Annotated in this window: 47 protein-coding genes (1 of these 47 running past the window's edge); 30 read left to right on the top strand and 17 right to left on the bottom strand. The window is 39.5% G+C overall.

What is annotated here, in order from left to right; genetic code table 11:
- The 5 genes from flhB to BM057_RS00215 form a co-directional block, all read left to right on the top strand.
- A protein-coding gene (flhB, locus tag BM057_RS00235; RefSeq protein ID WP_092090708.1) for a flagellar biosynthesis protein FlhB crosses the window boundary here: on the top strand, positions 1–17 show its 3' portion. The gene continues 1,051 nt to the left of window position 1, outside the view; the window shows 17 of its 1,068 coding nt (coding positions 1,052–1,068); its start codon lies beyond the left edge, outside the window; the stop codon is at positions 15–17.
- 28 nt (positions 18–45) lie between these two features.
- On the top strand, positions 46–2,136 hold the full coding sequence (gene flhA / locus BM057_RS00230; protein ID WP_092090707.1) for a flagellar biosynthesis protein FlhA: 2,091 nt from the start codon (positions 46–48) through the stop codon (positions 2,134–2,136).
- Between the two features lie 47 nt (positions 2,137–2,183).
- Positions 2,184–2,900 (top strand): sigma-70 family RNA polymerase sigma factor, encoded by a 717-nt coding sequence (locus BM057_RS00225; protein ID WP_092090706.1) that lies wholly within the window; start codon positions 2,184–2,186, stop codon positions 2,898–2,900.
- Positions 2,893–3,636 carry a flagellar hook-basal body protein gene (locus BM057_RS00220; RefSeq protein WP_047392956.1) on the top strand — a complete coding sequence of 248 codons (744 nt, stop codon included), beginning with the start codon at positions 2,893–2,895 and terminating at the stop codon, positions 3,634–3,636. Before BM057_RS00225 ends, BM057_RS00220 begins: the two co-directional genes overlap by 8 nt.
- A gap of 72 nt (positions 3,637–3,708) precedes the next feature.
- A complete protein-coding gene (locus BM057_RS00215) occupies positions 3,709–4,482 on the top strand; it encodes a flagellar hook-basal body protein (RefSeq protein ID WP_092090705.1) in 774 nt (257 codons plus the stop codon).
- A 72-nt stretch (positions 4,483–4,554) separates the two neighbouring features.
- Here BM057_RS00215 and BM057_RS00210 read toward each other — a convergent pair whose 3' ends face one another.
- Positions 4,555–5,181 (bottom strand): 50S ribosomal protein L25, encoded by a 627-nt coding sequence (locus tag BM057_RS00210; RefSeq protein ID WP_092090704.1) that lies wholly within the window; start codon positions 5,179–5,181, stop codon positions 4,555–4,557.
- 389 nt (positions 5,182–5,570) lie between these two features.
- Here BM057_RS00210 and BM057_RS00205 point away from each other — a divergent pair, with 389 nt between their 5' ends.
- Positions 5,571–7,223 (top strand): peptide ABC transporter substrate-binding protein, encoded by a 1,653-nt coding sequence (locus BM057_RS00205; protein WP_092090703.1) that lies wholly within the window; start codon positions 5,571–5,573, stop codon positions 7,221–7,223.
- A gap of 335 nt (positions 7,224–7,558) precedes the next feature.
- On the top strand, positions 7,559–9,250 hold the full coding sequence (locus BM057_RS00200; protein WP_092090702.1) for a peptide ABC transporter substrate-binding protein: 1,692 nt from the start codon (positions 7,559–7,561) through the stop codon (positions 9,248–9,250).
- Between the two features lie 83 nt (positions 9,251–9,333).
- On the opposite strand, the gene BM057_RS00195 is transcribed toward BM057_RS00200, so the two are convergent.
- Positions 9,334–9,699 carry a DUF3899 domain-containing protein gene (locus BM057_RS00195; RefSeq protein WP_092090701.1) on the bottom strand — a complete coding sequence of 122 codons (366 nt, stop codon included), beginning with the start codon at positions 9,697–9,699 and terminating at the stop codon, positions 9,334–9,336.
- A 285-nt stretch (positions 9,700–9,984) separates the two neighbouring features.
- Here BM057_RS00195 and opp3b point away from each other — a divergent pair, with 285 nt between their 5' ends.
- The 6 genes from opp3b (at position 9,985) to BM057_RS00165 (ending at position 16,523) form a co-directional block, all read left to right on the top strand.
- Entirely contained in the window at positions 9,985–10,929 is a 945-nt protein-coding gene (opp3b, locus tag BM057_RS00190) for an oligopeptide ABC transporter permease (RefSeq protein WP_047392971.1), read from the top strand.
- 2 nt (positions 10,930–10,931) lie between these two features.
- Positions 10,932–11,978 carry an oligopeptide ABC transporter permease gene (gene opp3C, locus BM057_RS00185; protein ID WP_092090700.1) on the top strand — a complete coding sequence of 349 codons (1,047 nt, stop codon included), beginning with the start codon at positions 10,932–10,934 and terminating at the stop codon, positions 11,976–11,978.
- Between the two features lie 16 nt (positions 11,979–11,994).
- Complete coding sequence (locus BM057_RS00180) at positions 11,995–13,059, top strand: ABC transporter ATP-binding protein (protein ID WP_047392977.1); 1,065 nt, start codon at positions 11,995–11,997, stop codon at positions 13,057–13,059.
- Positions 13,059–14,003 carry an ABC transporter ATP-binding protein gene (locus BM057_RS00175; RefSeq protein WP_047392980.1) on the top strand — a complete coding sequence of 315 codons (945 nt, stop codon included), beginning with the start codon at positions 13,059–13,061 and terminating at the stop codon, positions 14,001–14,003. Before BM057_RS00180 ends, BM057_RS00175 begins: the two co-directional genes overlap by 1 nt.
- A 574-nt stretch (positions 14,004–14,577) precedes the next feature.
- Positions 14,578–15,468: a 3D domain-containing protein gene (locus tag BM057_RS00170; RefSeq protein ID WP_092090699.1), complete on the top strand. Its 891-nt coding sequence runs from the start codon at positions 14,578–14,580 to the stop codon at positions 15,466–15,468.
- Positions 15,469–15,713: 245 nt separating this feature from the next.
- Positions 15,714–16,523, top strand: coding sequence for a Cof-type HAD-IIB family hydrolase (locus BM057_RS00165; RefSeq protein ID WP_092090698.1), 810 nt, complete (start codon positions 15,714–15,716; stop codon positions 16,521–16,523).
- Between the two features lie 48 nt (positions 16,524–16,571).
- On the opposite strand, the gene BM057_RS00160 is transcribed toward BM057_RS00165, so the two are convergent.
- Entirely contained in the window at positions 16,572–16,862 is a 291-nt protein-coding gene (locus tag BM057_RS00160) for a hypothetical protein (protein WP_143074454.1), read from the bottom strand.
- Positions 16,863–17,117: 255 nt separating this feature from the next.
- On the opposite strand from BM057_RS00160, the gene BM057_RS00155 reads away from it, so the two are divergent.
- From BM057_RS00155 to ypfJ, 9 genes are all read left to right on the top strand, one after another.
- Positions 17,118–19,958, top strand: a complete 2,841-nt coding sequence (locus tag BM057_RS00155; RefSeq protein ID WP_092090696.1) for a sigma-54-dependent transcriptional regulator — start codon at positions 17,118–17,120, stop codon at positions 19,956–19,958.
- Between the two features lie 249 nt (positions 19,959–20,207).
- Positions 20,208–20,699: a mannose/fructose/sorbose PTS transporter subunit IIB gene (locus tag BM057_RS00150; protein WP_047390338.1), complete on the top strand. Its 492-nt coding sequence runs from the start codon at positions 20,208–20,210 to the stop codon at positions 20,697–20,699.
- A gap of 97 nt (positions 20,700–20,796) precedes the next feature.
- Positions 20,797–21,765, top strand: a complete 969-nt coding sequence (locus BM057_RS00145) for a mannose/fructose/sorbose PTS transporter subunit IIA (protein ID WP_092090695.1) — start codon at positions 20,797–20,799, stop codon at positions 21,763–21,765.
- 34 nt (positions 21,766–21,799) lie between these two features.
- Positions 21,800–22,606 (top strand): PTS mannose/fructose/sorbose transporter subunit IIC, encoded by an 807-nt coding sequence (locus BM057_RS00140; protein WP_092090694.1) that lies wholly within the window; start codon positions 21,800–21,802, stop codon positions 22,604–22,606.
- A 19-nt stretch (positions 22,607–22,625) separates the two neighbouring features.
- The gene (locus tag BM057_RS00135) at positions 22,626–23,537 is read left to right on the top strand and encodes a PTS system mannose/fructose/sorbose family transporter subunit IID (RefSeq protein WP_092090693.1); all 912 of its coding nucleotides are present in this window, start codon (positions 22,626–22,628) and stop codon (positions 23,535–23,537) included.
- 384 nt (positions 23,538–23,921) lie between these two features.
- A complete protein-coding gene (locus BM057_RS00130) occupies positions 23,922–24,293 on the top strand; it encodes a DUF956 family protein (protein WP_047390319.1) in 372 nt (123 codons plus the stop codon).
- A gap of 300 nt (positions 24,294–24,593) precedes the next feature.
- Positions 24,594–25,931: a C1 family peptidase gene (locus BM057_RS00125; RefSeq protein WP_047390317.1), complete on the top strand. Its 1,338-nt coding sequence runs from the start codon at positions 24,594–24,596 to the stop codon at positions 25,929–25,931.
- A 499-nt stretch (positions 25,932–26,430) separates the two neighbouring features.
- Positions 26,431–27,639 (top strand): CapA family protein, encoded by a 1,209-nt coding sequence (locus tag BM057_RS00120; RefSeq protein ID WP_092090692.1) that lies wholly within the window; start codon positions 26,431–26,433, stop codon positions 27,637–27,639.
- Positions 27,640–27,877: 238 nt separating this feature from the next.
- Positions 27,878–28,744, top strand: coding sequence for a KPN_02809 family neutral zinc metallopeptidase (gene ypfJ, locus BM057_RS00115; protein WP_092090691.1), 867 nt, complete (start codon positions 27,878–27,880; stop codon positions 28,742–28,744).
- 170 nt (positions 28,745–28,914) lie between these two features.
- Here the strand turns inward: ypfJ and BM057_RS00110 are convergent, their stop codons facing one another.
- The 4 genes from BM057_RS00110 to BM057_RS00095 form a co-directional block, all read right to left on the bottom strand.
- Positions 28,915–30,819, bottom strand: coding sequence for a PTS fructose transporter subunit IIABC (locus tag BM057_RS00110; protein ID WP_092090690.1), 1,905 nt, complete (start codon positions 30,817–30,819; stop codon positions 28,915–28,917).
- 30 nt (positions 30,820–30,849) lie between these two features.
- Positions 30,850–31,767 carry a 1-phosphofructokinase gene (pfkB, locus tag BM057_RS00105; RefSeq protein ID WP_092090689.1) on the bottom strand — a complete coding sequence of 306 codons (918 nt, stop codon included), beginning with the start codon at positions 31,765–31,767 and terminating at the stop codon, positions 30,850–30,852.
- Positions 31,764–32,516 carry a DeoR/GlpR family DNA-binding transcription regulator gene (locus BM057_RS00100; protein ID WP_092090688.1) on the bottom strand — a complete coding sequence of 251 codons (753 nt, stop codon included), beginning with the start codon at positions 32,514–32,516 and terminating at the stop codon, positions 31,764–31,766. Before BM057_RS00100 ends, pfkB begins: the two co-directional genes overlap by 4 nt.
- 248 nt (positions 32,517–32,764) lie before the next feature.
- Entirely contained in the window at positions 32,765–33,598 is an 834-nt protein-coding gene (locus BM057_RS00095; protein WP_047390337.1) for a helix-turn-helix domain-containing protein, read from the bottom strand.
- A 282-nt stretch (positions 33,599–33,880) separates the two neighbouring features.
- On the opposite strand from BM057_RS00095, the gene BM057_RS00090 reads away from it, so the two are divergent.
- The 3 genes from BM057_RS00090 to BM057_RS00080 all read left to right on the top strand — a co-directional run bounded on the left by BM057_RS00090 (position 33,881) and on the right by BM057_RS00080 (position 38,415).
- Positions 33,881–35,650 (top strand): ABC transporter ATP-binding protein, encoded by a 1,770-nt coding sequence (locus tag BM057_RS00090; RefSeq protein ID WP_092090687.1) that lies wholly within the window; start codon positions 33,881–33,883, stop codon positions 35,648–35,650.
- The gene (locus BM057_RS00085; RefSeq protein ID WP_092090686.1) at positions 35,631–37,412 is read left to right on the top strand and encodes an ABC transporter ATP-binding protein; all 1,782 of its coding nucleotides are present in this window, start codon (positions 35,631–35,633) and stop codon (positions 37,410–37,412) included. Before BM057_RS00090 ends, BM057_RS00085 begins: the two co-directional genes overlap by 20 nt.
- Before the next feature lie 247 nt (positions 37,413–37,659).
- Positions 37,660–38,415, top strand: a complete 756-nt coding sequence (locus BM057_RS00080) for an acyl-[acyl-carrier-protein] thioesterase (RefSeq protein ID WP_092090685.1) — start codon at positions 37,660–37,662, stop codon at positions 38,413–38,415.
- 116 nt (positions 38,416–38,531) lie between these two features.
- Here the strand turns inward: BM057_RS00080 and BM057_RS00075 are convergent, their stop codons facing one another.
- Positions 38,532–39,146, bottom strand: coding sequence for an MBL fold metallo-hydrolase (locus BM057_RS00075; RefSeq protein WP_092090684.1), 615 nt, complete (start codon positions 39,144–39,146; stop codon positions 38,532–38,534).
- 261 nt (positions 39,147–39,407) lie between these two features.
- Here BM057_RS00075 and ptsG point away from each other — a divergent pair, with 261 nt between their 5' ends.
- Positions 39,408–40,940: a glucose-specific PTS transporter subunit IIBC gene (gene ptsG, locus BM057_RS00070; protein WP_092090683.1), complete on the top strand. Its 1,533-nt coding sequence runs from the start codon at positions 39,408–39,410 to the stop codon at positions 40,938–40,940.
- 3 nt (positions 40,941–40,943) lie between these two features.
- The gene (locus tag BM057_RS00065) at positions 40,944–41,630 is read left to right on the top strand and encodes an N-acetylmannosamine-6-phosphate 2-epimerase (RefSeq protein ID WP_047390301.1); all 687 of its coding nucleotides are present in this window, start codon (positions 40,944–40,946) and stop codon (positions 41,628–41,630) included.
- A gap of 101 nt (positions 41,631–41,731) precedes the next feature.
- Here BM057_RS00065 and BM057_RS00060 read toward each other — a convergent pair whose 3' ends face one another.
- Positions 41,732–42,538, bottom strand: coding sequence for a MurR/RpiR family transcriptional regulator (locus BM057_RS00060; protein WP_092090682.1), 807 nt, complete (start codon positions 42,536–42,538; stop codon positions 41,732–41,734).
- 231 nt (positions 42,539–42,769) lie between these two features.
- Positions 42,770–43,354 carry a general stress protein gene (locus BM057_RS00055; RefSeq protein ID WP_092090681.1) on the bottom strand — a complete coding sequence of 195 codons (585 nt, stop codon included), beginning with the start codon at positions 43,352–43,354 and terminating at the stop codon, positions 42,770–42,772.
- 167 nt (positions 43,355–43,521) lie between these two features.
- Here BM057_RS00055 and BM057_RS00050 point away from each other — a divergent pair, with 167 nt between their 5' ends.
- The gene (locus tag BM057_RS00050; protein WP_281246041.1) at positions 43,522–44,961 is read left to right on the top strand and encodes a DEAD/DEAH box helicase; all 1,440 of its coding nucleotides are present in this window, start codon (positions 43,522–43,524) and stop codon (positions 44,959–44,961) included.
- A gap of 149 nt (positions 44,962–45,110) precedes the next feature.
- Here BM057_RS00050 and BM057_RS00045 read toward each other — a convergent pair whose 3' ends face one another.
- The 6 genes from BM057_RS00045 to BM057_RS00020 all read right to left on the bottom strand — a co-directional run bounded on the left by BM057_RS00045 (position 45,111) and on the right by BM057_RS00020 (position 52,875).
- On the bottom strand, positions 45,111–45,794 hold the full coding sequence (locus BM057_RS00045) for a PepSY domain-containing protein (protein WP_052181761.1): 684 nt from the start codon (positions 45,792–45,794) through the stop codon (positions 45,111–45,113).
- A 149-nt stretch (positions 45,795–45,943) separates the two neighbouring features.
- Complete coding sequence (locus BM057_RS00040) at positions 45,944–47,140, bottom strand: amidohydrolase (protein WP_177186136.1); 1,197 nt, start codon at positions 47,138–47,140, stop codon at positions 45,944–45,946.
- A gap of 57 nt (positions 47,141–47,197) precedes the next feature.
- Positions 47,198–48,013, bottom strand: a complete 816-nt coding sequence (locus BM057_RS00035) for a MetQ/NlpA family ABC transporter substrate-binding protein (protein WP_092090678.1) — start codon at positions 48,011–48,013, stop codon at positions 47,198–47,200.
- Between the two features lie 21 nt (positions 48,014–48,034).
- Positions 48,035–48,715 (bottom strand): methionine ABC transporter permease, encoded by a 681-nt coding sequence (locus BM057_RS00030; RefSeq protein ID WP_092090677.1) that lies wholly within the window; start codon positions 48,713–48,715, stop codon positions 48,035–48,037.
- Positions 48,716–48,728: 13 nt separating this feature from the next.
- On the bottom strand, positions 48,729–49,799 hold the full coding sequence (locus tag BM057_RS00025; RefSeq protein WP_092090676.1) for a methionine ABC transporter ATP-binding protein: 1,071 nt from the start codon (positions 49,797–49,799) through the stop codon (positions 48,729–48,731).
- Positions 49,800–51,249: 1,450 nt separating this feature from the next.
- Positions 51,250–52,875 carry an ABC-F family ATP-binding cassette domain-containing protein gene (locus tag BM057_RS00020; protein WP_092090675.1) on the bottom strand — a complete coding sequence of 542 codons (1,626 nt, stop codon included), beginning with the start codon at positions 52,873–52,875 and terminating at the stop codon, positions 51,250–51,252.
- Positions 52,876–53,093: 218 nt separating this feature from the next.
- Between BM057_RS00020 and BM057_RS00015 the strand changes: the two genes are divergently transcribed.
- Positions 53,094–53,552 (top strand): Dps family protein, encoded by a 459-nt coding sequence (locus BM057_RS00015; RefSeq protein ID WP_092090674.1) that lies wholly within the window; start codon positions 53,094–53,096, stop codon positions 53,550–53,552.
- Positions 53,553–53,738: 186 nt separating this feature from the next.
- Positions 53,739–55,895 (top strand): type IA DNA topoisomerase, encoded by a 2,157-nt coding sequence (locus BM057_RS00010; protein WP_092090673.1) that lies wholly within the window; start codon positions 53,739–53,741, stop codon positions 55,893–55,895.
- A gap of 253 nt (positions 55,896–56,148) precedes the next feature.
- Here BM057_RS00010 and BM057_RS00005 read toward each other — a convergent pair whose 3' ends face one another.
- Positions 56,149–57,201: a hypothetical protein gene (locus tag BM057_RS00005; protein ID WP_092090672.1), complete on the bottom strand. Its 1,053-nt coding sequence runs from the start codon at positions 57,199–57,201 to the stop codon at positions 56,149–56,151.
- Between the last annotated feature and the right edge of the window lie 470 nt (positions 57,202–57,671).

Below are 57,671 nucleotides of genomic sequence, written 5' to 3'. Positions count from 1 at the left end.
AGAAACAAAAAATTTAAGAAAAGCAGAACAAAAGGAGAATGAAACATGCTAGCAGCAGTAAATGATAAACTCAAAGGATTATCTAAACAGATGGATATTGCCATTGCTTTATTAGTGGTCATGATTTTAGGCATGATCATTGTTCCTTTGCCATCTCCGCTACTCGATTTTATGTTGGTTATCAATATTTCTTTATCGCTTATCATTTTGCTGTTAACCTTATTCACAAAAAGTGTTTTAGAGTTTTCGACATTCCCGACTGTTCTGTTGATCACGACAATGTTTCGCTTAGCCTTAAACATTTCTTCAACGCGCTTGATTTTGACACAAGGCGCTGCTGGTCAGGTCATTGATACGTTTGCTAATTTTGTTGCCGGCAGTAATTTCGTTGTCGGCCTCGTTGTATTCATTATCATCATCATTGTTCAAATGGTTGTTGTAACCAGCGGGTCAGGACGAGTTTCAGAAGTCTCTGCTCGTTTCACCTTAGATGCAATGCCGGGGAAACAGATGGCGATCGATGCTGATTTAAATGCCGGCTTGATCACACAAGAAGAAGCTAAACATAGAAGGAAAGATCTGGAACGTGAGGCGCAGTTCTTCGGTGCGATGGATGGAGCCAGCAAGTTTGTCAAAGGAGATGCGATTGCAGGCATTATCATTACCATTATCAACTTGATCGGCGGTATTTTGATTTATGTGACACAGCAAGGGATGGGTATGATGGAAGCCATGAATCACTTCGGCAAGTTGACGATCGGAGACGGATTGGTCAGCCAAGTACCCTCATTGTTGATTTCTGTCGGCTCTGGTATTTTAGTGACCCGTTCAGGCAGCCCAAAGGCGTTTGGGACAGCCTTGGGAGAAGAATTGTTTGGTATTCCTAAAGTCTTGATGATGGTAGCAGGTGTATTACTTGTCTTTGCACTCATTCCAGGTTTTCCAGTCATTCCATTCTTATTATTCGGTGTTCTAGCGGGAACAGCCGGCTATTTGTTGAATGAAAATGAAAAAACGCAAGTTGCAGCTGAAAAAGAACAAGCAATAAAAGAAAAAGCGGCACAGCGTACACAAAGCGAAAAAGTGCAAGAAGAGTCGGCATCTGCTTTCCAAGTTGATCCACTTGCGATCGAGATCGGTTACGGATTGATCCCACTAGCAGATGACAGCCAAGACTTGAATTTGACAGGGCAAATCCCTACTATTCGCAGGCAGTGTGCTCAAGAAATGGGGATTTTGCTGAGCCCGATTCGTATCCGCGATAATTTACAACTAGATCCACATGAGTATGCGATCAAGATCAAAGGGAATGAAGTCGCTATCGGTGTTTTGTATTTGGACAAGTTAATGATCATTGATCCTGGAGAAACGCAATTTGATTTCGATGGTATTCCAGCAAAAGAACCGTCATTTGGCTTAGATGCGATGTGGATCGATGAAAACGATCGTGAAGCAGCAGATTTGAAAGGTTATACCGTAGTAGATCCATTAACCGTTTTAGTGACCCATTTGAAAGAAGTGATCCGCCAAAACAGCGCCGATTTATTAGGCAGACAAGAGGTTAAGTTACTGCTGGAAGGTATCAAAGATAAGTATAGTGTGGTAATTGATGAATTGATCCCAGATATCATGCGTTTGGGAGAAGTGCAAAAAGTACTGCAAAATTTGTTAAAGGAAAATATTCCAATCAATGACTTGGTCACCATTTTAGAAACACTGGCAGACTATGGAAACTTGACGAAAGATAGCGAGACATTGACTGAATATGTACGTCAAGCTTTGAAACGAACGATCGTTAATCCCTATCAAGACCAAAATGGAACGTTACATGTTTTAACTATTCATCCAGACACAGAAGAACTGATCAGTCAAAGCATCCAAAAATCTTCGGCTGGATCTATCCCGGTTTTACAATCAGCTGAAATCACAAAGATCTTTGATAGTTTAGCGCAAGTTCATCAACAGCTAGACAGTATGGGCATTCCTCATGTGCTGCTGTCGTCGCCAAAAGTCCGTCCAGCTATTAAGAACCTGATTTCTTTTAATTTCCCTGATATCGCAGTGCTCTCTTTGAATGAAGTGCCCAATGATGTGAGCATTGAAACAGAAGGGATGATCGAAGGGAGTAGAAACTGACATGTTTTTATTGAATGAAAAGTTTAAGCGAAAAGGAGATAGCTGATATGTACAGCGAAACAGTCGAAGAAACTGAAATTTTGAAATATCTTCCATTGGTAGAAAAAGTCGTCAGCCAGCTGAACATCAAGCGAGCGGATTATGACCGTGAAGACTTGATCAATATCGGCGTGATTGGTTTGATGGATGCTTTAAAAAAGTATGATCGATCAAAAAAAGTTCCTTTTGAAGGGTATGCGTACATCCGTATAAAAGGGACGATCATCGATGAAGTTCGCAAAACATCTAAAGTCTCTCGTTCGAAGATGGCTAAGTTGAACGACTTCTATAAGGCAAAAGAAGAACTTGAAAAAACGCTGATGCGTACTCCTTCAGAAGGAGAGATTTGTGAAAAGCTTGATATTAATGATAAACAACTGGGAAAAATTCATGAAACGATCCATCAATTGGCTTCTCTTTCTTTAGAACATGTCTTATTCAAAGAAGAAAATACAGAAATTAAGCTGATTGATAAAATAGAAGACACAAATATTCAACAGACTGATACTGCCTTATTAGGCAAAGAGCAAGTAGAGTTGTTAACAGAAGCCATCAAGACACTGGATAAAAGAGAGCAGATGATTTTGAACTTTTATTATGTAGATGAAATGCCACTCAAAGAAATTGCCTATATCCTGGAATTGTCTATCCCGCGTATTTCTCAAATTCACGGAAAAATTATTTTAAAGCTGAAACAATATTTTAAGGAGGTCTACCATGATTAGAGGTTTGGACACTGTGCAACGTAATATTGATATCATTCAAAAAAAGCAAGAAAACTTAAGCACTGATGCGGCTAATATCCAAACACCCGGATACAAATTTCAGCAGCTGATTCAAAGTACCTTAGAAGAAAAAGACTTGGTCAATCATATAGGCGGTCCAAAGCTTAACCAAAAAAATCAAATTGGACCGTTCACATTTGGCAATCAAATCGATGAAGTTTATCGAGATTTTACGCCTGGAGTAATTGAAACGACTCACTCAGAGACAGACCTAGCGATTACTGGAGATGCTTTCTTTACAGTACGAACACCTACAGGAGAAACCTTATATACGCGCAACGGACATTTTACCGTTAACCAGCAACACCAATTGGTTACCCAAGAAGGTTATCCAGTTTTGGCTGTGAACGGCGATCCTATCCAGGTTTATGCAGATCATTTTTCGATCAATAATGATGGCACCGTCAGTGGTACAGGCCAACGATTAAGGCTAACATCATTTGCAGAACCAGCAAACCTGACAAGTGTAGGAGACACATCATTTACAGGAACAGGCGGATTTGAAGCAAACAACAGCACGATCACACAGTATACATTAGAACAGTCCAATGTAGAAATGGCAGACGTCATGGTCGACATGATCCAAATCGCACGCGAATTCGAATCCAACCAAAAAGTCTTACATACAATCGACGAAACCCTCCAAAAAGCAACAAATGAAATCGGAAAAACCTAGGATACGGAGAAAGCCTGTTAGAGATACAACAAAAACAGGAAGGATACTAAATAGAGGAAGAGGAGGAAAGAGATGAGTATTTCTTTACAGAATAGCAGAAGCGGTATCAAGGCCTTTCAACAGTCTTTAGATGCACTTGCAAATGATATGGCAAATGCGAATACAACAGGGTATAAGGCTAAAAATGTAGGTTTTAGAGAATTGCTAAATCATAAAATAACAGAAGATAAGTTACTTGTATCTGATCAAGCCGCCAATAAAGCAATCAGTGTAGGGGTAAAAAGCGGCGTGACAGGAACAGATTTTTCGCAAGGAAGTTTGGTTGCTGGAGAAGGCGAATTAGATTTGGCGATTGGTGGAGAAGGATTTTTTCAAGTAACAGATCAGACAGGCCGCTCTTTTCTAACAAGAGATGGCGCTTTTCAAGTCAATCCCGATCATTCTATTACTGATGATCGTCATTATACCCTTGTTATGGATCATTATCTGCCCACTGCACAATGGCCAGAAGGAAAAGTGATCGTTCAAGAAGATGGCAATGTATTGGTCGAGTCAAGCGGACAGCAGCTGATGGTCGGCAAAATCCCTATTTTTTATCCTGAAAATAAAGCTGCTCTTACCCCGAATGGCGATAACCTTTATCAAACACCAAACGGAACACTTTCGCGCAAGCCATTAGAGGGATTAGCAAGTACGATTCAACAAGGTTTTCTAGAAAACGCAAATGTTGATTTGGCTAAAACAATGACCGATATGATCGTTACGCAACGCGCTTATTCATTGAATCTGAAAGTTGCTCAAAGTACTGATGAACTGATGTCAATGACGAATGCATTTAACCAATAGAAAAATGGATCTCACAGCTGCAGGAGTATGCTTGCTGTGAGATCCATTGTTTTTTTAGGAATGTTAATCATTCTAGAGATTTGTTTCAGCTCCAGGTTGCTCATCGCCTACTAAGCCTGGTTCACCTTCTGAAGCATCTGTCGGTTCAGTTGGTTCTTCAGCAGCTGGAGGCAGTACTTGAGCGATCAGCGTATCAGGTTCGTCTATAATCGTAACACCTTCTGCTGATTTCAAGTCGGAAACGTTCAATGCATCGCCAATTTCTAATTCACCAACGTCTAGAGTAAATTCAGTTGGAACATTAGATGGTGTTGCTTCGATCGTAACTTCGTATACAGGTTGATCTAAGATCCCTCTTTTTACTTCTTCTGTATTTTCTAAAATAATCGGTACTTCAACAGTGATTTTTTGTCCAGCTTGGATCGTTTGTAAGCTGACATGCAGCAGGTGATCTCGTAAAGACTCTTTTTGGACTTCTTTAATGAAGACTTGCTGTGTTTTGCCATCTGGTGTTTCAATGTCAAAGATAGCTTGTCTACCTAAAGTTCGAATCACTTCTTCAATTTCTCTTTCATTTAATAAGACAGGAACCGTCTCTCTTCCTTTGCCGTAGATAACTCCAGGAATTTTTTCTTCACGGCGATAACGTGCAGATGCTCCTGTACCAAGATCTTCTCTTTTCATTACAGTCACTTTCATAGTTGTATCCCCTTTCAATTAACTACTACTCCTTCATCATACCTTAAACCTTAAAAAAATGAAAGGATAACACTTTTCATGCTTTTTCTTAAATAAGTACAGGAGGAGAGAGTGGGGAAAAAATAAGGAAAGTGAAAGGTAAAAGATGAATTTAATCCATCAAAACAAAACAGCTTAAAAAACAGATCAATAAATAATGGATTTTGTTCAAATGATATTAAATATAAATTAAAAAAAAATGTGTAAAAATAACTTAAAAATGTGAATGCAATGGGATTCGTTTGTTTTTAAAAAAAGAAGATGATAATATATGGTAGGTAAACGCCATTACCGTCACGCAGCATTAAATAAAAAGCTTTAATAAAGTTTGGATTCTAAGGAGGAGCAACATGAAAAAAAGTAAATTAGCTGGATTGTTAGGAACGATTGGAATTTCTGCTATTGCTTTAGCAGCTTGTGGAGGCGGAGATTCATCTCAACCTTCATCAGGAGATGGGAAACAAGTTTTAAATTTGATCGAATCAGCTGAAATTCCATCAATGGATACAGTTTTGGCAACAGATTCTGCTAGTTTTAATGTGATGAATAACGTAAACGAAGGTTTGTACCGTCAAGGACCCGATAACAAATTAGTATTGGGAATGGCAGCTGAAGAACCAGAAGTCAGCGAAGATAACTTAACCTATACTTTTAAAATCAGAGAAGATGCTAATTGGTCAAATGGTGATCCTGTAACAGCTAATGACTTTGTTTTTGCATGGAAACGTTTAGCAGATCCAACATCAGCTTCTGAATATGCTTATATGATCGATGGCGTAGTGAAAAATGCAGGAGCGATTTTAAAAGGTGATATGGAACCGGACGAACTAGGTGCGAAAGCCCTAGATGACAAAACTTTAGAAGTACAATTAGAAACACCTGTTCCTTACTTTAAGGACTTGCTTGTATTGTCAATGTTCTTACCGCAAAATGAAGATTTTGTAAATGAAATGGGCAATAAATATGCTTCTAACAGTGACTCTCTTCTTTATAATGGACCATTTACGATGACGAATTGGGATGGAACTGGCTTAAGTTGGTCATTAGAAAAGAATGATACTTATTGGGATGCAGACACAGTACAATTAGATGAAATCAATGTGGATGTGATTAAAGAAACTTCTACTGCATTGAACTTGTATGAATCTGGCGATATCGATCGCATGAAGTTGACAGGTGAATATGTACAAACACAACAAGGCAATCCTGATTTGAAAGATGAAGCTACTTCAACCGTTGCTTTCTTTAAACTTAACCAAGAACGTAATGGCGAAGACACACCATTAGCAAATCCAAATATTCGTAAAGCCATCTCTATGTCTTTTGACAAACAAGGCTTTGTAGATACGATTTTGCAAAACGGATCGATGCCAGCTAATGGCATTGTACCAGAAGGTTTAGCAAGTGATCCCGATTCAAATAATGACTTCCGTGAACAAAATGGCGACTTGTTATCTTATAATGCAGATCAAGCGAAAGATTATTGGGAAAAAGGTTTGGAAGAATTAGGCGTTGACTCTGTTACGCTTGAATTGCTTGGTGATGATACTGAAAATGCTAAGAGAACAGGTGAATACATGCAAGCTCAAATGCAATCTAAGTTACCTGGCCTAAGCATCAAATTGAGAAACGTACCATTCAAAGCACGTCTAGATTCAAACTCTAAAGGCGACTATGATATCCAATTGGCACTTTGGGGCGCAGATTATGCTGACCCAATGAACTTCTTAGAATTGTTTGAAACAGGCAACAGCAACAACTCAGAAGCATATTCAAATCCAGAATATGATAAATTGATCGAAAGTGCTAGAAACAACGCCTCTAACTTGCCGCAACGTTGGGAAGATATGCGTGAAGCAGAAAAAATCTTAATGGAAGATGCTCCAATTGCACCTGTTTACCAACGTGTGTTTGCAATTTTGGAAAAACCATATGTAAAAGACTTTACATCTCACCTAGTAGGGGCAGAAGATTCATACAAATGGGCTTCTGTACAAAAATAGGTTTAAAAAAAACAGCTACCTCAACAGTTTGTTGATGGTGGCTGTTTTTTTGTTTGTAAAAAGTGCATCTATCATTTTTTGCGAAGAAAAGTATCTAAAAAAAGTGATGCCAAAAAGATGGGTACCAAAAAAGAAGAAAATGCTCTTTACATTCCAGTGCCTAAAACAGACTGAAAGTTTCAGAAAAATTCACTACATGGGTAAAAAATGAGAAAATGTTAAAATAAAAACCATTTTACAGTTGTTTTTATGATAAATAGATGATAATATATGGCTAGTAAATTAATTTTTGCTGAAAATCCAATTTGGATTACTCACAAAAAGGGGGAAACATCATGAAAAAGAATAAGTTATTAAGTTTACTAGGAATTGCTACGATGGCTTCAGTCGCCTTAACTGCATGTGGAGGTGGAAGCACATCAGAAGGTACATCATCTTCTGGCTCAAGCAAAGGGGATGCTGCAAAGCCAGATGGAGAACAAGTACTTAATTTGATCGAATCAGCTGAAATTCCATCAATGGATACAGTTTTAGCAACGGATGCAGCCAGCTTTAACGTGATCAATAACGTTAATGAAGGTCTTTATCGTCAAGGACCTGATGGAGAATTGGTCTTAGGAATGGCTGCTGAAGAACCTGAAGTCAGCGAAGATGGTTTGACTTATACCTTTAAAATCAGAGAAGATGCTAAGTGGTCAAATGGTGATCCAGTAACAGCAAATGACTTTGTTTTTGCTTGGAAACGTTTGGCAGATCCAAAAACAGCTTCTGAGTATTCTTATATGATTGAAGATGTTGTAAAGAATGCTGCAGGTATTCTAGCTGGAGAAAAGGAACCCGATGAATTGGGCGCTAAAGCTGTTGATGATAAAACGTTAGAAGTTCAGCTAGAAACACAAGTTCCTTATTTTAAAGATTTGCTGACACTTGCAATGTTCCTTCCTCAAAATGAAAACTACTTCAATGAAAAGGGAGATAAATACGCTTCAAACAGTGATTCTCTTCTATATAATGGTCCATTTGTCATGACTGACTGGGATGGAACTGGCTTAAGCTGGTCCATGGAAAAAAATGAAGATTATTGGGATGCTGATACAGTTAAACTGGATAAAATCAATGTGGACGTAGTAAAAGAAACATCAACAGCATTGAATTTATATGAAACTGGCGAAATCGACCGGATGACACTGTCTGGTGAATATGTACAGACTCAACAAGATAATCCTGACTTGACTAACCAAGAAACATCTTCTGTTTTCTACTTCAAGTTCAACCAAGAACGTAATGGAGAAAAAACAGCTTTAGCAAACGAAAATATCCGTAAAGCATTGGCAATGGCTTTTGATAAGAAAGCTTTTGCAGACACGATCCTACAAAATGGCTCATTGCCGATCGATGGCTTGGTTCCTGAAGGGTTGGCTAAAGGACCTGAATCAAGTAAAGATTTCCGTGAAGAAAATGGAGCGCTGTTAGCTTACGATGCCGACCAAGCTAAAAAATATTGGGAAAAAGGTTTGGAAGAATTAGGTGAAGATTCTCTAACGCTTGAACTGCTTGGAGATGATACTGAAAATGCTAAAAGAACGGGTGAATTCATGCAGGCACAATTGCAAGAAAACTTACCAGGTCTGAAAATCTCTCTGAAAAACGTTCCGTTTAAAGTTCGTTTAGATGCTAACTCTAAACAAGACTATGACATCCAATTAGCAGGATGGGGTGCTGACTATGCTGACCCAATCAACTTCTTGGAACTATTTGAAACAAATAACGGAAACAACCAGTCTGGCTACTCTAATGAAGAGTACGACAAACTGATCGAAAGCGCACAATCAAACGTTAGTGACTTGGAAGCACGCTGGAAAGATATGCAAGAAGCTGAAAAAGTCTTGATGGATACAGCGGGTGTTGCACCAGTATACCAACGTGTTTACGCAGTACTAGAAAAACCATATGTTAAAGACTTGGCTACTCACTTAGTCGGAGCAGACTATTCTTATAAATGGGCTTATGTTGAAGGAAAAGAATAATTTCCTTTAAATAGGTAGAAAAATAAAAGAAACAGAAACGGCTGGATATGTTTCTGTTTCTTTTTTTCTTAATGTAGAGATATTCAATGTTCGAATAAATAGAAACCCATTAAAGCTAATAGACAGATCACCATTAATCCCGTTCCTACAGTAATGAAAAAGCGGTGGACTGTCCCTACTGATTGAGACAAAGGTCGGATAGGATAGTCTTCTTCATTCTGTTTTTTCATTCGCTGGCCGGCTTTTCGCATACTGTAATGAAAGAAGTCGAATGAACCAGAATAGATCGCTAAACTGAATAAACCGATGATCAAAAAAAATCCAGCTGGAAAAAAGAAAAGATTGGTTGTGTTTAAAAAAGTGATGTCGCGTTCCATGATCCATTCGAGGATAAAAAGAAGGATGGTCAGGACGATCCATGTATTTAAAGGGGTAAACTTTTTTTTCATCTCATGCTCTCCTCATTTAATGATTCTATTGAATAGAGTACAGGAAAACAAAAAAGAGTACAATAAAAAATAGAAGAAGAAAGCAGCAGAAGAGAGTAGGACAACTAATGTTTAGTGAGTAAAAAAAAAGAAATGATGAAATTTTGTCATTTTTCTTTAATATTTTATTTATTTTAGAAAAGAAATACAAAAAAAAATTGCAAATTAACCTTCAAGAAGCTATTCTATATAGTATAGTCTTTTTTGTGTGAAAATTAAAATAATTCAGTGGAGGTGTTTTAATCGATGAAAAGTTATGGAAAATATCTAGCTAAGCGACTATTTTACATGTTGTTGACATTATTTTTAATTGCATCGATTACGTTCTTTCTCATGAAGCTCTTACCTGGAACACCCTATACAAACCAGGATAAGCTTTCAGAAGAACAAATATATATTATGAACGAACAATACGGATTAAATGATCCAGTTCCTGTTCAATACTTAAGATATATGGGTGGTTTGGTCACTGGTGACTTAGGAACGTCTTTCCAATTTGACAATACGCCCGTTACTCAACTTTTGTCTACTCGTGTTGGACCATCGTTGCAGCTAGGTGCGCAAGCCGTTCTTATCGGAACGATCCTTGGTATTGTGCTTGGTGTAATTGCTGCGATGAAGCAAAATACATGGGTTGATACAGCCGCTACATTTACAGCTATTATTGGACGCTCGATTCCGAACTTTGTTATTGCCGTGTTACTCCAATTAGTATTTGGTGTTTATCTGAAATGGTTCCCGATTGCTCTTTGGGACGGTGGGTTTAGATCTTCTATTCTTCCGACCATCGCTTTAGCCATCAGTCCTCTAGCCGATTCTGCACGTTTTATCCGTACAGAGATGGTTGACGTTTTAAGCAGTGACTATATCGAATTGGCTCGTGCCAAAGGACTTAGCCGCTGGGCAGTTGCCTTTAAACATGGTGTACGGAATGCATTGATTCCACTTGTAACTATTTTAGGACCAATGGCGGTCGCATTGATGACTGGTTCAATGGTTGTTGAAAACATTTTTGCTATCCCAGGAATTGGAGAGCAGTTTGTAAAATCGATTACGACAAATGACTACCCAACGATTATGGGTGTCACTATTTTATACTCCGCAATGTTAGTATTTATTATCTTAGTTGTAGACATTCTTTATGGTGTTATCGATCCGCGTATTCGTGTTTCAAATGAAAGGGGAGAGTAAACATGAGTAACGAAAATCATTCAGTTGCAGATGAAACAATCAAAATCTCTCCTGATATGTTTGAACGGGCGACGGGTGCACAAAAGGAAGATAGCGAAAAAATCGCGGCCCCTTCGTTGAGTTTTTTACAAGATTCATGGAGACGTTTAAAGAAAAACAAAGCAGCAGTTCTTAGTTTGATCGTGTTGATTTTAATGATGTTGGCATCTGTTGCTGCACCAATCCTTGCACCAAGAGATCCAAATGCACAGGTGATCCAACACGCTAACTTACCGCCTAAGATCCCAGGAGTCGATATCAATGGACTTAATGGAACTTCAGTTGCTGGCACCACTCGTGTGGATAAATATGAACAGCAAAATGTTCCAGATGATGTTTACTACTTTTTAGGAACAGATAGTCTAGGACGCGACTTATTGTCTCGTATTTTATATGGAACACGAGTATCCCTATTGATCGCTTTTGTAGCAGCCTTATTTGACTTAACCATTGGGGTAACCTATGGACTTGTTTCTGGTTGGTACGGCGGACGTGTGGATAACGTGATGCAGCGGATCTTAGAAATCATTTCCGGTGTACCGAACCTCGTTGTCGTCATTTTGATGCTATTGGTATTAAATCCAGGTATCACTTCAATCATTATTGCCTTAGCGATTACTGGATGGATTTCAATGGCGCGTGTTGTTCGTGCCCAAACATTGAAACTAAAAAATCAAGAATATATTCTAGCTGCTCGTGCATTAGGAGAATCGCCTGTTCAAATCGCATTAAAACATTTGATTCCTAACTTATCTGGGGTCATCATTATTCAAACGATGTTCTCTATTCCATCTGCTATTTTCTTCGAAGCCTTCTTAAGCTTTATCGGAATCGGTATCCCGGCTCCTACAGCTTCATTAGGTACATTGATCAACGATGGATATAAGACTTTCCGTTTCTTGCCACACTTGATGTGGTATCCAGCAGGCGTTATCTGTGTCTTGATGATTGCCTTTAACTTGCTGGCTGACGGACTTCGCGACGCATTTGATCCGAAAATGAAAGATTAGCGAGAGGTGACTATGAATGAGTAATATTTTAGAAGTAAAAGATTTAAACATCACATTCGACACTTTCGCTGGTAAAGTACAAGCCATTCGTGGTGTCAATTTTGATTTGAAAAAAGGAGAAACATTGGCGATCGTTGGAGAATCCGGTTCAGGAAAATCTGTTACGACCAGAAGTATTATGCGCCTGCTTTCTCAAAATGCAAATATTGAAAAAGGCGAGATCCTATTCAATGGACAAGACCTTGTTAAAAAATCTGAAAAAGACATGCAAGGCATTCGCGGAAAAGAAATTGCGATGATTTTCCAAGATCCAATGACTTCTCTTAATCCGACAACAACAATCGGGAAACAGGTAGCTGAACCTTTGCGTATTCATCAAAATATGAACAAAGAAGAAGCACATGCTAGAGCGTTGAAATTGTTAGAATTGGTAGGATTGCCAAACGCTAAAAATCGAATGAAACAATATCCGCACCAATTTTCAGGTGGACAGCGCCAACGGATCGTTATCGCGATCGCTTTGGCATGCAGCCCTGAGATCTTGATCGCCGACGAACCGACGACTGCATTAGACGTAACGATTCAAGCACAAATTTTAGAATTGATGAAACAATTACAAAGTAAAATCGATACGTCTATCATCTTTATCACGCATGACCTAGGTGTCGTTGCTAACGTAGCCGACCGCGTTGCTGTTATGTATGCTGGTAAAATCGTTGAAGTGGGAACAGTAGATGAAATCTTCTACAACCCGCAACATCCTTATACATGGGGATTGTTGGCTTCTATGCCGACATTAGAGACAGAAGGATCGCTTTATGCGATTCCAGGAACACCTCCTGATTTGCTAGATCCGCCTAAAGGAGATGCATTTGCACCACGTAATGCATATGCTATGAAAATCGATACAGAATACGAGCCGCCAATGTTCAAAATTTCAGATACGCATTATGCTGCAACTTGGTTGTTACATGAAGATGCGCCTGCTGTCGAGCCTCCTGCAGAAATCAAAGCTCGTCAAGAACTGTTCAAAAAGAGATATGCTGAAGGCCATCCTGTAGCTGAAGGGGGAACAGTATAATGGCAGACAATAGAGAAAAAATCTTAGAAGTCAAACACTTAAAACAATACTTTAATGCTGGCACTAAAAATGAAGTTCGCGCTGTCGATGATGTTTCCTTTGACATTTATAAAGGAGAAACATTCGGGTTAGTAGGAGAATCTGGTTCTGGTAAATCTACTACAGGACGTTCCATTATTCGTTTGTATGATCCAACAGATGGCGAAATCGACTTTGAAGGAACAAAAGTACACAATATTTCTGGAAAGAAAGATATGTTGCAATTTAGACGGGACATGCAAATGATCTTCCAAGATCCATATGCTTCCTTGAATCCTAAGATGAAGATCCGAGACATCATTGCAGAAGGAATCGACATTCATGGTTTGGCTTCATCACAAGCTGAACGGAATAAACGTGTCAATGAACTGCTAGAATTGGTTGGACTAAATCCTGACCACGCTACTCGTTATCCACATGAGTTTTCAGGTGGTCAACGTCAGCGGATCGGTATTGCACGTGCTTTGGCAGTTAAACCGAAATTTATTGTAGCCGATGAACCAATCTCTGCATTAGATGTATCCATTCAAGCGCAGGTCGTGAACTTGCTGATGGAATTGCAAAAATCGCAAGGACTGACATTCTTATTCATTGCCCATGACCTCTCTATGGTAAAATATATCAGTGACCGGATCGGGGTTATGAATGCAGGCAAGCTGCTAGAATTGGCTCCTGCTGAAGATGTTTACAATAGACCATTGCATTCTTACACGGAAAGCTTGCTGTCTGCTGTTCCGCTGCCAGACCCTGAATATGAACGTAGTCGTCGCCGTACACAGTACGTACCAAGACAAGCTAACGGCGAAGAAGAAAAAATGCGTGAAATCGTTCCTGGACACTTTGTTTATTGCCGTGAGTCAGAAGTAGAAGCATTGAAACAAAAAGAAGCAGCCTATCATAAATAGAGTGCACGACGTCCAATAAGATAAGCATTTAAGATAAAAAGATTTACTTCAAAAGAAGTTGGAAACTTATTCCAGCTTCTTTTTTTTCATTTTCTAACGTGGGTAAAGACATTTCCTCCGGCTGATGGGACTCCTGTTGGAAAGCCAAGGGAATTTAAGGAGTCTATCGTTTTTATCCTGCTCATTTCCCATTCTGCTCCTAACGTAAAAGATGAAAGTAAAAGAAGAGAAAAGCGGGAATCACTACATAAGCCTTTACTCAGTAGAGATGAAGGTAAGAAAAAGTGGTTTATGACGTGTGTGACAATTATGACGGAAGCATGTAAGATTTTACAATTTCCATGACACTGTATTCCTTTTGTAAAATACCTTCCCGAATAATACAGAACGAATAAAGAAACATAACAAAGCTGTTGTTTCTCCCATTTTAGTCAAAAATCGTGTTAGGATATCTCAAGTGGCAAAGATAGTCTCCAGTTAAAACAAACTGCATGCGTCATTCGGCGAATCAGCAAACTGGAAATTTCCGGCTCATCTTTGCAAATGCGATATGCATTAAAGAAAGGGAGAAAACATGAGAAACATAAAGACTAAAATCATCACTGCAGGTACGACGTTCGCTTTAGCCGGTTTGTTCTCAGTCGCTAACCCAACAGATACTTTTGCGGCCGAGTATGATTCAAGCAATTGGTCAGCTCGTTCAACTTCAGAGATCAAATCAGATATTGAAAACAACAGTGACGGTTCTAAGTACACATTCCAATGGGGAGATACATTGTCAGCTATTGCATCAGCAACAGATCTTTCAGTAAATAAGTTGACAGAGATCAATAACATCAACAATGCGAATGTGATTTATGCAGGCAATTCTATTTACCTGTCAGGGGATAACCATATCGTTACCGTTGACAACAATAAAGAAGTGAAGAGCTATGATGTTAGTGACGAAAAAGTAAAAGAAGTTGAAACGCCTAAAGAAACACAAGAAAAAATCCAATCAAAAGAATCTAAACAATCTAAGAGCAAAGATAAAGCTGAAGCAGCCGAATCTGAAGTAAAAGAAACAAAGAATACAGAAGAAAAGAAAACAGAAACGAAGAAACAAGAAACGAAAGCTGAAGCAAAAGATTCAAGTAAAGAAAAAACTGCTAACGAATCAGCATCAAGCGAGGAAAAATCTGGCAACTGGGTTACTGTTGAAGCTACAGCTTACTCAACAAACGAACCTGGCTTAAGTGACACAACTGCGACTGGGATCAACTTGAATGAAAATCCTCGCGTCATTGCTGTCGACCCAAGTGTGATTCCATTAGGTTCTAAAGTTTATGTTCCTGGATATGGCACATACATTGCTGGAGATACAGGCGGTGCGATCAAAGGAAAACGTATCGACATTCATATGACTAGCATAGACGATTGTTATGCATTCGGCAGACGTACAATGGATATTCAAATCTTAGATTAATCTTATGAACCATCATAAGATGCACTGAGAAATTGATTTAAAATAGAAATTGACTGTATTAAAGCAGTAAAATAGCAACATGAAAGAGCAGGAAGCTGATTCCTGTTCTTTTTGTTAACAGAAAAAAGTTATAGTCCTGTTCGTCGTTAGTCGCTAAACGTTAAAAAGTCTGAATATTTTCACTTCTGCTCTTATTTGAGTTATGTTAGGATAGAAAGAGAAAAAAAGTAAGGAGTATTTAACACATGTCAATAAAAATGATTGCAGTTGATATGGATGGCACCTTTTTGGACGATCAGATGATGTATAATGAAGAACGGTTTAGAGAGTTATTTCAGGTCATGGAAAAAAAGAAAATCCATTTTACTGTAGCAAGTGGGAATCAGTATGCACAATTAAAATCATTTTTCCCGAAAATAGCAAGCAAGATCAATTTTGTTGCAGAAAATGGCGCATACGTCGTCAAAGAAGGTGAAACACTTTTTGTGGAAAGCATTGACAAAGAAAGCGTAGCAGAAATGCTTGAGACGCTAAAAGTCTTACCGCAAATCAGCGTGATCGTATGTGGAAAGAAAAGTGCCTACATTTTAAACGAAGTAGATGAAGCGTTTGTGCAAGTCATTAAAAAGTATTATCATCAATTGACACAAGTCAGCAGCTTTGACGAAGTAGAAGATACGATTTTGAAATTTGCCTTAAGTTGCCCAGACTTGGAAACCGATGTATTACTAGAAAAATTGGAAAAAGAATTACCAAAAGAAATCGTACCTGTTTCTAGTGGACATGGCAGCATCGACTTGATCCATAAAGGTACGCACAAAGCCAGAGGTATTCAATTGCTGGCTGATCAATTGGGAATCGAAGCAAACCAAATCATGGCTTTCGGTGATGGATACAACGATTTAGAAATGCTGCAGCATGTTAAGTACGGTTTTGCTATGGCGAATGCGCCGTTAGAGATCCGCGAAACCGTTCCTTTAGTCGCTTCTTCAAATAATGAAGAAGGTGTGCTGGAAGTGATCGAATCTTACTTTGAAAGCGACGGAATAGAATAAGCAAGCTTATTGTTGCGCTATAAGAATCGTAACTTCGATCAGAAGCGCTCAAAGGTAAGGCCTAAAATAAATAAGTGTACTGCCGACAGCACCGCCCACAATAAAGGCGAGCAGCATTTGGATCAGGAGGAACCACTCGAACGGTTCTTTCTGATTTCTTTTTTGTGCATTTTCAGATGCCGTTTGGTCTCTGTGCGAAAAGAAAAAGTAACCTAAACCCACTATGATACCGACAAATGACAATATTTGTTGTGTAGCGATCGGCCTTAAAATGCCAAGTGCTATCCCGAAAAAGAAAGCCAGCGTTTGTAAACTCCAACGAAACCAATTATTTTTCATCATCTATCCTCTCCAACTTGTCTTCATTAAAAGAATCGCTTTATGTTTAGCATAGCATAAGAGAGAAAAGGCAACTAATGATGGAATCGATAAGCTGAAGAGGATTGACAACTGTGAACAAAGAAAGTAAGATTAAGGCTTAAAAAATAAGATTAAATAAGAATATGATTGAAAAAAATGGTAAACTTAAGGTAAGCAAACGGTTTAGATAACGTGTAAAAAAATGGTAGAAGTTTTTAGAGAGGAGCAGCAACATTGACCAAGCGAATTGATCGGATTTATGCCTATGTTATAGAAAAAACAAGTCGTTTAACAGAGGAGGCTGTGCAGTGGGGTGAAGGTGTGACCACACGTGAAGTGGCAGAAGAACTAGATATCCAACGAAGCAATAGCAGTAAAGACCTCAATTTACTGGTCAAAGAAGGGAAACTGGCCAAAATCGATGGTCGTCCTGTTAAATATGTCGATATTAAAATATTTCGCCATGAGCCTTTATCGAAGTATGTCCCTAGCTATAAAGAAGAACCGCGAAAAAGACCGGTACCGATAGTCAAAACCTTGCCATCAGGACCTGTGATCACTGGAGAAGATCTATTTTCAAGGATCATAGGGGCGGCCGGAAGCATGAAGAATGCCGTTGAGCAAGCTAAGGCGGCGATCCTATATCCGCCAAGAGGGCTGAATTGTCTCATTACTGGACCGACCGGCTCAGGGAAAACCTATTTCGCGCATGCGATGTTTCAATTTGCCAAATACCATCAAGTTGTCTTACCTGACAAAGAATTGATCGTCTTTAATTGCGCTGACTATGCCAATAATCCTGAGCTGTTGATGAGTCATCTATTTGGCTATATCAAGGGAGCCTTTACGGGAGCTGACAGCGATAAGAGCGGCATCATAGATCAAGCAGATGGGGGGATGCTTTTCTTAGATGAGATCCATCGCTTACCACCAGAAGGTCAAGAAATGATTTTTTATTTTATGGATCATGGCACTTATAGTCGCTTAGGGGAGACCGTAAAAAATCATCAGGCGAATGTGAGGATCATAGGTGCAACGACAGAGGATCCAAATTCAAGTTTATTGGATACTTTTGTACGAAGAATCCCGATTAATATCCAGTTGCCGCCTTTTTCTTTGCGACCTGCATCGGAAAAGATTGATTTGGTCAAGGTGATGGTTGCGCATGAAGCCAATCAAATCCAAAGAAGGATATCATTGACTGAAGATGTAGTGAAAGCGTTGATCGGCAGTGTAACTTATGGGAACATCGGCCAATTAAAATCAAACATCCAATTGGTTTGTGCACGCGGCTTTTTGAATCATATGCAACAGGATGAAATTATGATCACTGTAAATGATTTAACAGAAGGCATTCGTTCTGGACTGATTCAACTGGTCAGCGATCGCGATGGACTGGCAGAACTTTCCAAAATATTGCAGCCGAAAATGACAGTGTCGCCCAATGAATCTGTTTTGGATATCCAATCAGATTCGTATGAATTGCCTTATAACCTTTACGATATTATTGGGGATAAAGCAGCGATGTTAAAAGCAGATGGATTAGACCAAGAAGCGATCAACCACTTTATCACTACAGATATCAATATCCACTTAAAATCATTTTATAAAGATCATGGATTTTCTTTTACTGCTGAAAACAAATTGGCTGAGTTTGTGGATCAAAAAATCATTGATGTCACCAATCAAATTTATGAAATGGTCAGGAAAGAAACGCAAGAAGACTTTCAGCAAAATTTTGTGTATGCAATGAGCTTGCATGTTAGTTCATTCTTAAAGAAAATCTACATTGGAGAAGAGCGGCACACGAATGACAATATTCGCGAGATGGCAGCTGATTTTCCAAAAGAACTACATGTCGCTCAAAAGATTCGACAGTTTATCGAAACACAATTCCAAGTTGAGATTCCAGAAAGTGAAGATGACTACCTGACTGTATTATTGGTTTCATTAAAAGCGAGTCATTCAACAGGTAAAATCGGCGTGGTCGTTGCAGCTCATGGAAATAGTACGGCCAGCAGCATGGTTCAAGTAGTCAAACAGCTATTGGACGTTGATAAAATCGCATCTGTTGACATGCCGCTTGATATGCATCCTAGAACAGCACAAGAACGGATTGAACGTGCTGTGAAAGAAATGGACGAAGGAAACGGTGTTCTTTTATTAGTGGATATGGGTTCTCTAGCAACTTTTAATGAACAAATCGAGAAAAATACAGGTATTCCTGTGAGAACGGTGGAAATGGTTACGACACCTGTGGTTTTAGAAACGGTTCGTAAAGCTTCTGTTCTAGGAACTGACTTGGACAACCTTTATGAGTCGTTGAAGAAGTTTAGAGGTTATGCAGAAGTTGCCCAACATTCAAGTGAAGCCTCTAGTAGGGAACAGCAAGCTATTCTTGCTATCTGTGCATCTGGAGAAGGAACTGCTCAGCGTATTAAGGAGATCATTGAACAAGCATTGTCTAAAAGACATGATCAGACTCTTACAGTGATCACTTTATCGGTTGCAGATCTAAAGGGGAAACTGAAAGAAGTCCAAAAAGAATTTACAGTGATTGCCGCAACAGGAATCGTTGATCCGAAAATTCATGTACCTTTTATTCCGCTTGAAAAGTTTATTGATCAAGATGTAGATCAACTGCTTGATCAATTGCATTTAGAAAACGATCTAAATGACATAGAGGATGTTAAACTAGATGAAGTTCAAGCGAAGAAAATCTGTATAGATTATATAGAGGATAGTTTTACTTTTATCAATGCTCAAAAACTGATCCATCCATTATGGAGATTTTCAGAAGCATTGGTTGAAGAGCTGTCAATTTCAACAAATCATTATACTTTCCAGATCAACTTAGTTATGCATATGGCAGGAATGATTGAACGTCTCCTTCTAGGAGAACCGCTGACAGTCGAAGAAACAGCTATTCAGCAACTGAAACAAGATCCTATCTACCCACCCTTATTAAAAAGATTAGACCATCTTCAAAATCAACTAAAATTAACAACTCCTCTCTCTGAACAATTTTACATCCTCCAATTGATTCGCAACCAATTAGAGAAAGTAATACAGTAAAGCAATACAATACACAAAAAGATACACTATTTTTTGAGTGTATCTTTTTGTGTATCGCTAAAAAGCCTACAACCACCAGTAGTGTATTGGTGTTATTTTGGCATGTTTCTTGCTTATTAGTATTGAGGGGTACTCAAGGAGGTGTAGAGGAAAATATTCAGAAACTTTTTTGTCTGTGAAGTTTTATGAAGCAGATGGAAAAATTCTGAACGTCAGCAGTTGTGATGCAAGGAGGTCTCCAAAGTGGGAATGGATATTCGTTTAGCTCGGATCGATGATCGTTTGATTCACGGTCAAGTGGCGACGGCTTGGTCTAAAGAGACGGGAATCAGTCGAATTTTAGTCGTCAGTGATGAAGTCGCGAAAGACCAATTAAGGAAGTTTCTTTTAAAAGAAGCTGCCCCGCCAGGTATTAAATCAAATGTGATCAGTGTTCATCAAATGATCGACATTTATCACTCTGATCTATTAAAAAATGAAAAAGTCATGTTATTGTTTACTAACCCGCAAGAAGTGGAAGCGCTTGTGAATGGAGATGTTTCACTTCGGTCCATCAATATAGGCGGAATGCGGTTTACTGAAGGTAAACATATGGTGACCAATTTTATTTCTTTAGATGAAGAAGACGTTCGAGCATTCGCGTATTTGGCTGATCAAGGAATTGAGATCGAGATTCGCAAGGTTCCCGCTAATCGGAAAGTCTACTTGATGGAGCTGCTGGAAAAAGAAAAGTTTTGTTAGTTGGGTTAAGATAAGGGTCGCTAAACAGCATTTATTGATTATTTATTTTTTTGCGACCACTATCAAAAAATGCACATTGTAAATAGGAGGTATACAAATGGTAGGAATTATCCTAGCAAGTCATGGTGAGTTTGCTGAAGGCATCTTACAATCAGGATCAATGATCTTTGGTGAACAAGAAAATGTAAAAGCTGTTACATTAATGCCTTCAGAAGGTCCGGATGATATAAAAGCGAAAATGCAAGAAGCGGTTTCGACTTTTGATAATCCAGATCAAGTATTATTCTTGGTTGATCTATGGGGAGGAACACCATTTAACCAAGCAAATAGTTTGTTTGAGGAACACAAAGATACATGGGCGATCGTAGCTGGCATGAATTTGCCGATGGTGATTGAAGCATATGCTTCACGTTTTTCAATGGAATCTGCGCAAGAAATCGCAGCACATATTATTGAAACAGCTAAAGAAGGCGTGAAAGTAAAACCTGAAGAGCTGGAACCTAAAACTGCAGCTGCTCCTGCTCAGTCAGTACCAAAAGGCGGCGCTCCTGGGAAGTTCCAATATGTATTGGCACGTATCGACTCTCGTTTGTTGCATGGACAAGTTGCAACGTCATGGACCAAAACAACACAACCAACTCGGATCATTGTTGTTTCAGATGCAGTAGCAAAAGATGAACTTCGTAAGAAATTGATCCAACAAGCTGCTCCTTCAGGTACTAAAGCACACGTTGTTCCTGTTGAGCAAATGATCAAGCTTTCAAAAGATGATCAACACTTTGGCGGTCAACGCGCATTGCTTCTTTTTGAAAACCCACAAGATGTCCTTAGAGTAGTTGAAGGCGGCGTTCCATTGGACACTGTCAACGTTGGTTCTATGTCTCACTCAACTGGGAAAGTTCAACCGAATAAAGTATTGGCATTTGACCAAAACGACATTGATACATTTAGAAAATTGGAAGAAAATGGCGTGAAATTCGACGTACGGAAAGTTCCAAGCGATTCTAGAGGCAATATGAACGAAATTCTTAAGAGAGCTCAAAACGAGCTAAACAAACAAAAGTAATTTATTATCAGTAGGAAACGGAGGATTAATCATTATGGATTTGAATTTTATTCAAGTGATATTGGTCATTGTCGTAGCGTTCATGGCTGGTATGGAAGGTATTTTAGACCAATTCCATTTTCACCAACCTGTTATCGCATGTACGTTAATCGGCTTAGTTACAGGAAATCTATTACCTTGCCTTATTTTAGGCGGTACACTTCAAATGATTGCACTAGGTTGGGCAAACATTGGTGCCGCTGTAGCGCCTGATGCTGCGTTGGCATCTGTTGCATCTGCAATTATTTTAGTTCTTGGGGGACAAGGCAGAGCTGGGGTATCTTCAGCTATTGCGATCGCTGTTCCGCTTGCTGTTGCTGGGTTATTATTAACAATTATTGTTCGTACAGTTGCAACAGCTTTTGTGCACTTTATGGATGCTGCAGCAAAAGAAGGAAACTTCAGAAAAGTTGAAATGTGGCATATCATTGCCATCTGTATGCAAGGGATCCGAATTGCTATTCCTGCTGCATTGATTTTAGCTATTGGTGAAGGTCCGGTTAGAGGATTACTTGAATCTATGCCAGACTGGCTAACAGATGGTTTAGCAATCGGTGGTGGAATGGTTGTAGCTGTTGGTTATGCAATGGTTATCAACATGATGGCTACAAAAGAAGTATGGCCATTCTTTGCGATTGGTTTCGTATTGGCGACTGTTTCAGAAATTACACTGATCGGTTTGGGTGCAATCGGTATTGCTTTAGCTTTGATCTATCTAGCGCTTTCTAAACAAGGCGGTTCAGGTAGCGGCGGAAGCTCAAATACTGGTGATCCAATCGGCGATATTATAGATAATTACTAAGAAGGAGGCGGACACAAAAATGGCAGAACAAATAAAATTAACAAAAAAAGATCGTCTTTCTATTTGGTGGCGTTCAACTTTCCTTCAAGGTTCTTGGAACTATGAACGTATGCAAAATGGTGGTTGGGCTTATACGATGATCCCAGCGATCAAAAAATTGTATAAGACTAAAGAAGATCGTGCAGCTGCGCTACAACGTCACTTGGAATTCTTTAATACACACCCGTATGTAGCTTCACCCATTATCGGTGTAACGTTAGCACTTGAAGAAGAACGTGGAAATGGTGCACCAGTTGATGATGTTACCATTCAAGGGGTAAAAGTTGGGATGATGGGACCTTTAGCAGGTATTGGGGACCCAGTTTTCTGGTTTACGGTTAAGCCTATCCTTGGTGCGTTAGCAGCTTCTCTTGCAATGGCTGGTAACATTCTTGGACCAATTATTTACTTTGTAGCATGGAATATTATTCGTATGGCATTTATGTGGTATACACAAGAGTTTGGTTATAAAGCAGGATCTAAAGTTACAGATGACCTTTCAGGCGGCTTATTACAGGACATCACAAAAGGTGCTTCTATTCTGGGTATGTTTATCCTCGGATCATTAGTAAACCGATGGGTATCCATTACCTTTACGCCGATCGTATCTTCGGTCAAGCTTGACGAAGGAGCTTACATTGATTGGAACAACTTGCCTGCAGGTGCAGAAGGAATCAAATCTGCATTAGAACAACAAGCAGCAGGTCTTTCATTAAGCGAATATAACGTAACAACTTTACAAGATAACTTGGACAGCTTGATTCCTGGGCTAGTTCCATTGCTCTTAACACTATTCTGTATGTGGTTGCTTAAGAAAAAAGTATCTCCAATCGTTATCATTCTTGGATTGTTCGTGGTTGGTATCGTCTTCCACTTACTACACTTGATGTAATATGGAGAAACTAAGCCTGAGCTCTTCAGCTCGGGCTTTTTATGTAAAGGATGCGAAATAAAGGATGCGGAGCGAGGTCGATAGAGGCGACAGGAAAATGAAAAAGTGCGCCACAGAGCATCCCGCGCATGTGAGCATCTTTTGAATTTTACCCGAGACTCTGCCTCGCGCAGCTCAACTAAAAGGATGCGGAGCGAGGTCGATAGAGGCGACAGGAAAATGAAAAAGTACGACGCAGATTCTTGAAACGCTTTTTGCTTAAAAAGTGAAAACGTCGTATAATAATGACGTTCCGTTAGCGATCCCAAAGTTGATCGCTGATGTTGAAGAGAGACATCATTTACCGCAGAAGATATTTTCCAAGAAAGGAAATGGAATAATCAAATGGTTCAATCAATCAACACAAAAGTCGACTTGGTCATTGATTCAACCTCTTATTCAGGACTAACTGATTACGGCAAAGTCATGATTGGGGATAAAGGATTTGAATTCTTTAATAGTCGAGATACCCGTAAATTTATTCAAATTCCATGGGAAGAAGTAGATTATGTTGTTGCTTCCGTCATGTTCAAAGGAAAATGGATTCCACGTTATGCGATTCAAACCAAAAAAAATGGGACATTTTCTTTTTCTTCTAAAAATCCGAAAAAAGTTTTACGTGCGATTCGTGAATATGTTGATCCTAGTCATATGGTCCAATCATTGAGTTTCCTTGATGTCATTAAGCGGGGAATAAGAAACATGTTTAAAAGATAGTTATCTACTATTTTAGGATCTATGCTGCTTAACGTTAGAAGATGAAGAGTCTTAGGTTAACGTTGGATATTGTTATATAAAGGCGTCTGAGATAGGAGCTGCTCCTATCTCAGATGCTTTTTCTTTTTTACAGGCTTTTTTAAAAGCAGTGATTTCATTATAATAAACCTAGTAAAAAGTTGAATTTGATTTGGACGTATTCACGAAACATTAACTATTTTTTCATTTCTTTTTCCTCGTTTGTTGAACATGGCTATTAAAAAGAGTAAGATAGAATTTAATAGAAAGTGAGTGAAGTGTATGACGATTGATCAAAATTTACTAGAACAATATCAAGCACGTTTTGAGTCCCATAAGGAAAACCAAGTGATCGAAGGTGCGATAGCAAAAGTAGGAATCAAAGATGCTTCTTTGGACAACAATGTTTTCCGCAGACATTCTTTCGTTTTCTCAGATGAAACCAAACGCGGAGCGATCACCAATCAAAAAGCTAGCGGCCGTTGCTGGATGTTCGCGGCATTAAATACAGCACGTGTCGATACAATGGCGAAGTTGAACTTAGAAACTTTTGAATTTTCACAAAACTATACGCTATTTTGGGATAAACTAGAAAAATCTAACTACTTTTTGGATAGTATTTTGGAAACGTTAGAAGAAGCAATCGATTCTAGAATCATTGCGCATTTGCTTGCAGCGCCTGTTCAAGATGGTGGACAATGGGATATGTTTGCTGGGATGTTAGAAAAATATGGTGCTGTTCCTAAAGCTGTTATGCCTGAAACCTATCATTCTTCAAATACACGTGAATTGAACACAGCTTTGACGACCAAACTCAGAGAATTTGCTTCTCGTTTGCGCGAAACGTATCAAACTGGCGCTACAGTTGAAGATTTACGTGCGCAAAAAGAAGATATGTTGTATGTCATTTACAATATTTTGGTCAAAGCATTGGGAGAAGTTCCAACGACTTTCACTTACGAATACCGCGATAAAGATGATCAGTTCCAACGAATCGAAAACATTACACCACAGGAATTCTTCAAAGAATACGTCGGTTGGAATTTAACTGATCGCGTAAGCTTGATCAATGCACCAACAGAAGATAAACCATATGGTCGAGCTTATACAGTCCAATATCTTGGAACTGTTAAAGAAGCTGAACCGATCCGTTACATCAATGTACCAATGGACGTGCTGAAAAAAGCAGCTGTCGCATCAATCAAAAATGGCGAACCTGTCTGGTATGGCTGTGATGTTGGGCAAATGTCTGTCCGTGAAAGTGGAATCATGGATGAACAAAGTTACAATTACGGATTGACACTTGGGGAAGCTTCTTCTTTAACAAAAGCCCAAAGACTAGATTATGGCGAAAGTTTATTGACTCATGCAATGGTATTGGTAGGAGTGGACTTGGATAAAGATGGTCATCCAATCAATTGGAAAGTTGAAAATAGCTGGGGTGAAAAAGCTGGGAAAAAAGGTATCTTCTCAATGAGCGACAAGTGGATGGACGAATTCGCTTATCAAATTTCTGTAGATAAGAAATATATCGACCAAGAATGGTTGAAAGCTCTTGATGAACCAGTTATTCAATTAGCACCTTGGGATCCAATGGGAGCCTTAGCTATGATGCAGTAATGTCTTTTTGTTTCTCAACAAGAAGGCGCATTGAAACCACTATCAAAAATGAAAAGACTAGAAGAAAGAAGGGCAGCTGCTCTTCTTTTTTTTTGCACTCTTATATGGTTCTGCAGTATTTAACGTTGGTTTGTAAAAAATCAATTTTTTTAATGCTAAGCTCGTTAGAAACCTATTTCTAGAAATTTTAGGAGGCGTATAGGACTACTGATAGCCATGAAAAAAAGATGTGATGTGAATCACTTAGTGTTAGGCTTTAGCCGTTACACTAAGTTTGAAGCTTGCAAGCATTGAGACGCGATTTTCGGCTCAATGTGTTCTCATGGCTTTTCATCAGTAGCTCATTGACCGTAGAAAATTTCTTTACCAACGTTAAAAGAGGAAGAACCTCTTATATTAACAAGAGAATCTAATAAAAGAAGAACCACATTTGGACAAGTTATTTCTAAATAAAATTGGTATAATGGAACAAAGCTAAACTAAAAAAGGAGCGATGGATATGAAACGTTTAGGTATCTTGTTGATCAGTGCGATATTGGCTGGCTGCCAATTTGGAGAGACGGGAACTTCAGACTCATCTACTGAAAAAAGCAGTGAACAGCAGACAGAACAGGAAAAAGTAACAGGGAGTGAACAAGCGGATTTATCTGTATCTTTGCCAGATAAACAAGTTTCATTCGTAGCCGTTGGAGACAACTTGATTCACAGTCCAATCTATAAAGATGCACAAAAAGAGGAAAATGCCTATGACTTTAAACCGATTTATCAGTTTGTGGAAGAGGATATTCAGCAAGCTGACCTGGCTTTTATCAACCAAGAGACGATTTTGGGCGGCGTTCAACTTGGATTGTCAGGATATCCAGCTTTCAATACACCGGAAGACATGGCTGAGGATCTTCATGACTTAGGCTTCGACTTAGTTAATGGCGGTACGAATCATTCTTTAGACAAGGGAACCAAAGGCATCACGAATGCACTTCAAACATGGGCACAGTATCCTGATACCCTTTTCACTGGTATTTTTGACAGTCAAGAAAAAAGAGATGAAGTTCCTACGATTGAACAAAACGACATTACTTTTTCGTTATTGTCTTATACATATGGCACGAATGGCATTGAACCGCAACATTCGTATCTTGTTAATTATTTTGATGAAGATCAAATTAATCAAGATATCAAAAAGGCAAAATCTGTTAGTGATGTTGTCTTGATATCTGCTCACTGGGGAGATGAACATGCTTTTGAACCCAATGACTTTCAAAAAAAATATGCAAAAGTTTTCGCAGATGCGGGCGCAGATGTTGTGATCGGCACGCATTCTCACACCATTCAGCCAATTGAATGGGTCGAGGGAAAAGAAGGCAATGAAACCCTGGTGGCTTATTCATTGGGAAACTTTTTGGCGGCGACTACCTCCAATAAAAACTTATTAGGCGGTATGTTATCCTTTGATGTAACAGAAGAAGAGGATGATAAGGTTGTTGAAAATGTACATTGGACACCTACTGTCGTGTATTATGCTACTGGAGAAAACAAAGATTTAGATAAAAGACGAGATTTTATGATTTATCCTTTAAAAGATTATACGGAAGAAATTGCACAACATCATGCATTAGCAAATGAAGACGGAGAAGATGTTTCACCTGAATACTTCGAACAACTGACAGAGAAAGTGATCGATGCACGTTACTTAACACCTGCTGAATGATGGAAATCAAACTCTTGACCGTTCTTTATCTTTTGATTTCAAACTTAAGCCCTCATGATTAAAAGGCATTTACAAATGAAAGCAGTTCTTTAAGCGCCTCGCGCTAAATGGCCTAATACAAAGCCTTTAAAATATTAACCTAGATGGACAGCTAGAGAGCGTTTCATGAAAGGAAATGCGAAGAACATGCTAAACTAAATATAAGAAAAAAGGAGGAGCAACAAGGAGGAGAAAAGGAATGAAGTGGAAGAATCGAAGGCGCAGCTCGAATGTTGAAGATCGAAGAGGACAGTCGCCAGCGGGAGGCTATCGAGGCGGAGGAATCGGTATTCCAGGCGTTTTGATGGGTGGAGGCGGCATTGGTGCTCTTTTGATCTATTTGTTGTTTTCATTTTTTGGCGGCAGAAGCAGCGGATCATTTGATGGGGCAAATGTTATCGATCAGACAACAAATGGCACTTATGAAACGGCTGAAGAAGATGAATTATTTGATTATGTTTCTGTTATTTTAGCGGATACAGAAGACATTTGGACAGATGTTTTAGCTGATTATGGATATACGTATGAAGCGCCAAAACTTGTTGTTTATAATGAGATGGTTCAATCAGCTTGCGGCGTTTCAGGAGCTTCGACTGGTCCATTTTATTGTCCTGCAGATGAAAAATTATATATTGACCTCAGCTTTTATGACGAATTGCGTGATCAGTTCCAAGCTCCCGGCGATTTTGCCATGGCTTATGTAGTGGCACATGAAGTTGGGCATCACGTTCAAAATCAATTAGGCTTAGCGGACCAATTCCAACGGGCACAAAGCCAGGCTTCTCAAGAACAGGCAAATGCCATGTCTGTTCAATTTGAGCTTCAGGCCGATTACTTAGCTGGTGTCTGGGCACACTACGCTGAAGGAATGGGTTATCTAGAAGAAGGAGACTATGAAGAAGCCATCACGGCTGCCGGTGCAGTTGGAGATGATCGTATCCAAATGCAAGCCCAAGGATATGTGGTTCCGGAAAGTTTTACACATGGCACCGCGAAGCAAAGGATGTATTGGTTTGAAAAGGGGTTTCAATCTGGTCGTTTAGAAGAGGGAAATACCTTTGAATAAGGTCTGTGGGTAAAAACAACAAACGAAAAATCCTATGCCTTCAACTCATGAGAAACCAGGTTGAAGGCACAAAAAACAGAACTAAAAAGCGTTCCTGTTTGCGGAAATGATCCGCGAGCAGGAACGCTTTTTGATGAAGATCTTTTTATTTAGCAAAGATGATGTGCGAACTACTTCAAGTTGACCGTGTTCTTTTCAACAGGTTTGCGCCAAAATCCTAAGATAAGGGCGGATATAATAGAACCGATTGCTAACGCTAATAAGAACAACAGTCGATGGTTGGCCAATGGGATAACAAAGATCCCACCATGTGGTGCAGGAATCGAAATGTCCCACAACTGAGTTAACCCACCAGCAATGACTGATCCAATAACGGAAGAACCGATAATGCGAAGAGGATCAGCTGTTGCAAAAGGAATAGCGCCTTCTGTGATAAAGGATAGACCTAAAACATAATTGGTTAAACCTGACTTACGCTCATCTTCAGTGAATTTGTGTTTAAAGAAAGTGCTGGCTAAAGCGATCGCTAATGGCGGAACCATTCCGCCCGCCATAACGGCTGCCATCAAGCTGCCATCGCCAGTATCCGTAAAGATACCGATCGAGAAGGTATAAGCGGCTTTATTGAATGGACCACCCATATCAAGCGACATCATGCCGGCTAAGATCGCACCGATCAAAACGGCATTGACAGAACCGAGACTATTTAAGACGTTGATCATTGCTGTATTGATCGTCGCAAAAACTGGTCCGACAACAAAGTACATCAAAGCGCCCGTTAATAACAGACCAAAAACGGGATACAAGAGAATCGATTTCAATCCTTCAAGTGATTTTGGCAAGCCCTTGAACCAGCGCTTCAGCAGCAATACAAGGTATCCTGCTAAGAAACCGCCGACTAGTCCTCCTAGAAATCCTGCATGACTATTGACAGCCATTAAACCAGCAACCATCCCTGGCATTAGCCCTGGCCGATCACCAATACTCATGGCGATGTAACCGGCTAAGATAGGAATCAAGAAATTGAAAGCATTACTGCCAATCGTATTCAAGAATAAGAAAGCTTGGCTTTTATCGCCCAATGTGTTTTCGAACAAGAAGGAGATCGCCATCAGAATCCCGCCACCAACTACGAACGGTAGCATGTAAGAAACACCATTCATCAAGTCTTTGTAGACTTTGTTCCAAAGCGAACCGCTTGTTTCTTCAGCTGAATCACTATCCACTTGTCCTTCAGCAGAAAAAATCGGTGCTTGTTGATTGATCGCTTTGTTGATCAATTCTTCCGGCTTACGGATTCCGTCGCTGACAGGTCGCTGTAAGACAGGTTTGCCATCAAAACGCGCCATTTCTACTTGTTTGTCAGCGGCTACGATCACACCAGCTGCTCGCTTGATATCTTCTTTAGATAGTCGATGCTTCACACCTTCTGTTCCATTGGTTTCGACTTTGATGTCGACACCCATCTCAGCAGCTTTTTTCTTTAGTGCATCTTCTGCCATATACGTATGAGCGATTCCCGTTGGACAAGCGGTTACAGCAACCACAAATGGTTTGTCAGATTGGATATCTGCAGGTGTTTCATCATGCGCTTCTTCCGCAGCTGCTTCACTTTCTTGTTCTTTTTGAGCCGCTGCAAATAAAGCTTGGACTTCATCCGGATTTTCAGCTTTACGCAAAGAAGCCACAAAGTCTTGATTGATCAATAGGCGTGCTAATGCAGCTAGCGCTTGCAAATGGGTATCGTTTGCGCCTTCTGGAGCTGCGATCATAAAGAAGAGATTAACGGGCTGACCGTCTAAAGCAGCATAATCGACACCCGCATTGCTTTTCGCAAATAAAACGGTCGCTTCGTTTACAGCTGTTGTTTTGGCATGCGGCATCGCAATGCCATCTCCTAAGCCAGTAGAGGTTTGTGCTTCACGCGCTAAGATTTTTTCTTTAAAGTTTTCCACATTGTTGATGCGACCATGGTCATACAATGACAAAATCATTTCATCGATAGCTGCTTCTTTTGTCGTCGCTTTCAAGTTCATGATCATGACATCTTTGACAAGTAAATCATTGATATTCATGCCGTTTCCTCCCATAACATTTTCTGTTGTTTATTCCGATATCTTGTTTACACTCACACTAGGCAGTAGTTGTTCGATTTTTTCTTTAGTGGCTAAATCTTGTGAAAAAGCAGTTGCGCTTCCAGTAGCGACACTTGTTTTAAAAGCAGTCATCGGATCTTGTGTTTGTACAAAAGCAGCAATGAACCCTGCGATCATGGAGTCGCCGGCACCAACTGAATTGAGAACATGGCCTTTTGGTACAGTAGCATGGTAAACTGCGCCGTCTGTAAAGAATAAAGCACCGTCTCCGCCCATTGAGATGATGGCATGCTGTGCTCCGGCTTGGATCAGCTGTTTACCATAAGGAATCATGTCTTGCATCGAAGCAAAGGACGTATGGAACAGTTCAGCTAATTCATGGTGGTTTGGTTTGACTAGAAGCGGATGATAAGCAAGTGCAGCTATCATTTCTTTTCCAGTCGTATCGATCACAAAACGTGCGCCAGCCTGTTGGATGCGTAAAATCATTTTTTCATAATAATCATCCGGCAAAGAACCCTGTTTGTTTCCTGAAAGGATGACGATGTCTTGGTCAGTCAATTGGTCCATCTGTTTTAAAAGAGCTTCAGCTTCTTTTGCTTGGATCGTTGGACCTTGAGCATTGAATTCTGTTTCTGATATCGATTTCAACTTGACGTTGATACGCGTATCTTCTTGAACTTGAATGAAATGGGTCAATACTTGTTCTTTTTCTAAGCAGTCTTGAATAAACTTTCCAGGAAAGCCACCAATGAAGCCTAGAGCCGTATTGGGTTCTTGAAATTGTTGCAAGACTCGAGAAACGTTGATCCCTTTTCCGCCGGGGAGTTTCGTATCTGAATCTAAACGATTTAACTCACCTAATTCGACTTTTTCTGAATGAATGATGTAATCGATCGCTGGGTTTAAAGTGACTGTATAAATCATTCTGTTACCTCCTTAAGTAGGGTGATGGTTGAATAATGTTCAGACAATGAGGTAGGGAGGCCGCTCGTTAGCACCGTAACTTCGTCTAGATCGCAAACTTTTGCGAAAGTCACATGTTCAAATTTGCTTGAGTCAGCTAAAACAAAGCATTTGATGCTGTTACGAACAGCTTCGCGTTTGACCGCTGCTTCATCCGGATCAGGAGTGGTGCAGCCGTAACGAAGATCCAATCCGTTCATTCCGAGAAAAACTTTATCAAAGCGATAGCGGCTAAGCTGTTCGATACTTTCTGAGCCTACGATCGCTTTCGTTGAAAGTTTGACTGTTCCGCCGATCAACAACACATCATTTTGTTGGTCAGCCAGGAAATGAGCGTGCGGCAAACCGTTTGTTATGATACGGACTGTTTTGCCAACTAAATGAGGAATCATATACTGAGTAGTGGTTCCTGCATCTAGGTAAACTGTATCGCCATTTTCGATCAAAGAAGCAGCATAAGCTGCGATGGCTTTTTTCTCCTGAACGTTTTTGAACATTTTTTCAGTAGCCGTTTCTTCCTCTTGCAAAGTATGGAAACGCTTGGCGCCACCATGGATCCGAATCAGCTTCCCTTGTTCTTCAAGTTGAGCTAAATCGCGGCGAACCGTAGATTCTGAGCAATTAAGCAGCTCCATTAATTCTTGTGATTTCACAACATTATCTTGTGCTAGCTTTTCTAAAATCAGTGCATGACGTTCTTCTGTAAGCATCTTCATCACTCCTGTTACCTTAATTTACCACCAAAAGCATTCAAAATCAATCAAAAAACGCAATAATCTCGTCTTAGACAAAAGAAAAAGTCTGCGCTTACATGCCCGCTTTCTCCAAAAGTGATGAAATAAAAAAAGCCTTAAATACAGGAAACTTCCCATGATTTAAGGCGGATTTAGTTTAGGTTCAGCTTTCAATCTTTTATCCTATTTCTATATAAGGCTGAACAATCCATGTGGTTGTTGCTTTAAACCTGCTTGGCAAAAAGAGAAGGAGACAAGCCGAAGTATTTTTTAAATAATTTGCTGAAATAAAATGGATCTTCATAGCCGATGAGCTGAGAAACTTCCTTCATGCTGATATTTCGATCGTTCTCGATCATCTGTTTGGCTTTATCTAAACGAAAGCGGATCAAGTAATTGATCGGCGTGTCTCCCAGTTGATCTTTGAAGAGGCGCGAAAGGGTGGCAGGACTTGTATAAAGATCTTGTGCCATTTGATTGAGCGAAACATCTTCCATATAGCGGGTTTCGATATAAAACTTTGCTTCAGCGACCAACTGCTGCTTTTCTTGATCTTCTGTCGAAAGGAGCAATTGACTGTTTTGAAGCGGAACAGCAGCTTCATCTCGCAACAAGTAAACAAGCAGTTTTAACACCATCGCTTTTAATAGGAGTTCATAACCTGGTCTTGCTTCGTATCTTTCGCGGACCATTTCGTTACAAACTGCAAAGAAGTCAGTTTCGTATTGTTGCAGATGAATGATAGTCGATTCAAGCGGCAGCACATCTTTTGGAAAACGTTCAAAATGAAAGTTGCGTAAACCGATATGAATCTGTGTATTCTTTGAAGGAGCTGTAGTGTATTCATAATGGTGAACACCTGGATTAAGCAAGAGGATACTTTGTTTTTCTAAATGGTAAACTTGATTTTCAATGACATAATCGGTCGTGCCATCTAAGATGATCGACAGCTCAAAAAAATCATGGGCATGGTTTTTGCCGGCTTCGGGACCGATCGAATGAGCATCAAAGACATACAGCACTTCAGGATTGAAGGTTTTAGAGTCAAATTTCAGCATACTTTCACCTCGTTTTCTTTTTCCGGTATCACTTAAATTATAAACGTTTTCAATGCGGTCGACAATTGATATGATTATAGGTTTATTGTTAAAAAAAGCAGCACCAATAAAGGGATACTGCTAAAAATCTCCATTTGAATTGATGATAAAATCCATTCTATTTTCTTCCCAGTCTCTTTAAGGTAAGGATAAATGGATGATCAAAATAACAAACAAGTTGTAGACGAAAAGAGAGCGTCTGTTTTCTTTATCGTTTAGCTTGCAAAAAGGTGGGAGAAGAAGATGAATAGTATCAAATGGGTATGGCAATACATTAGACCCTATTTGTTCGGTTGGTCATGGGCAAGTATCATGGTTGTTGCCGTAGCTTTGCTGAACATCGTAACGCCATATGTCGGCGGATTGATTGTTGACAATGTGATTTACAACGGAGAAAGCGATCTGCTGCTGCCGCTTTTGGGATTGATGCTGCTTGGGACATTCGTTAGAACGATTTTGCGGTATACGTATCAAATCAAATTTGAACGGATCGGTCAAAATGCCCTTTATCAAATTCGTGAAGATTTGTATACGAAATTGCAGGAGCTGGATTTTACTTTTTTTAATACCACACGTGTAGGAGATATCATGGCACGGATGACAGGAGACACAGATGCGATTCGGCATGCCATAGCGTGGCTTTATTTTAACGTCTTGGACAATATCGTCCTGTTTGTATCTGCCCTTATCGTATTGAGTACGATCGAGTGGCGCTTGACCTTAGCTTTGTTGATCGTCACACCATTTATCGCTCTTTTTACTATTTTATTATCGATCAAAGCCAATGGGGCATTTTATGAAATAAGAGAAAGCTTTGCCAAGTTGAACTCCATGGTAGAAGAAAATATCGGTGGAAACAAAGTCGTCAAAGCGTTTGCCAATGAAGCTTATGAAGAGCAAAAGTTTGATGTCCGTAATGAAGGATTCAAGAAAGCAAACATGGATTCCGTTAATATCTCTAAAACTTATTTGCCGGTTCTTGAGACATTAGCCGGATTTATGGCTGTGATTTCAGTTGGATTAGGCGGATTTTTTGTTCTAAACGGCATGATGAGTGTCGGGAATTTGGTTGCTTTTAATGGATTGATTTGGATGTTGAATACACCCATGCGGAATGTCGGCGGTTATATGAATGATATGCAACGCTTTATAACGGCCACTTATAAAATCCGCGAAATGTTGAATACGAAACCGCTGATCCCTGTCAACCAGAAAAAATCGATTCAAGAAATGCGAGGGGAAGTTGAGTTCCAAAATGTTTCTTTTGCATTTGCTGATGAGCCGGAACATTTTGTTCTAAGCCATATCTCTTTCAGGGCTGAGCCGGGAGAAACTATCGGGATCTTAGGTGAGACAGGATCTGGGAAATCGACGTTGGTCAACATGATCTCACGCTTTTTCGACCCAACGGAAGGTCGAGTACTGATTGATGGAGAAGATGCGCGTCGATGGAACGTATTGGACTTAAGAAAGCAAATTGCCATCGTGATGCAAGACGTTTTTCTATTTTCAGATACCATTAAAGGAAACATCTCGTATGGAAAACCAAGTGCTGAGTTTGAAGATATTGAACAGGTGGCGCGCGTAGCAGATGCTAGCCAGTTTATTGAAAAGATGCCTGAACGATATGAGACGTATCTTGGTGAACGCGGCAGCGGTTTATCAGGCGGTCAGCGACAACGACTTTCATTGGCTCGAGGACTGATCAAGCATCCGAAAATTTTGATTTTGGATGATACGACTTCAGCTGTGGATATGGAAACAGAAGTCAAGATTCAGAAAGGCATGAAAGATGTAAGTCGAGATACAACGACATTTATTATTGCCAACCGCATCTCTTCTGTAAAAAATGCCGATCAAATTTTGATTATGTCAAAAGGAGAAATCATCGAGCGCGGACAGCATGAGGAATTGTTGGCAAGAAAAGGAAGCTACTACGATATCTATCAAGAACAACTAGGACAATCTGAGGTTGAAGAGGAGGAGGATGAAGATGGCTCAAGTACAGACTGATACAGATAAAAAACTAGATAAAAAAATGAGTGCCAAGAATATCAAACGTGTACTCACTTATTTGAAGCCTTACCGTATGAAAATCACGATCCTCTTTCTGGTCATTTTGCTTTCTAATATCATCATGATCTTGGGTCCTTACCTAACCAGTATCGTGATCGACCAATCCATCCCCAACCAAGATGCACGCCAATTGACTTGGATCATTGTGCTTTATGCAGTGGCCACTTTGATAAATGGTTGGGCTTCTCGTTATCGCCTATATAACATTACATTGCTGGGACAAGATGTTTTACGCGATATGCGTTCAGACTTGTTTATTCATATGCAAAAATTATCATTTGCTTTTTTTGACAGCCAACCGCATGGAAAGATCTTGATTCGGGTTGTAAACTATATCAATAATCTCAGTAATATCCTGTCTTCTGGATTGATCAATGTGTTGTCAGATATTTTGAGCATTATTGTTACATTAGCCATTATGTTGGCCATTGATGTCCGGCTTACGCTATACAGTCTGATTTTGATGCCGGTTTTGTTTGTCGCGACAATGATCATCAAAAACAAACAGCGCGCCGCTTATGATGAATTGAGTGCAAAGCAAGCCAATTTGAATGCTTATATTCATGAAAGTATTGCTGGGATCAAAACGACACAGTCTTATACACGGGAAAGCATGAATTACGATATCTTTTCAGATGTCAGCAATCAGCAGCGCGAAGCCTATATGAAAGCTGTAAAAGCGCAAGATATGCTGAGTCCGATCGTTCAAAATATTGCTACGATCACCATTTCTTTCATTTATTTTGCTGGCATCAGAGGTTTAGGGGTCGATGTATCGACGGGGATCTTGATCGCATTTGTTGGATATGTCAATAACTTCTGGAACCCGATCATCAATGTCGGAAACTTCTACAATTCACTCGTATCAGGAGCCGTTTACTTGGAACGAGTATTTGAAATGATGGATGTGAAGCCACAGATCCAAGACGCACCAGATGCTTATGAAATGCCGCCAGTCAAAGGTGAGGTCGTTTTCCGGGATGTCACATTCGGTTATACGGAAGAGCAGAATATTTTTGAACATTTGTCATTCCATGTTAAACCTGGTGAAACCATCGCTTTAGTTGGTCCGACTGGTGCTGGAAAATCAACGATCACCAATCTGATCAGCCGCTTTTATGACATCAAAGATGGAGCTATCTTGGTAGATGGAATGGACATTCGAGACGTAAAAGTGCAGTCACTGCGTAAAGAAATCGGTGTTATGCTGCAAGATACTTTTATTTTCTCCGGAACGATCATGGAAAATATCCGTTATGGTAACTTGGAAGCGAGTCCTTGGGATATTGTAGATGCAGCGAGAGTGGTTCGAGCCCATGAATTTATTCAAGACTTGAAAAATGGTTATCGAACTGTCGTACAAGAAAGAGGCAGCACCTTATCAGCAGGTCAACGGCAATTGATCTCATTTGCTCGTACGCTATTAGCTGATCCAAAAGTTCTGATTCTCGATGAAGCAACTTCTAGTATTGATACCCAAACAGAAATCTTGCTGCAAGAAGGACTAGATAGACTATTAGAAGGTAGAACGGCTTTTATTGTGGCACACCGTTTGTCAACGATTCGAAATAGTGACCGGATCTTTTACATTGGTGATAAAAAGATTCTGGAATCTGGCAGCCACGAAGAACTGATGAAGAAAAAAGGCCATTACTATAATTTGTATAGAACACAATCCAAATTGTTGAAAAAAGTATAAGTTCAAATGACAAAGAGCTGCCGCGTCCTGCTGCAGTTCTTTTTTTTTAAGACTGAAAAGAAGAAATCAGTTTGAGTTGACCATGTCAGAAGGGAGCATAACGACTTACGAGTTAAAATCAGTTTAGAGAGTCAGATTTTACCTGAAGTATCCATAGCGCAAATCAGCTGTAATTTCTACTAACGGCTGAAGGCTATTTTATGGTAGGCTAAAGGTATTGAAATGGAAAGAAATGAGGCTAAGCAAGATGAGTGGAAAAGTATATGAAGAAGAACATACAGTGAAGTATTATGAAGGAGATACATTAGGCAGGATGTCTTTGCCCATGCTGATCAACAACTTGATTCATGTATCGGAAACACAAAGCAGCGTTTTAGGTGTGGATGACGCATTTGTCAAAAGTCGTGGACTGTCATGGATCATCCTGCAGTATGGTATTGAAATCAAAAGAATGCCGCGCATAACTGAGAAAGTTCGTATTCAGACTCAAGCCATGTCCTATAATAAATTATTCTGTTATCGAGACTTTAATGTTAGAGATGAAGCAGGTGAAGAAATCGTAACTGTTCATTCAACTTTTGCTTTGATGGATCTTGAAAAACGGAAGATGGTTCGTGTCCCGCAAGAAGTGATTGCACCTTACGAATCAGAATTCACTAAACGCTTGATTCGTACACCTCAACCCGAAAAGGTAAACGAAGAGAAACTAGCCGCTAAAACTTACCGTGTACGCTACTTAGATATTGACCAAAACAAGCATGTGAACAACTCTAAATACTTTGAGTGGGCATTAGACGCTTTAGGATATGACTTTTTAGCTACTCATGAATTGATGAGTATGAATATCAAATTTGAAAAAGAAGTGCAATATGGCGAACAGGTCCAAAGTGAATACAGCCTACGCAAGATGGAAGAGGGACAAGTACTATCTGCTCATCGCATTGTGACAGAAGGAAAAACAAACTGCGAACTTAGCGCGGTTTGGAAAGCACTAGAAGAATAAGTGTTGCCTAAGAAAGAATAGGATGTACTGATTGCTTAAAATTGTATGAAAAAAGGAAGATAGCGTACATGCTGTCTTCCTTTTTTTATGAGAGGCAAAATCTTCACTTTCCTTCGTTATTGGAAAAATGGATTGAATCTCTTTTCATAACCAATCGTTGTATCTCCAAGATGACCAGGATAAACACGGAATTCATCTGGCAGAGAGAATAAGTGCTCTCTAACGCCAGAAAGCAAAGTGTTTAGATCTCCTTGATACAAGTCCGTGCGTCCGATACTTCCATTAAATAAAGCATCCCCACTGATGACGAAACCATCAAAAATAAAGCTGACACCGCCTGGAGAATGCCCAGGAGTAGGAACAACTGTAAAGTTAAAGCCATCTAAATCGTACTCTTTCATTTCAAATTCAAATTCTGCCGGACGAGTTGTAAATGGAAGCCCGCTGAATGCGGACAGATTCAATTCAGCATCGCCTAACCAAGCTTGTTCTTCAGGACTGACATAAACAGGAATCTGATAGGTTTCTCGCGTTTCTTCCAATGCACCGATATGATCACTGTGTGTATGTGTCAGTAAAATGGCTTTCGGCTTCACCTTCAATCGATCAATTTCTGCTTTGATCTTATCAAAATCATCACCTGGATCCACGATCAGTGCCACCTCATGTTGATAAATAAGATAACAATTTTCTTTTAAATTACCCGTTACGATACGTTTCACTTCTAACATCTCATTGACCTCCCTGCATTGTGCATCGATATTTTGATGCTTGTCATTATCATAACACGTTTGAAAATTTTTTTAATTTTGAACGCAGACAAAATAAGAAAGGAAAGAGAGCGTTGAATTCCATAATTGTTGGACGCGAAATCTTAAATGGACGGCACAAATAAACTTGTTTTAGAAAATATTTTCGCAATATTTTATATTGACGAAAGTATTTTCATATAGTATGATTTAGAAAAAATAAGGAATTGGGAGGTAAAAGAAATGAAAACGTTTTTTGAAAAAGCACAGCAGTTTGGCAAGTCATTTATGTTGCCGATCGCAATCTTGCCAGCCGCTGGTCTGTTGTTGGGGATTGGAGGAGCTTTATCAAATCCCAATACTGTAAACGCTTATCCTGTGCTAGATGTCAATTGGTTGCAAGCTATATTTACTGTTATGAGCAGTGCAGGAAATATCGTTTTTGCAAACTTGCCGATTATTTTTGCAGTGGGGGTAGCTATAGGGCTGGCGCGTTCTGATAAAGGGACTGCTGGTTTGGCTGCTTTAATCGGTTATTTGGTTATGCACGCGACCATTAATTCTATTCTTTCCATAACGGGAAATTTGGTAGAAGAAAACTTAGCAGCTGCTGGACAAGGACTAACAGTTGGTATCCAATCGTTGGAAACGGGTGTGTTTGGTGGTATTATCATAGGGATAGTAGCAGGAATGCTACACAATCGCTTCAATAAAATTGAATTACCTCAATATTTAGGTTTCTTTGGAGGTTCGCGTTTTGTTCCCATCATTACTTCAGTAGCCGCTATTCTTGTTGGTGTTGTATTATATTTTGTTTGGCCATTATTCCAACAGTTAATTGCCAATATGGGGAATTTAGTAAATTCAACTGGTTACTTAGGAACCTTTATTTATGGATTTGTATTACGTATGTTAGGACCATTGGGATTACATCACATTTTCTACTTGCCGTTCTGGCAAACTGCCCTTGGCGGTACATTGGAAGTCGGCGGAAAAGTCGTTCAAGGGACGCAAAATATTTTCTTTGCTCAATTAGCTGATCCAAATACACATGAATTCTTTATTGGCACATCAAGATTTATGTCAGGCCGCTTTATTACCATGATGTTTGGTCTTATTGGAGCAGCGTTTGCCATTTATCGAACAGCTAAACCAGAAAACAAAAAAATAGTCGGAGGGTTAATGCTCTCAGCTGCTTTAACCTCTTTCTTAACCGGTATCACAGAACCACTTGAGTTTTCATTCTTGTTCGTCGCGCCAGCTTTATATGTCGTTCATGCGGTATTTGATGGATTAGCCTTTATGATGGCTCACATTTTCAAAATCACGATTGGGCAAACTTTTTCAGGTGGATTCATTGATTTCATCTTATTTGGCGTTCTACAAGGGAATGCACGTACAAATTGGATATACGTATTGTTGATTGGCGTAGTTTGGTTCTTCTTATACTATTTCTCCTTTACATTTTTAATTAAAAAATTTAACTTTAAAACGCCAGGTAGAGCCGAAAAAATGGAAGAAAGTTCTAAAAAGCCTGCTGAAGGACGTTCACTAGCGATCATTACAGGGCTTGGCGGAGAAGACAACATTGTCAGCGTAGATAACTGTGCGACACGGTTAAGAGTGACCGTTGCAGATGAAAAACTGGTGGATGATGAAGCGTTGAAAGAAACTGGAAGCAAAGGAATAGTGAAAAAAGGAAAAGGAATCCAAGTTATTTATGGACCTCAAGTTTCTGTTATAAAAAATGAAATCGAAGAAGTGTTAGGAGAATAAAAGATGAATATGTTAGCAAAAGTAAAATCAGAATTGATCGTATCATGTCAAGCCTTGTCCAACGAACCTTTACACAGTTCTTATATTATGGGAAGAATGGCGGTAGCTGCAGAAGAAGGCGGCGCAAAAGGAATCAGAGCCAATTCAAAAGAGGATATTATTGAAATCAAAAAAAATACAGACTTGCCTGTTGTAGGGATTGTAAAGAGAGATTATGATGATTCAGACATTTACATTACTGCGACTATGAAAGAAATAGAAGAACTGATTCAAGCGAATTGTGATATGATCGCCTTAGATGCAACAAATAGATTGAGACCCCAGCAGAAATCATTAGAAAGTTTTGTATCTGCTATCCGTGAAAAATATCCTGACGTTTTATTAATGGCTGATGTTGCAACGATTGAAGAAGCTGTTACAGCTGAAAAATTAGGCTTTGATTGTGTTTCTACTACTTTAATGGGTTATACTCCTGAATCAGAAGGACATGATATCTCAGATGAAGATTTCTTCCGTTTAAAAGAAATCTTAAAAAAACTGACGATTCCTGTTATCGCAGAAGGGCATGTAGATACACCTGAAAAAGCTAAAAGATGTAAAGAATTAGGTGTGCATGCTGTTGTTGTCGGCAGTGCAATCACTCGTCCTCAACTCATTACAAAACAGTTCGTTAATGAAATGAAAAAATAGAAAAAGAGCGCATCGCAAAGATGTACGCTTAGATGGATAAGAGTCCATTTACTAAGCGTACATCTTTTTTTGCAGAAAACGATAGAACGTCAGCGGCTTTTTTACTCTAAATTGATGGCTGACAGTGTTTTGATTCGATTGTTTAGATGTTCCTCTTCCTCTAGAAGAATATAGCATAAGACGTCTAGTACATAATGAATAGGCAACTGGCTATTGATAAACTTCTGATCTGGAATACTTGATTTATCAGATGCAAACAAAATAATGTCCGATATTTCAGTTAATGGAGTATGATTCTGGTTGGTCAAGCAACAAACTAAAGCTTTTTCTTTTTTAGCGATTTTGCAAGTATCAATGATTGCTGTCGTTTTTCCAAAGTTAGAAATTGCAATCACTAAGTCTTTTTGCTTTAGTAAGGCACTTTCCATCAGCATCATATGTGGATCTGTTACAGCATCCACATTTAAGCCCATTCTTGTGAGTCGATATTTCATTTCTAGAGCACTTAGACCTGAGTTTCCAATTCCGATGATTAAAATTTTATTGGCTTGTTTGATGGCTTCAATAAAAGCCGTCAGTTTGCTTGGTTCCATCAACTGATAAGCGGATTGGATCAATTGATTGTAGTAACTAGCAATTTTTAAAGGGACTTTTAAAGGGACCGGTATTTCAGTAGACTCTTGTGAAACGATTGCTTTGAATTCTCCAAAACTGTTGTAATCCAGCTTTGAACAAAAGCGCGAGATCGTAGCATTTGACGTTTGGTTGAGTTTGGCAAGGTCTTTAATGTTCCATTTTTTTAATTGTGATTGGTTTTCCAGTATAAAAGAGGCAATCTCTTTTTCTTTTTTTGTTAATAGAGAATAATTTTGTGTAACGCGGTTTGAAAAATTTAAGCTATCGTTCACTTTATATTCAGCCTCTCATTCTTATAAGGGTCAGTGTAAAGCTGACAAAATGCTTTTGTCTTGATTCAAGTGTACAATAATCTACGGAAATAATCATTACTTACTTTTTGGTGTGGTTGATAAAGAATAGATCGTACAAAAAAACAAAGAAAAGCCAAAAAATAGCTCTTCTTTGTTTATTCTACTCAACGATGAAAGTGTAGTTCTTTCTCCATTTTTTTGCAGTAACGATTATGGTTTATCAATCGTTCCGTCATCAGCTCCAGGAGTTGGCGGAACATTGGTGATGTCAGATTTCATGTGGCCACCATAGTTTCCGTCAGATTCTTTTACTGGGATACCGTCAACTGAAGTTGCATCGCCCTCATTGGTGGTGTTTTGGATTTCGCTAGTGGATTGTTCTTGTTTTTCACCAATATTCGGTATGGTAGGGTCTGATTTTTCTTTGATTGGAGAACGTTCCAAATAAGTGCCGGCTGTTTCTTTTCCAGTTCCTTCTGCCAAGATAACATAGCCGCCATTTTGGACGGTTTTATTGTACCGTTCCGTTACTGAAGGGTCCAATTGATAAGCACCGAGCGGATTATTGTCATCTGCAATACTAAAGAGGGAAGGTCTGCCTGTGGAAACGCTTTTGTTTTCAGCGTCTAAAACAGGTTCGACGTTTGCGATCGTTAAGCCTTCAATCGCGCCTTTATTTGAACGATGGGTCACAACAACTACATCTGCTGCGGTATAACCATCTGCTAATAGGTGTTCCACTGCAGCTGCTGCTTCTTCTACGGACATATAAGCACCTTTAAAAACTTTTGCCATATTATTCCTCTCCTTTATTTGATCCTTTGTTTCTCTTTCAGTTTAACAAAAATCAAAAAAATAACCCAACAATACAAACTGGAAGAAGAGCGATGACAAAAAAGACTCTCTTTTTGTAGGGAATGCTGTTATACTAAATAAACTATATGGACAAAAGAGGGTACGATTTGAAAAAGAATTTTACAGATGAACAAATTAGCGAAGACATTTTAAAAGCTTTAAAAAAATTGCGCTATTTTCAGCCGACACCGGTACAGCAAGAAGTAATACCTGTTATGCTGTCAGGAAAAGATGCGACCGTTGAGGCACAAACCGGCAGCGGTAAAACAGCCAGTTATGCAATTCCGTTATGCGAGCAAGTAGTATGGGAAGAAAATAAACCGCAAGCTTTGGTATTGGCTCCCACAAGAGAATTGGCATTGCAAATCAAAGAAGATATCATCAATATTGGTCGGTATAAGCGGATCAAAGCAACAGCTGTATTTGGAAAAGCTTCATTTAAAAAACAGCAGCTCGAGTTAAAGCAAAAAAGTCATATTGTTGTAGGGACACCTGGTCGAATATTAGATCATTTACAAAAAGGTACACTTCATTTAGAAAAACTTCGGACACTCATATTAGATGAAGCAGATGAGATGCTGAATATGGGATTTATAGATCAGATGGAAGAAATCATGGATTTCGTTCCAGAAAGCAGACAAACTGTCCTTTTTTCAGCAACCCTACCAGAAGAAATCGAACGCATGGCACAATTCTATCTAAACCCAGATAATAAACGGATCAAAGTCGAAGCAGCTGAGGAAAAACGTCCAGCCATCCAACAATCCTTTGTAAAAGTAGCAGCGGAAGATAAAGAAAAACAGCTATTGAATCTTTTGATTATGGAAAATCCAGATAGCTGTATGATTTTTTGCAATACAAAAGCTGCAGTCAACCAACTCTACACGTTTTTGCACAAAGCAGGGTTGCCCATTGACAAACTGCATGGCGGAATGTTGCAAGATGATCGTTTTGATGTGATGAAGGACTTTAAAGAAGGGCGTTTTCGCTATCTGGTTGCGACAGATGTTGCCGCTCGCGGTATTGACGTCGAACAAGTGACACATGTGGTCAATTTTGATGTTCCTGAAGAAGTGGAAAGTTTTATTCACCGATCCGGAAGAACTGGAAGAGCGGGCAGAGCAGGTTCAGTTCTGACATTAGTTGAACCGGATGAGGAAAAAGAATGGCAAAAAACCAAAGCAGCATCTGGCTTTACATTTGACCCAATCGATTTGCCATCTGCTCGCGTCGTTAAACGACATCAACGTGCATTTGAGGCGAAAATGCAACAAAAAATGTTCGTCAAGAAAAATAAGCCGCTGGACAAAGAGATCATGAAGTTGTACTTTAATGGTGGCAAAAAGAAAAAATTACGTGCAGTCGATTTTGTCGGAACGATTTCAAAAATCCCAACGATTCAGCCTGAAGATATTGGCATCATTACCATCCAAGAGACTGCGACTTTTGTAGAAATCTTGAATGGAAAAGGTCTATTTGTTTTAGAAAAAATGAAAGACCGTAAGATCAAAGGCAAGCAATTGAAAGTCTACAAAGCCAAAAAATAATCAGTAAGAAGATAAAAAATGCTAATGAAGCAGGCTATAAACAAAAAACAAAGTGAAACGGAAGTGTTGATCCGTTTCACTTTGTTTGGGTTTGTCATGATTTCATCGTTCGATTCTAATGGAAGAGAGCTTCAGCCTTCTTTTTTGCTTTAGTCATATCCAATAAAGTCGCCTGTTTTAGCATCAATGTGAACATCATCTTGTGCTTGTTTACTACCTTCAACGTCGATTTCGTAGTAAACTTTTCCATTTTTACTGTCGAGTTCCCATTCTTTTGCATATCCGCTGCCAACTTCATCTAATGCAGCTTTCATCGCTTCTTGTGGAGAAACGATACCGTCTAAATCTAAAACGTCATCGTCTATGACATCATCGCGGTCATCATCGTCATCTTGTTTCACGATTTCACCCGTGTTCGCATCCACTTTGAGTTCTAATTCGTTTGTGTCATTATAACCTTCTACTTCATAAACGTAACTATTGTTGTCATTGTCGATGCTGAGCGAAGTAATTTTTGCATTTGGGAAAGTATCATTAAAGTTTTTAATGACGTCGTCTATACTGGTATCGAAAGTTTTGTTTTCAATCCCTTTTGTGTTGGTGTCGCTTGTAGCTGAACTATCAGAACTGGCTTCAGAACTCATGTCAGAGCTCATTTCTGAAGAAGATTCCATTGCACTTGAACTAGATGTTTGTTCACTAGACATTGTTTCCTCAGACGATGCTTCAGAAGAAGATGTGCTTCCTTCATCTTGATTTGTATTGCCGCAAGCCATTAAAATGAATGAAGAGGCCAGCGTAACGAAAGCAAGTTTTGTTTTAGCTGCATTCATGCTTTTTCTCTCCTTTGTTGTTTTCTTTTTACCTTCTATCTGTAGTCTACAGTATATCTACATAGATGAAAAAGAAAGTGACTTACAGCAACTGGATCTGAAGTTGAAAGTTGAAAGGCCTAATATAAACCTTCAACATGTTTCTTCTTTCAGTCATCCAAGTAATCAAGTGCGTAACGAACATGCAGCTCGGTGGCTATAGCTAAACCGCGTTCGTCAATATCAAAATTTTCATGATGGTGACCGTACCAAGTATCAGAATCATCAGGATTTTTTGTTCCGACACGAGCGTACACACCTTCAGCAACTGCTAAGAAGTCAGCAAAATCATCAGCGCCTAAGCTTTTTGGGTTGTTTAGGATCACATTTTCAGTTCCTACGATTTCAGCTCCGATGCGAGCAGCGCGGTTGGCAGCGACTGGATCGTTGATCAAAGGAGCAGCGGCGTCATAATTTTCAAACTCAATCGTCGTCCGATGCGCCTGAGCGACTTCTCTTGCGATACGTTCAACAGCTGCTAATACGGTTTGACGTGTTTCATGGCTAAATGTCCGCACAGTTCCTTCTAACGCAGCTTCATTGGCGATAATATTGTAGCGGGTGCCTGCATGTAAAACACCTACTGCAACGACTGCATGATCTAAAGGGCTGACTTCTCGAGCAACGATACTTTGTAGTTCAACGATAATAGCAGCTGCTGTTAAAAGCGCATCTCTTCCTAAGTCGGGTCTGGCTGCATGGCCACTTTCACCTTTCACTTTAATATTGAAGATATCGCAAGAAGCATTGGTTGGACCAGAAGTAGCTGCGATTTTACCTATTTCGATTGATGAGTCGACATGGATTCCAAAGACTTGATCAACGCCTTCTACAAATCCGCCAGCCACAAATTGTCTTGCACCTGCACCAATTTCTTCAGCTGGTTGGAAAGCCAGTTTAATGGTGCCGGCAAAATCTGCCTCATGTTTTTTTAGAATTTTTGCAGCGCCAAGTAAAGCAGCAGCATGACCATCGTGACCACATGCATGATGCAAACCTTCTTTGGTAGAGCGATAAGGTTTGTCTTTAGCATCTTCTAATTCTAGCGCATCAATATCTGCTCGCAGCAGAATGGTTTTTCCAGCGCCTTTTTTACCGATAATGGTTCCGATCGCACCTGTTTCGCCGACTGTTTCATAAGGGATATCTAACTGAACCAATTCTTCTTTGATTCGTTTGATCGTTTCGTATTCCTGTAAACTTGGTTCGGGGTGCTGGTGGAAATGACGGCGCAAGTCAATAACCGCTTGAGCACCTTGTTGGACTTCTTTTTGTAAGGTTGTTGTTTGTAGAGTGGTTGTCATGATGGATCATCCTTTTCTATTTTTTTTATTTTTCTAACAGGGATTCAATATTGAATGGATTTACCAAGCAGGGATAGAGGAGCCTTTAGAAGTTTTTTCAATCACTTCTTTTGTGTCTTCGGCTTGATAAGCTTCAACAACTTTTTTATACAACGCATGATCTGTATCTTCAGAATTGGCAACAATAATATTGATATAAGGTTGAGATTGTTCGTCTACAGGTTCTAAGAAAATCGCATCTTGTGTAGGAACGAAGCCGGCATCTACAGCCATTCCGCTATTGATGACTGAGATGGCAACATCTGGTAGGGCACGGGCTGTTTGTGCAGCATCCAGTTCATCAATGGAAAGGTTTAAAGGATTTTCTGTGATATCATTTATCGTTGGCGTAGAACCTGCACTCGGATCTACAGTGATGAGTCCCGCTGTTTGGAGCAGCAGTAGAGCACGGCCGCCATTTGTTACATCATTTGGAATGGCAATATGATCCTGTTCGTTAAGCTCGTCAAGTGATGTAAGCTTGTCTGAATATAATCCTAAAGGGGCGATCACAGTATCCGCTATAGAAACCAGGTTCGTACCGCTATCTTCGTTATAAGAGTCTAGAAAAATTTGATGCTGAAAAGCATTTAAATCCAGTTCATGTTCTGCTAATGCCGTATTGGGCTGTGTGTAGTCAGTGAACTTAACCAGTTTTAAGGTAATCCCTTCTTTTGCTAATTTGTCAGCGACAAAATCCCATACGTCTTGATCTTCTCCGACAACTCCTAATGTAACCACTTGTTCATCCGCGCTGGAAGTTGATCCGCAAGCTGCGATCAATAAAAGGGCGAAGGTTAAAATCAAACTTAAAAATCCTTTTTTTACTATTTTCATTTTTTATTCCTCCAATATTGTTTAATGACTTGTTTTTTTGATAAATAAATTTCCAATGAATTGACTGATCAACACAATGATGAGAATAATGACTGTCGCGACCAAAGTGACATCACTTTGAAATCGATTATAGCCTCTAGAAATAGCCAAGTTGCCTAAACCGCCTCCGCCAACTGCGCCTGCCATCGTTGTTAAGCCAATCAAGTTGATGACGGTAACGGAAGAAACACGAATGATAGCTGTTAAACCTTCTTTTAAGTAAACACGGAAAATGATTTCTAAAGGACTGGATCCCATCGATTCTGCAGCTTCGATCACTCCAGGATCTACCTCCAACAAGGCGTTTTGAATTTGCCGAGCAAAGAAGGGGACAGTTCCGATCACTAAAGGAACAATGGCAGCAGTCGTTCCAATAGAAGTGTGGACGAGCAAGCGAGTTAACGGTACGACCAGCGCCATCATAATAATAAAGGGCAGCGAACGGAAGAAGTTGACGACTTGGTCAAGCAGGTGGTAAAGTCCCGGCTTTGGTAAGATACCGTCATGAGCCGTTACAACAAGAATGATGCCTAGAAGCAAGCCGAGCACACCGGCGATGAGTCCCGTGACGGATACCATATACAGTGTTTGTAAGGTGCTTTCAATGATTTCTTCTTTCAATGGAATGACATTTTCAAAATAAGTCGTAAAAAATGCGGTCATATTGATCCACTCCTTAAATAATTTCTTTTTCTTTTACAAAGGGAATAACAGGTTGCTGCTGAATCAAAGATACGTTTACTTGTTCCGATTTCAAAAAAGCAATAGCTTTCTCACGACGTCTAGCTTCTCCGCTTAAAACAACAAGGAGATGGCCAACCGGTGTTTCCTGCAAGATCTCGACATTTCCGAATAAAATATTAGCGGTAACACCAAAGCGCGTCGCCAATGCAGCAATCAACGGTTCACTGGTACTGGAACCGACATACGACATGCTGGCTAATACTTCGTTTGGCTGTAAATTTAACAAAGAAGGGTGTTGTAGAATTTTTTCTACAGCTTGATCAGCATGCGTAGCCGTGTTGATAAATTCTTTTGTAATTTTTTCTTTAGGCTCAGTAAAGATCGAAACCAAATCGCCTTTTTCAACAACGTGACCATTTTCCATGACGGCTACCTTATGACAGATTTCTTTTACGACTTGCATTTCATGAGTGATGATGACGATCGTTAACGCTAGTTTCTGGTTCAATTCTTTGAGCAGCTCTAGGATCGAAAGAGTGGTTTTTGGGTCCAAAGCGCTTGTTGCTTCGTCACACAATAACACTTCAGGATCATTGGCTAAGGCTCTAGCAATCGCGACTCGTTGTTTTTGACCTCCTGATAATTGAGAAGGGTAGGCGCTACTTTTATCGCTCAAACCGACAAGACCTAATAAATCGGCTACTTTTTCTTGGATGTCTTTTTTTGACAAGCCGGACTTTCTTAGAGGATAAGCAACATTTTCTGCAATGGTACGAGACCTCATCAAGTTAAAGTGTTGAAAAATCATACCAATCTTTTTACGGGTTTTCCTCAACTCTTTTGGCTTTAATTGCAAGAGGTCTTGATTTGAAACAATCACAGATCCTTCTGTCGGCATCTGGAGGAGATTCATTGTGCGGACCAAAGTGCTTTTTCCAGCCCCGCTGTAACCGACAATCCCGAAAACGTCGCCTTTTTCGATCTCTAGGTTGACTTGTTCTACCGCTTTTACCGTTTTTTCTTTATCTGCAAATGTGACACTCACATTCTTTAATGTAATCATTTGTTTTCCTCCTCTGTAAAAATAAAAAAGCGTTCATCCTTCAACCTGCTGCTGCAGACCAAAGGACGAACGCTTTAACGTCGTGTACCACCTTTATTCAAGTTGTTTTCACAAACAACTCCTCATCAAGTACGAGAAGATATCTTCTGATACTCTAGCACTGTAATGGGTGCGCCCATGATAATCTCATGTTTTTCAACACTCGGTATCCCGCTCAGAGGCCATTTTCTTTTCACTTCTGCAAACCAGTTCTCAGCAACCAGGCTCTCTGTTGTTGCATTCTATGAAAATACTTTTCTCGTCATAGCGTTTTGTTATTCAATTAGCACAAATAAAAAAGTCCTTACAAAGAAGCAAAGCTTTTGCTTCTTTGTAAGGACGAAAGACAATGGACTAGTTCGTGTTACCACCTTAGTTTATAGATATATCACTATACCTACCTTAATCAGTACGGAAGACAAGGGTGTCTTTTTTATACTGTGGCACTATAACGGGTGCTCCCGTAGAAAGCTGGCGCTTTAACTGCGCTCGCCGACTCCACTCAAAGACCATCTTCAGTTCAATTTGACTAACCCATTTTCAGCTGATTGGGCTCTCTGTTATAGACAAATGTAAACTTACTCTTCTTTTCATAGCGTTTTGTCATTTTTCATGCGTTTTTTAACTTGTTTTTAATATACAGAAGTTGAAAGCGAATGTCAACCATCAAATTGAAAAAAGTTGTGTGAACCATCGGGAAAAAGTATTAGGTCTTGATGTGGACAGTATTTTTATTTAATACTACCTCAAACTCAGTAGAACTTTCGAGTTTGTCATTAAAACTACTTATTGACCAACTCAATTAAGTTACAGCTCCTGAGTTTGTCATTAACGCTACTTAATGACCAACTCAAACTAGTTGTGGCCCTCGAGTTAGTCATTAAAGCTACTTATTGACCAACTCAAATAAGTTACAGCTCCTGAGTTTGTCAATAAAGTTACTTATTGACCAACTCAAATTCAGTACGGCCCTCGAGTTTGTCATTAAAGCTACTTATTGACCAACTCAAACTCAGTACGGCCCTCGAGTTAGTCATTAAAGCTACTTATTGACCAACTCAAACTCAGTACGGCTCTCGAGTTCGTCATTAAAGCTACTTATTGACCAACTCGAACTGACTGCAGTCTTCGAATACAAAAATTTCAAAAAGAAATATCCTCTATTGAAAGCAGCTTACATCATAAATAATGTCTCCACTAGTAGCACGTCGACTGGAGGAAATTTCTTTACCAACGTTAGCAGAGGAAGAACTGAAACAAAAAAGGCTTAGAGAAGAGACTCTCTAAGCCTTTTTTGTTTGTTCTATTGTAAAGATCAAATGTTTTCTGCTAAAAATTCTTTCGAAGACTAAAAATCAGGAAAGAATAAGACATTAAGCTGAGAAACTGAAGTGTTTCTGCATTTTTTATCTTATGCTTGGTATAAAGATTCGATTTGATCTTGAACCGTTTTGTTTTCTAAGAATTCATCGTAAGTGGTTTCGGCACGATCCACAACACCGTTTGGCGTCAAGGCAATGATCCGGTTTGCGATCGTTTGAATGAATTGGTGGTCATGTGATCCAAATAGTAGTGAGCCTTTAAAAGCAATCAAACCATCATTCAGGGCGGTGATAGATTCCAAGTCTAAGTGATTCGTTGGGTCATCCATCACAAGAACATTTGCTTTGCTCAGCATCATTTTTGATAGCATACAACGTACTTTTTCGCCACCGGAAAGAACGGAAACTTCTTTCAATACATCTTCTCCTGAGAACAACATCCGTCCGAGGAAACTGCGCAAGAAAGTATTGTCTTGTTCTTCTTTAGGTGCGTACTGACGGAGCCATTCTAAAATGTTCAAATCAGAAGAGAATTCAGCAGACGTGTCTTTCGGCAAGTAAGACTGAGAAGTGGTAACGCCCCATTTGACAGTACCAGCATCAGGTTCCATATCTCCCATAATGATCTTGAAGAAAGTGGTAATGGCAACATCACTTTCACTGACAAAAGCGACTTTATCGTCTTTTCGCAAGTTGAAGCTGATATTGTTCAAAATCTTTTTACCGTCGATCGTCTTAGATAACCCTTCGACACGCAGCAAGTCATTCCCAATTTCGCGTTCTGGTTCAAAACCGACGTAAGGGTAGCGGCGAGAAGAAGGTTGAATATCATCTAAAGTGATCTTATCAAGCATCTTTTTACGAGAAGTTGCTTGTTTTGACTTAGAAGCATTCGCACTGAAACGCGCAATAAAGGCTTGCAGCTCTTGGATTTTTTCTTCTTTTTTCGCATTTTGATCGGCTTGCAGTTTAGCAGCTAGTTGACTAGATTCCAACCAAAAATCATAGTTGCCGACAAATAACTTGATTTTGCCGAAGTCAACGTCTGCCATGTGCGTACAAACCTTGTTTAAGAAGTGGCGGTCATGCGAAACGACGATGACCGTATTTGGAAAACCAATCAGGAATTCTCCCAGCCACTGGATCGATTTTGTGTCCAATCCATTGGTCGGCTCGTCTAATAGCAGAACATCTGGCTTGCCGAAAAGTGCTTGTGCCAACAGCACTTTCACTTTTTGTCCGCCAGACAATTCGCTCATTTTTTGATAGTGCAAATCTTCAGGAATCCCTAGCCCTTGCAGCAATTGTGAAGCTTCTGGTTCAGCTTCCCAACCATCCATTTCGGCAAATTCGCCTTCTAATTCAGCAGCACGCAAGCCGTCTTCTTCAGAAAAATCAGCTTTCATGTAAATGGCATTTTTTTCCTGCATGACTTCATATAAGCGTTTGTGTCCCATAATAACTGTATCCATTACAGTATATTCTTCATAGTCATAGTGATTTTGGCGCAAAGTTGCTAATCGTTCATCGGGTGCCATGGATACAGAACCTGTTGTCGGCTGGATCTCACCAGCAAGGATCTTTAGGAAAGTCGACTTTCCTGCACCGTTTGCTCCAATAACACCGTAACAGTTTCCCGGTTTGAAGCTGATATTCACTTCGTCAAATAATTTGCGATCTGAAAATTGCAAACTTACATCGGATACAGTGATCATTTAAATTATTCCCTCTATTCTTAATGGTATCTCGCATCATTCTAGCATAATTCGCTAGGGATTGCGATACAATCCTGTCTTTTTCTTGAATATTAAAAAAGGAAAGGCAAGTTTATGAGAAATTTATCAGATACAAAAAAAGGAGAGCTTATCGGTGGACAATAAAAGCCTTTTAAATTATAATAATTATAAAGTAAAAGAAAAGGAGAGGTTGAAGAATGAATAAGGAAGTACAAGAGTATTTAAACAACACGGTTGCATCTTACGGGGTATTGTATATCAAACTGCACCAACACCACTTTTATGTTCAAGGTTCTCATTTCTTTATTTTACATGAAAAGTTTGAGGAGCTTTATGACGAAGCACACGAACAATTTGATGAAATTGCAGAACGATTGGTAACGATCGGCGGCAAACCTTATGCTACACTTCAAGAATTTTTAGATCACTCTATTATTGAAGAAAACCCTTATGCAGGTGCTTCTGATATTGAAATGGTCCAATCAACTGTTTCTGATTTGCGTTTGATGTCAGAACATCTTGGCAAAGGAATCAAGCTGACTGGAGACGCAGGAGACGATGTCACACAAGACCGTCTAATCGATTACCGGACAGAAATAGACAAAAACATTTGGATGCTGCAAGCTTTCTTAGGCAAAGATCCGATGGAAGACTAATTAAATCAAAAAAATGATCCGTAAATACAAGGAGTCAAGGCAGAAATTGCTTTGGCTCCTTGTTTTGTTGTTGAAAAAACAGTATAGTTTTGAAAGAGAAAAAAGGAAAGAGAGACATCTATAGAATGAAGTGCTGTGTTTTATGAGGATAGACGGGCACTATCGAAGCATAAAGGAAGAATCGATATGAAAAGAGTGATTCTCGCTGAAAAACCTTCTCAAGGCCAAGCTTATGCTGCTGCATTAGGCAAGCAAAGCAAAAAGGACGGCTATATTGAAATCAATGGAACAGAAGATGTGGTTACATGGGGATTTGGTCATCTCGTTGAGCTTTCGCCGCCTGAAGTTTATCAAAAAGAGTGGAAGAAATGGAACAAAGCCGATCTTCCTATTTTGCCAGAAACTTTTAAATTTCAAGTAGGCAAAGGAAAAAGCAAACAATTCAATATTGTAAAAAGATTATTGAAAAGTGCTGATGAAATCATTATTGCCACAGATAGCGATCGTGAAGGAGAAAATATTGCGCGCTCTATTATTCGTCAAGCAGGTTGTGAGGATAAGCCGATGAAGCGGCTATGGATCAACTCATTAGAAACAGAGGAAATCAGAAAAGGATTCCAGCATTTGAAAGAAGCCGAGGATTATTTTTCAGCTTATATTGAAGCTCAAACGAGACAAAAAGCGGATTGGCTTGTCGGCATCAATCTTTCTAGAAGTTATACGTTGACCTTGCAAAGCAAAGGTGTGCAGGATGGTGTCTTTTCCGTGGGACGAGTACAGACGCCTACTCTTTGTATGATTTACAATCGAGAAGCAGAAATCGATCAATTTATCTCCAAGCCGTTTTACGAATTGTTTGCGGATATTACTGTTGAACAAGGAAACTTCAAAGCAAAACACACTAAAAAATATGAGACAAAAGAACAGGTAAGAGAAGTGATCGACCGGCATCAACTGCAACGGGAAAATGATGCAGTGATCACTTCAGTAGAAACAAAAAGAGTTCACCAACCTTCGCCGAAGCTCTTTGCATTAAGCGATCTTCAGACCTTTGCCAATCGACGTTTTAAGATCAGTCCTTCAGAAACGTTGAAACAAGTTCAAGCGCTATATGAAAAAAAGCTGTTAAGCTATCCAAGAAGTGATTGCTCTTATATTACTGAAAGTGAATTCCGGTATTTGGTCAGCCACTTGGAAGATTACCAAAGATTGACTGGCTACACTTTGAAAGAACCGCATCTTACCCCAAAAAGCCGATACGTGAACAATAAAAAAGTTCAAGAGCACTATGCGATCATTCCAACCAAAACGATTCCTAGTGCTCAAAAGTTAAATAGCTTATCCAGTATACAAAAGCAACTCTATTTTACGGTGCTGAAACGGACCTTAGCGATGTTTGAAGCAGATCATCAGTATGATGAAACAACGATTTTTAGTGATGTTCATCAATTGCCTTTTAAAGCGGTCGGGAAAGTTGTGATTCAGGAAGGCTGGAAGGCACTGTTGGAAGAACGCAGCCAAAAGAAAAAAGCAGAAGAACAGCCTCTTTTGCCGGTCGTAGCAAAAGGAGAAAAGGGAACGGCGCTCCTTTCGACAAAAGAGGGTAAAACACAGCCGCCAAAGCTTTACACAGAGGGGACTCTCATTACAGCAATGAAATACTGCGGTCGAGAGTTGGAAACTGCAGAAGACAAAGAAATATTGAAAGAAGTAGAAGGAATCGGAACAGAAGCCACAAGAGCCAATATTCTAGAAACTTTGAAAAAGCAGCAGTATATTTTGTCAAAAAGCAATCAATTGACCGTCACACCCAAAGGTAAAATTCTTTGCCAATCTGTTAGCCAAACATTGTTGAGCAGTGCAGAAATGACAGGCAAATGGGAGCGGTATTTGAAAAAAATCCATGAGGGCGTTGGGACACAAGAAAGATTTTTAAAGAATATAGCGGATTTTTTGCAACAAACGATTGCAGATAGCCTAACAGAGGTCAAATTCGATCCTGCCTTACAACAACAATCAGCAGTCAAAGAGAAAAAAGCTTTAGGAAAATGTCCAGTTTGCAGCGCAAAAGTGGTGGACAAAAAAACTTTTTATGGTTGCAGCCGTTATCAGCAAACGGGATGTCAGTTTTCTTTGCCGAAAAAATTTGCTGGGAAGAACTTGTCACAAGCACAATTAAAAAAATTGCTCGTCCATAAAGAAACCGATTGGATCAAAGGCTTTAAGAAAAAAGATGGCGGAAACTTCAGCGCCATTCTCATGTTAGACGACCAAAACCAGTTATCATTCAAACCCTATAAAAAAACGCTGAAGCTTAACATGGATGAGGGCATTGAACCATAAAGTGAATTCTGATGTTTGAACAAACTTTCGTTCCAACTGTCGGACCAAATGTTGTTAGAGTTGAAAATAAACGGGATTCTCGTTCCAACTGGTAGCCCAAATGCTCTTGTCAGAGTTGGAAACAAACGAGCGCTCAACGTTCTTTTGCGCATCAATAGAGTATCAAAAGACTTGAATAATCACAGTCAAATAAAGATAAAAACACGTGATCACTGGGTCAGTTCGTTACCAGCTTCCACGTGTTTTTTTTAATTTATCGCGATATTTGAGTAAAAAGATAGAGATCCAGTGTGTGTGCAGTAATAACGTGTAATTGGTTTTGGTAGTCAAAAGTACGATCAAAAATTTTCCATTTCTCAATGCTCGCTTTTGACAGAGAAAGCAAGCATTCGTCTTGCATGTAAAGCGACAGTAGATCTTTTTGATCATCTAGGTAGAAAAAACGTTCAAAATCAACTACTGTTTGCTGGGATAAAGATGAAGGAAATGATCGGATTTTGACAAAAGGATCTTGGTAGTCATCATGAACTTTAATCTTTTGGCTGCCTTGCTCTTCAAACGAAAATAGCTGACCGTCTCCCTCAAGAGGTTCCGTCAGTGAAAGATGGAGCGGCAGTGGCTGGATTCGATCTGCTCCCTTTTCTTTCATAGGAGTATCTATGATTTCTTTAGCCTCTAGAAAATGAATAGCACCTTTATGTATAGCAAAGGTCAAATAATACATTTTTGGCGAAACTCCATCGGTCCATTGGATCAAATTTTGAGCGTCCCATGCAACTTTTTGGGTGTGGTCGGTTTGGATTTGGTACAAACGGTTGGCTACTTTAGCTTGTTGGTCAGGATAGAAATAACGAGTCGTCAATAAGTACTCAAATACTCCTTCTTGTTTGCTGGTACAGACCATTCTGCCTAATCTCGAAATATAGAGGTGTTCCATTGGGATCGAACTGATTTGTTCAGGAATGGCTTCTTTTTGGTTTAACGGCAAACGATAAAGCCCTTCTGCAGCAGTCATATAAAGAACATGATTAAAAATGGCTGTATCCGTAATGGTCTCATTTATTAAACGACTACGGATCAAAGCAGGTTCAAGAGCCGCTAAAGACAGATCAAGCTGTTCAGAAGGAAACGGTTCTAGATAAATGGGACGGTCTATCTGTTGCAAAAGAGCTAAACATTTTTTCCAACTATAAATGTGTAGCTGGTGATCAACTGCCCATATGTACAAACGGCCGCTGTACAGTTGGCTGCTGAGAATTGGTTCTCGGATTGAAATTTTAGTGATCAGAATATGTTCCTTATCCATTTTGTCGCCCCCATTCGTTCGGTTCTTTTCTATATCTTATCATTTTTTTCATTAAAAAAGAGGGAAAAAGGCCTTTTTCTTGTTTCTTTTCGCCTGAGAATGAGATAATAAAAATGAACGAGTAAAACAGGAAGGTGATAGAGATGAAAGAAAAAGGTATTTTACTGTTGAAAGAAAGGCTCTATAATATATAGTGTTGGTGGACCAATCGGTTCACTGGCACTATTTTTTGTTTTTAAATGAAAAAAGACCAGTGAACTCCTATAATTAAGTTACCACACAAAAGAATAGGAGAATTCACATGGCCTACACTCATTCTATAAAAAAATTGCTCAATATTAAAGACCCAAATGTTCAATTAGCTGAAGTTCCCGTTACAAAGGAAAAGAAAAAGGATCAAGAATATCTGGTAGTACACGGAAAATTGACCTATCGACCTTCCTGCTGTAAACTTTGCGGCGTCAAAAACA

Source organism: Pisciglobus halotolerans, assembly GCF_900113675.1.
Taxonomy (GTDB): Bacteria; Bacillota; Bacilli; order Lactobacillales; family Carnobacteriaceae; genus Pisciglobus; species Pisciglobus halotolerans.
The sequence above is the reverse complement of the archived record's forward strand: the minus strand, read 5'-3'. Positions and strand labels throughout refer to the sequence as shown.

What these genes read in the sequence shown, in the direction of transcription:
- opp3b (WP_047392971.1), top strand. Translation starts at nt 9,985, where the DNA reads ATGAAAAGTTATGGAAAATATCTAGCTAAGCGACTATTTTACATGTTG.
- BM057_RS00065 (WP_047390301.1), top strand. Translation starts at nt 40,944, where the DNA reads ATGAATATGTTAGCAAAAGTAAAATCAGAATTGATCGTATCATGTCAA.
- BM057_RS00145 (WP_092090695.1), top strand. Translation starts at nt 20,797, where the DNA reads ATGGTAGGAATTATCCTAGCAAGTCATGGTGAGTTTGCTGAAGGCATC.
- BM057_RS00175 (WP_047392980.1), top strand. Translation starts at nt 13,059, where the DNA reads ATGGCAGACAATAGAGAAAAAATCTTAGAAGTCAAACACTTAAAACAA.
- BM057_RS00120 (WP_092090692.1), top strand. Translation starts at nt 26,431, where the DNA reads ATGAAACGTTTAGGTATCTTGTTGATCAGTGCGATATTGGCTGGCTGC.
- BM057_RS00100 (WP_092090688.1), bottom strand. Translation starts at nt 32,516, where the DNA reads ATGCTTACAGAAGAACGTCATGCACTGATTTTAGAAAAGCTAGCACAA.
- BM057_RS00195 (WP_092090701.1), bottom strand. Translation starts at nt 9,699, where the DNA reads ATGAAAAAAAAGTTTACCCCTTTAAATACATGGATCGTCCTGACCATC.
- BM057_RS00205 (WP_092090703.1), top strand. Translation starts at nt 5,571, where the DNA reads ATGAAAAAAAGTAAATTAGCTGGATTGTTAGGAACGATTGGAATTTCT.
- BM057_RS00125 (WP_047390317.1), top strand. Translation starts at nt 24,594, where the DNA reads ATGACGATTGATCAAAATTTACTAGAACAATATCAAGCACGTTTTGAG.
- BM057_RS00160 (WP_143074454.1), bottom strand. Translation starts at nt 16,862, where the DNA reads ATGAAAAATAATTGGTTTCGTTGGAGTTTACAAACGCTGGCTTTCTTT.
- BM057_RS00025 (WP_092090676.1), bottom strand. Translation starts at nt 49,799, where the DNA reads ATGATTACATTAAAGAATGTGAGTGTCACATTTGCAGATAAAGAAAAA.
- BM057_RS00180 (WP_047392977.1), top strand. Translation starts at nt 11,995, where the DNA reads ATGAGTAATATTTTAGAAGTAAAAGATTTAAACATCACATTCGACACT.
- BM057_RS00015 (WP_092090674.1), top strand. Translation starts at nt 53,094, where the DNA reads ATGAATAAGGAAGTACAAGAGTATTTAAACAACACGGTTGCATCTTAC.
- BM057_RS00215 (WP_092090705.1), top strand. Translation starts at nt 3,709, where the DNA reads ATGAGTATTTCTTTACAGAATAGCAGAAGCGGTATCAAGGCCTTTCAA.
- BM057_RS00225 (WP_092090706.1), top strand. Translation starts at nt 2,184, where the DNA reads ATGTACAGCGAAACAGTCGAAGAAACTGAAATTTTGAAATATCTTCCA.
- BM057_RS00010 (WP_092090673.1), top strand. Translation starts at nt 53,739, where the DNA reads ATGAAAAGAGTGATTCTCGCTGAAAAACCTTCTCAAGGCCAAGCTTAT.
- BM057_RS00080 (WP_092090685.1), top strand. Translation starts at nt 37,660, where the DNA reads ATGAGTGGAAAAGTATATGAAGAAGAACATACAGTGAAGTATTATGAA.
- BM057_RS00150 (WP_047390338.1), top strand. Translation starts at nt 20,208, where the DNA reads ATGGATATTCGTTTAGCTCGGATCGATGATCGTTTGATTCACGGTCAA.
- BM057_RS00085 (WP_092090686.1), top strand. Translation starts at nt 35,631, where the DNA reads ATGGCTCAAGTACAGACTGATACAGATAAAAAACTAGATAAAAAAATG.
- BM057_RS00135 (WP_092090693.1), top strand. Translation starts at nt 22,626, where the DNA reads ATGGCAGAACAAATAAAATTAACAAAAAAAGATCGTCTTTCTATTTGG.
- BM057_RS00055 (WP_092090681.1), bottom strand. Translation starts at nt 43,354, where the DNA reads ATGGCAAAAGTTTTTAAAGGTGCTTATATGTCCGTAGAAGAAGCAGCA.
- opp3C (WP_092090700.1), top strand. Translation starts at nt 10,932, where the DNA reads ATGAGTAACGAAAATCATTCAGTTGCAGATGAAACAATCAAAATCTCT.
- BM057_RS00045 (WP_052181761.1), bottom strand. Translation starts at nt 45,794, where the DNA reads ATGAATGCAGCTAAAACAAAACTTGCTTTCGTTACGCTGGCCTCTTCA.
- BM057_RS00095 (WP_047390337.1), bottom strand. Translation starts at nt 33,598, where the DNA reads ATGCTGAAATTTGACTCTAAAACCTTCAATCCTGAAGTGCTGTATGTC.
- BM057_RS00130 (WP_047390319.1), top strand. Translation starts at nt 23,922, where the DNA reads ATGGTTCAATCAATCAACACAAAAGTCGACTTGGTCATTGATTCAACC.
- ptsG (WP_092090683.1), top strand. Translation starts at nt 39,408, where the DNA reads ATGAAAACGTTTTTTGAAAAAGCACAGCAGTTTGGCAAGTCATTTATG.
- BM057_RS00220 (WP_047392956.1), top strand. Translation starts at nt 2,893, where the DNA reads ATGATTAGAGGTTTGGACACTGTGCAACGTAATATTGATATCATTCAA.
- BM057_RS00090 (WP_092090687.1), top strand. Translation starts at nt 33,881, where the DNA reads ATGAATAGTATCAAATGGGTATGGCAATACATTAGACCCTATTTGTTC.
- flhA (WP_092090707.1), top strand. Translation starts at nt 46, where the DNA reads ATGCTAGCAGCAGTAAATGATAAACTCAAAGGATTATCTAAACAGATG.
- BM057_RS00020 (WP_092090675.1), bottom strand. Translation starts at nt 52,875, where the DNA reads ATGATCACTGTATCCGATGTAAGTTTGCAATTTTCAGATCGCAAATTA.
- BM057_RS00200 (WP_092090702.1), top strand. Translation starts at nt 7,559, where the DNA reads ATGAAAAAGAATAAGTTATTAAGTTTACTAGGAATTGCTACGATGGCT.
- BM057_RS00170 (WP_092090699.1), top strand. Translation starts at nt 14,578, where the DNA reads ATGAGAAACATAAAGACTAAAATCATCACTGCAGGTACGACGTTCGCT.
- pfkB (WP_092090689.1), bottom strand. Translation starts at nt 31,767, where the DNA reads ATGATTTATACAGTCACTTTAAACCCAGCGATCGATTACATCATTCAT.
- BM057_RS00030 (WP_092090677.1), bottom strand. Translation starts at nt 48,715, where the DNA reads ATGACCGCATTTTTTACGACTTATTTTGAAAATGTCATTCCATTGAAA.
- ypfJ (WP_092090691.1), top strand. Translation starts at nt 27,878, where the DNA reads ATGAAGTGGAAGAATCGAAGGCGCAGCTCGAATGTTGAAGATCGAAGA.
- BM057_RS00005 (WP_092090672.1), bottom strand. Translation starts at nt 57,201, where the DNA reads ATGGATAAGGAACATATTCTGATCACTAAAATTTCAATCCGAGAACCA.
- BM057_RS00140 (WP_092090694.1), top strand. Translation starts at nt 21,800, where the DNA reads ATGGATTTGAATTTTATTCAAGTGATATTGGTCATTGTCGTAGCGTTC.
- BM057_RS00210 (WP_092090704.1), bottom strand. Translation starts at nt 5,181, where the DNA reads ATGAAAGTGACTGTAATGAAAAGAGAAGATCTTGGTACAGGAGCATCT.
- BM057_RS00110 (WP_092090690.1), bottom strand. Translation starts at nt 30,819, where the DNA reads ATGAATATCAATGATTTACTTGTCAAAGATGTCATGATCATGAACTTG.
- BM057_RS00075 (WP_092090684.1), bottom strand. Translation starts at nt 39,146, where the DNA reads ATGTTAGAAGTGAAACGTATCGTAACGGGTAATTTAAAAGAAAATTGT.
- BM057_RS00165 (WP_092090698.1), top strand. Translation starts at nt 15,714, where the DNA reads ATGTCAATAAAAATGATTGCAGTTGATATGGATGGCACCTTTTTGGAC.
- BM057_RS00035 (WP_092090678.1), bottom strand. Translation starts at nt 48,013, where the DNA reads ATGAAAATAGTAAAAAAAGGATTTTTAAGTTTGATTTTAACCTTCGCC.